The following is a 57,671-nucleotide window of genomic DNA, read 5'->3' as shown; positions in this document are numbered from 1 at the left end:
TGAACATCGTTCTGCTGCTGGACCAGGAGCCCCTGCCGCCTGATGCCAGCCTGCCCGCGCCCGGCGACCCAATTCTGGCCCATGCCCTGGCCGTGAACCTGCTGCGTGACGCCCTGGAGGCCGCTCCGCGCGGGTCCGTGGTCAGCGCGGCGTTGCGCCAGGAAGGCTCAGGCCTGCGCCTGGAGATCACCCGGCCTGGGGCCTTGGATGCGGATGGGCTGTCCGCCTACTTTGACAAGCCCCTGAGCCAGGCGCCGGACCACGGCCTGCGTCGCGCCCGCCATGCGGCCCAGCTCATCGCCCGAAATCTGGGCAGCAGCCTGGACGTCCGCTCCGCAGAGAACGCTGGCGTAACCGTGAGCCTGCTCCTGCCCGCTTAGAAAATCACCGGACCCCGGCAAAAAGAAAGAGGCCAAAGGGATTTCTCCCTTTGGCCTCTGATTGCTTCCAGCGTGGGTGCGGGCTGCGGCTTGCCGCCCCTGCTCTAGCCGTACAGCACTTCGCCTTCCAGCTGCGTGCCGTCGGGCACCTTCACCTGCTTGCGCGACCGGTTGATGATGCGCGTGGCGCCGCTGATGCGCACGTTCTTGCCAAAGCGCACATCGCCGTGCACCTCCAGGCGCTCGCAGTCGATGAGCGAAGGCGCGCCTTTGGGGAAACGCTCTTGAAACATGTCTATTTTCTTGTAGAACTTCTGGTCGAGCGCGATGCTTGGCATGGCCGTGGTGCGCAACGGGTTCTGCTCTATGGTTTCGAGCTTGGTGCGCAGATAGCAGTCGCTCATGACCAGGAGCAGATCCTGCGTGGTCTTCACCGGCGCGAAGCGCGTGCGCGGCACAAGCACTGCCCGCGCGTTCTCAAAGGCGCTGATGGCCGAGCCCATGGCGGTTTCGACCTGGAGCACCGGCGGGGAATCCGGGTCGCGCGGGTCCAGGGTTTTGGGATTCAGGATCAGGTCCAGCGGCATCATGAGGTTTTCGACAAAGACCTGTTCCAGCACCTTCAAATCCACCCAGAGAGAGTTTGTGTTGAAGTAGAGATACTTGTCGATGTCGGCAAAGTCCTCCAGCTCGTTGTCCGGGCACTGGGCCAGTTCGCGCAGCATGAGCCTGCTGCCGAGGTTGATCTTGGCTAAGTGCCCGCCCTTGCGGTCCAGGTGGGTGCGCCGCGCCACCTCCATGAGGAAGGGCAGCTTCTCTTGCGCAATGTAGCCGAGCAGGCGCGAGTCCATCACAGCGCCCAGGTTGTCGGAGTTGGAGATGAAGGCGTAGCGGTAGCCGCTCTTCAAAAGTTTGGCCAAGAGGCCGGAAGTGACCAGGGCGGTGTACACATCGCCGTGGCCGGGCGGGTTCCATTCCAGCTCCGGGTTGCCGGGCCAGTCGGCCGGGGAGAGGTCCGCCTCCACGATCTTGGGATACATGTGCTGCACAAAGGCCAGCGGGATGCCCGTGTCGCCGTTGTCCAGCCCCTCCACCTTGAGCATGGTGTCGCGGTGGGTCTTGAAGCTGTTCATGAAGGTCAGCGGCAGGGGGGACTTGTATTTTTTGCGCAGCACCTTGGCCTGGCGCACGATGATGTCCAGAAAGGTGTGGCCGTCCTTCACGGGGATGAGGCTCTTGGCGCGCTCAAGCCCCATGCTGGTGCCCAGGCCGCCATTGAGCTTGATGACCACGGTCTGCGACAGCGCTTCGCGCCCGGCGTCGGAATACGCTTCCAGGCTCTCGTATGCGGGCACGTCGCCCTCAAGCAGCGGGGATATGTCGGATTGGCAGGTTTTGCCCTGCGCGCCCTGTATTATCTGCGTGTAGTAGCACTTGAATACGTTGATGACGATGGACGGGATGCGGCGCTCTTCCATCTTGAGGGCGAAGGGCTTGAACATGGTGTGGACCGCAGGGTCCTGCGCCGTAAGGCAACTGATCTTCATGTAGGCTCCATGAGGGGCGGTGCGGCCCGGCCTGGGTTTATCCACCATCCCAACTATAGGCGTAAGGCTGGGGAAATGGCAAGCGGAGCGCCTGCCCGCCGGGTTTGCCGGCAAGGGCGGGCGCGAAAAGGCCCGGCGCAGGAGGGTATCCTGGCCGGGCCCGGGCAAGGGAACCCGCCGACGGAGGGCGGCGGCGCCCAGCCCTTACGCGAGGAGGCCGGTGGTGGCGTTGCCGCCGGAAACGCTGGCGACCAGGCCGTCGAGCACCGGCAGGGCGCCGAAGCCGCTGACGGTCAGGATCATGTCGCCGCTGGAAAGGTTGTACTCAGCAATAGCGTTGTTGAAGTAGCCGCTGGCGCTCACCGCAGCCACGGCGTCGGCGGTGCGGTAGAGGAACAGCTGCTGGCCAGGCACGCCGCCCATGAGGCGCATGGTGGTGGAGTCGTAGGTCATGGCATCTCCTGTTGCGGATGGTTGCAGTTAGACCGCAATGGCGGCGTCGTCGTCACAGCCGATCTCGACAACGCCGTCGTCGTCGATGAGCACGGCCCCGGCGGAAAGCAGGTGGTCCACCAAGTGGGCGGCCTTTTCCGGCACCCAGTCCGTGAAGACCTTGACCTCCTGGCTCTCGGCCAGGCCCAGGGCGCTGCGATGGTACAGGAAGCACTTGCGCGTGCCGGCCACCAGCGGCAGCCCGGTGTGGAACATCCAGGTGATGCCCAGCCAGGTGCGGCTTTCTGTGCCCTTGAGCCAGGGGTACTTGTCGCCTGCGAAGTCCGCGCTTTTGAACTCGTTGATGTTCAGGAGCTCGTTCCACTGGTGCGCGCCCACCACGGCGAAACGGTTGCCGTCGTCGGGCACGTCCTTGCTGTTGAGCATGGCGAAGGCTGCCAGGATCTTGCCCTTGGTCAGGCCGGAGGCGGCCTCGGCCACCACGTTGGAAGCCTGGTCCAGCTTGGCAACGATGAGTTCGTCCACCTTGCGGCCCAGGGCATAGGCCCCGGCGTTGGCCACCACCAGGCGTTCGTCGGTGTTGGTCTTGAGCTCGTCCAGGTGGTCCACATAGTCCGCGCCGTACCAGTCCTCCAGGGTGGCGGTGACTGTGGAGTGGGACACATTCATGAGCGGCACGTTGCCGTGGCGGGTTTTCTTGCCTGCCGCGCCCTTGCCGTTCTTCTGGAACACTGCCGTTGCGCCCTGCACGCCGGTCTTGAGGCGCACCGTGCCGCGCAGCTTGCTGCCGCGCTGCTGGTAGGCCTCGTGCACGTCGGCCACATACTGGGCGATGAAGGAATTGCTGATGCTCATGGACATGAGGGGGTCCTCCAGATGTCGAAAAGGTTCTGGGGGTCCGGGTGTCTCATGGAGCCGCGCCCGCGCAGGTGGCCGACGCATTTCGCCGGGCTCGCGAGCCGCGGCCCTGGGGCCGGGCAGCAGGCCTCCAGCAGGCCCGCTTGGGCGCAAGTATAGCCCCGGTTTTTGGGCCGGACGAAAATGGCAGTTTTTTGGGCGGGAAAAAGACAAAAATAGCGGGTTGACAGGGTGTTTCGAGAGGAACTTCAGACGGGTGTGGGGGGCTTCGCAGGGGGGCAGGGCCAGCGCCGCCATTTCACCGAAGCGAATCTCTCCGAGCGTCCGGGCGTGACCTTTCAGGCTGCGGCGTTTGGCGGACCAATCAGCCCGTGGCGGCCTTCACCCCTTAGCGGGTTGATTTCGGGGGGCGTTCTCTGGCGTTTTGCGAGCTACCCTTGACCCGCCAGGGCGCGGCGCAGACGGCCAGAGGCGTCGGCCAGGGCCAGGGCCTGGGTGAAGGCGTCCGTTTCGCCCAGATTGGCTGCCAAGTGACCGGCCAGGCGCAGCTCCTCCAGCCCAGGCAGCCGACGGAAGGCTTGAAGGTTGACCAGACCGAGCTCAAAACTCACGCGCCAGTCGTTTCGCAGGCGCAGGCTCAGGTCGGAAAGCAGGCCCAGGCGCAGCGCCTCGGCCCCTGGGAACCGGGCGAGACCCTGTGTGGAGGCGCGCAGCGCGTCTTCGTGGCCGGGCTGTAGGTGCAGGGCGCAGTGCAGGCACTCGGCGGCGCAGGCGGGCAGGTGTTGCTCCACGTCAAAGGCGAATCCGCCGCGCGTGGGGATGCCCGCATCATCCAGGAGCTTGGCCCAGGCCAGCAGCAGCGCCACAGGCTCTGGCCCGGCGCTTGGCAGGGGCTCTGGCAGGCTGACCCCGGCGCGCCGGGCAAAGCGCAGGGCGCGGGCCGGATCTGCGGCAAAGGCGTTGGCGCGGCCAAGGCCAAGCAGGATCATGGAGCAGGTGAGGGCCAGGCCCAGCCCGTGTCCGGCGTTCAGGGGCGGCAGGGCCTCAGGTTGGACGTCCAGCCGATCAAGGAGCGCCGTCACTTCGTCCTGGCGGCCCAGGGCGTGGGCCAGGCGTAGTTGCGCGGTCAGGACCAGGTGAGCCGTGTCCGGGGTGATGGGCAACGAGGCCAGTTGGTCAGCCACGGCAGCCTCATCGCCGGGCAGGCGGCCTGCTTCGCCTAGTCCAGCCAGAGAGAGGGACAGCCAAAGCCGGGAGTTTTGAGCCGTTGCACCCTGGCGCGGAGCTTCGGCGGCCTCCTTAAGAATAGTGCGTGCGCGAGCCTGCGGCAGGTGTTCGGCTTGGGCACGTTCCCAGGCTGCCCGGCCCAGAGCCTCTGCCAGCCGGGGGCTTTTGGCCAGGAGGGCAAGGTTCTCCGCCAGTTCCAGGGCGTCGGAGCAGACAAGCATTTCGCGGCCCGGCTCGAACAGTTCGGCCTGCTCCTGGCCCAGGTCCTGGGCCAGGACGACACAGCCGCAGCCTGCGGCCTCGAATAGCCGGAAATTCACCTCGCCGGTGATGGACTCGTTGGGCACGGCCTTGGTGTGGCGGTAAAAATCGAGCATGGCCGGAAAGTCGAGGTTGTCCTCCAGGGTGAAGCCCTGCGGCAGCAGCTCGCTCATGAGTTCCGTCAACCAGGTGCGACCGGGCCGGGTGGGTCCAAGGCGGCCCACAAAGCCCGCCAGGCGCTGGCGCTGGCCGAAGGGGGCGAAGGGGCCGTTGGGTGCGTGCCATGGCAGGTGGCGCACTCGTCCCGCCCCGCAGGACCCGAGTTGCGGCATCCAGCGGCGCTGTGTGGAGAGGATGAGATCGAACAGTCGGGCGTAGGGGGCGTGCCAGAAGGCGTTGAGGTGCGGGTCGATGGCCCAGAAGATCCGCACGGCGGGGATGTGCTCCAGCCCTGCCAGGAGCAGGCGCGGGCCCAGTTGCTCACGCTGGAACAGGATGTCGGGTTCGAAGCCGTGGCGCCGCAACTCCGCAGGCATGTCGAACACCCCGGCCTCCGGGGGGGAGAGCGCCAGCACCTCGCACCCGAGGTCTTGAAACGCCTGGCTCAGGGGGCCGGTGGCATGGATGAGGCAGATGCGCAACGGTTGGTTCATGGGCTGCATGTACATGAGTTTTCTGAGAAAGACTACGTTGTTTGGAAAGTGCGTAATGGGGGGCTAATCCTGCGGACGCGGGGGGCCGATAAGAAGCCAGCAGCAGGACTGACCGACCGGCCCTGCTGCCCGGCGCCAAGGATCTGGGCCGCCGAGACGATGGGCGAAAAGGAATTCGCCGTAAATCGGGCAGGGGCGCAAGTCCTCGCCATGCGGCCTTTCGCCTCTGCCCGTTACTCCCTGTGCGCTTGAGAGATGACCGTCCAACGCTCGCGCACAGTTGCAAGACAAGACCGGGAGGAGACACATGAGCGACCATAATTGCGGCACCGCGTGGCCCATGAGCGGACCGCCACCCGCAGAGCCTCAGCGGCACGCGTTCAGCGAAAGCGAGCGGCTGGCCTACATCGATGGGCTTAAGGCCCAGATCCGCAAAGGAGTTTACCGGCCGGATGTCCGCGACCTTGCCCGCTCCCTGGCGAGCATGTTGGTGCGCGATTTGTAAATGGCCTGGCATTTGCGCTTCCCTGGCGAAAATTTCACTTGCCAAGAGGCGTGAACTTCGGGTAGTTGACCTTTCTCACGCGCGCCGAGGTAGCTCAGTTGGTAGAGCAGGGGACTGAAAATCCCCGTGTGGGGGGTTCAATTCCCTCCCTCGGCACCAGAAAGATCAGCCCCTTACGACGAAAGTTGTAAGGGGCTTTTCGTTGTGGGCTGGAGTTGTCCCACTCCTGTTCATCCTTATAGGCTTAGCCTGAACGCTGGTCCGGGGGGCGCTTACTCTCGTGCTGTGCATCCACCCCCTCTCCTGAGCGGCAGTCATTGCACTGTCCTTGGGCGTTCCGCTCCCCTCAGGGGGTAGCGAGCCCTGGCAAATCTTTTGCCAACTCGGCATTATTCAGAGTCGAATTTGCAACATAGTGCATTTAAAGGAGATGCTGCAGCTGCCTGGATGGCTAGCGGCAAAACGCCGTAACTCACAGCGAGTACGAATTGCTTGTAGCGAATATTGCTTGTTTAAAAGTTTATATTCATTTATTATTTTTTGGATTTGGATATCAAATATGATTGTGCAAGGTGGCTATAGTTGCGTGGATTGTCTTTGCGAAGTGGCCACCGGTTACGGATGTGCCTTATTGTTGTGGTTTTGACTCTTGGATGCTGGCTCCTGCCATCCCCCCCTGCCCAGGCCCTGACCCCGGCCGAAATCGACGCGGGCAACCGCGCCGCGCAACGCATCCAGAACGAGCAACAGGAGCGTCTCCAGCAGCAGCTGCGCGAGGACGCCCTGCGGCGCAAGGATACCTCACCCCAGGAACTGCCAGAGGTCAAGGTGCCCTCCTTGCCTAAGAGCAGCGTCTGCCGCGAGATCAAGGAGATCGTCCTTCTCGGCGTGACTCTCTTGCCTGAGCGCGTAAAGCAGGAACTGGTAGCCCCTTATGTGGGCAAGTGCCTGTACGCCGAGGACATCGAAAAACTCCTGGGCGACGTGCTCAAGGCCTACATCGACCGGGGCTACATCGCGGTGCGGCCTTATGTGCAGGCCCAGGATCTGACCACGGGGCGACTGGAGATCCTTATTGTTGAGGGCAAGGTCGAGGGGCTCATCCTCAAAGATGGCCGGACCTTGTTGCCCAGCGCCAACCTGACCACAGCCTTTCCCTTTGTGCCTGGCAAGCCGCTCAACCTGCGCGACATTGAGCAGGGCCTTGACCAGATCAACCGCTTGGCCTCCAACAGCGCCACCATGGAAGTGAGTCCAGGGACTACGCCGGGCGAGAGCCTTGTAACCATAGTCAACACGCCCTCCTTCCCTTTGAGCGTGTCCAGCACCCTCGATAACCTTGGTGGGCTGTCCACGGGCCGACAGCAGGGATCCTACACCGTCAATCTGGACAACCCGCTGCGTCTGAACGACTTCATTACCTACACGCATCGCAATACGCTTTTTGACCATCCCGAGCGCCGCGATTCCGTCTCCGACAGCTTCTTCTACTCCATTCCGCTTGGATATTTAACTTTCCAGACCTCATACAGCTTCTCCAGTTACCGCAGCCCAGTGACTACTACAGGCGGTGATCTGATTTCGCGCGGCACCTCCGAGACTTGGCGGGGAGAGATAAACTGGGTGGCCTACCGCGACCAGGACCAGAAGCTCACCGCCTTGATCGCCCTCAACAGCAAGGCGAGCAGGAACTATCTGGATGACGCATTCTTGAGCGTTTCCAGCCGCATCCTGGCTGTGGCCGATGCTGATGTGAACTGGAGCGGCCGCCTGTCCGCCCTGTTCGCCAACATGGGACTGGGGTTCAGCAAGGGCGTTCGGCAGTTCAACTCCAAAGTCGACCCGGACTATACCCCTGTCATCTCGCCCCATGCCCAGGGCGCAAAAATCCGGTACACGGGCGGTTTCGTCCTCCCCTTCGAGCTCCTGGGCCTGGGCGCCACCTTCAGCAGCCAGCTTACCGGCCAGTTCGCCCTGGAGCCGCTCTACGGCTCTGAGCAGATCAGCCTGGGCAGTTTCTATACGGTGCGCGGCTTCAACCGCACCAGCTTCTCCGGCGACCGGGGCTACTATGCGCGCAACGAGCTTTCCGTCTCTCTGCCGGTCGTGCCCTATACCAACATAACGCCCAAACCGTTCATCGCCTTTGACGCCGGGCGCATTGAGGGTTTCAAGACCACCAAGGACGCCAATCTCACCGGCGCGGCGGCCGGTCTCCGGCTGTCATCCAAAAATCTGAGCGCCGAGCTCTCAGCAGCCAAGGCCATGTCCATACCTGTCAACACTCCGCACGAGCCAGTCCAGTTCGCCGCCACCATGACCGTTAGCTTTTAAGGAGCATGTATGCCGATCAATTCCATGGTGAAGCGGGCAAAGCTGGCGGCAAAGCCGATTACATGGGCGCAGCTCATGAGCTTTGGTCTTAAAACACTCTCCCTGTTTTTGTGCAGCCTGTTGCTGTGCCCGCCGCAGCTGGTATTTGCAGCGGGTCCGGTGGCCTCTGGCGCCACGACGACAACCGTGACTGCGGCCGCCAATGGCGTGCCCGTGGTCAACATCGCCGCGCCCAACGCCTCTGGCATGTCGCACAACAAATACACCTCCTACAACGTCGACCTCCAGGGGCTGGTGTTGAACAACGGCAACACAAGCCAAGCCTTCCGCCAGTCGCAGTTGGCCGGGCAGGTGGCCGCCAATCAGAATCTCGGCGCGGGGGCGCAGGCCCAGTTCATTCTGAACGAGGTGACCTCGCCCAACCGCAGCGTGCTCGCCGGTTTCACCGAGGTGCTGGGCGGCAAAGCTGCGGTCATTGTGGCCAACCCCTTTGGCATCACCTGCAACGGCTGCGGCTTCATCAACACCGACCGCGTGTCCCTGATCACCGGCACCCCGAATTTCACCGCCGGGGCCATCAGCAGCTTCGGTGTCAACGGCGGCGACATCCTCATCAGCGGCACGGGCATCAATGCCAGCGCGCAGCAGACCCTGGACCTGGTCTCGCGCAAGATCGTGCTCAACGGGCAGGTCAACGCGCCCACCCTGAACCTCACGGCGGGCACCAACACCTGGGACTACAACACAGGGATAGCCGCTCCCACCGCTCCGGGCGGCGGCCCAGCTCCTACGTATGCCATCGACTCCAGCGCCCTGGGCGGCATGTACGCCGGGCGCATCAATCTTCAGGCCACGGAAGCAGGCGTAGGCGTGCATATGCTGGGCAACGCCGCAGCCACAGCCGACGACTTCATCATCAACTCCGCAGGGAAGATCGAGCTCGCCAACAAGCTCTCCGCCGTGCGCGATCTGACCATCACCAGCACCAGCGCGGGCGCGGACGCCATCAAGGCCACGGACGCCAGCCTCACGGCCGGGCACGACCTGATTCTGACCGCAAGCAGCGGCGGCGCGACCCTGAACGGTGGCGTGCTCGTGGCCACGGGCAACCTGAACTACAACCTCGGCACCCTCACCGACGTTGGCACGGGCACGGTCCTCACGGACAACAACAAACGCTACGGCGCCACCGCCACCTTGAACGGCAGCGGCGCGTGGACCATGGATGGGGTTAACTACGGCTCCTCTGGGGCCTTTTCGGCCACCACGGGCAGCATGTCCATCGGATCCAGCGCAGCCGCCACGCTCTATTCCGGCGGAACCCTGGGCCTCACCGCCACCAGCGGCGGCCTCACCCTGACCAACGCCGCGCTCCAGTCCGTGGGCGACATGACCCTTGGCGCCACCTCCGCATCCAGCACCGGCATCCTCACCTTCGACAGCGCCGCACAGGCCAAGAGCACCGCCGGCAACATGAACCTGAACGCCTGGCACCAGATGTTCAACTCTGGCGCGCTGACCACCAGCACGGGCAACATCGTCATCCGCTCCGGTTCCGGTGTTTCATCCGACACCAGGTTCACCAACCAGGGCGCGGGGTCCATCTGGGCGGGCGGGCAGCTGAACATGGCGGACCGGGACGGTCTGCGCACGCAGAATATTGAACTCAAAGGCACGAGCAAGCTGGGCGGAAGCACCGTTGGCATCACCGCCAGCAGGCTCGCCCTGATGGACACCGCCGTGCTGACCAGCCTCGGGGACATGACCCTCAACCTGAACCCCAGTAACGCCGGGTCGTTAACTGTTGGAGCCAAGATCCTGGCCGCCACCAGCGGCACGGGCACCCTGCACCTGAATACCAGCGGCGGAACCGGATGGCACGGGGTGAGAAATGCCGGTCTCATCCATTCCGGGCAGGACATCGATTCGCAAGATCTCGGCGTGGGCGGCGAGGACTATAGCACCGGAACCGTGTCCGCTGTGCGCAACCTGTCCCTGGCGGGCTTTGACTACATGAACGGCAACTACATCGCCGGGAACGACCTGACCCTCGCCAGCATCGGCCAGATCAACCTGTACCCCAACAGCAACGGCTCGCCCAACGCTGTGCTGAGCGCAGGCAACGACATCAGCATCACCGGCAGCCGTGTTCGCAACTGGTCCACCATGAACGCCGGGCGCGACATCACCATCAATGCATCCGATCTGTTCACCAACGCCATCGGGGACTCCTCGGCCCTGAGGCTGCGGTATTACGACATAGATTTAGGCACCATCGTGAGCATCACGGCGTACCGCCCGCAGGTCATCGCCGGGCGAAAAATCTCCATTTATACTGGTAACGTCTTTTTTGGCCAGAATGTTGGCACCATCTCTGCGCCCACGGTCGACATGAGCGGTTTCGGCTTTTATAACGCGGGGACCATCCGCGGGAGCGCGGTGAACATCGTCGTCAGCAATTTCAGCAACGTGGCTGGCGGCGCCTCGGCTCCCGGCGCGGCCTCCGCCACCAGCCTGACGCCCACGCCCGTTCACGGCGGCGTCAGCTTCGGCGCGGTGGCCATCACCATCCCCACCAGCCCCAATGGGGTCTTCATCCCGGTAGCGAGCCCCGGCTCCCATTTTCTGGTGGAGTCCAACCCGCTGTACACCAACGTCGACAACTTTCTGGGCAGCGACTACCTGGCGGAGAAGTACAACTTTAAGGCCGACGAGGTGATCAAGCGCCTGGGCGACGCCGGCTACGAGACCTTCCTGGTGCAGCAGCAGCTCATCGGCCTGGCCGGCACCAACCTGCTGGCCGGCTATGCCAGCGAAAAGGCCCAGATGAAGGGCCTCATGGACCACGCGGGCAGCCAGGCCAAGACCCTGGGCCTGGCCTACGGCAGGGCCCTTTCCAGCACGCAGCAGGCGAATCTCAAGGAAGACATGGTCTGGATGGTGGAGACCACGGTGAACGGCCAGAAGGTGCTGGCCCCGGTGGTCTACCTGGCCGCCTCCACGCGCCAGATGTTCGACGGCGCGCCCACGGTCACCGCCGAGACCATTAATATGAACGTGGCCAGCCTGGCCAACGCGGGCACCATCAAGGGCAATACCATCAACGTCACGGCCACCGGCGACGTGCGCAACACCGGCGGCACCATCAAAGGCGGCGACATCTCCATTGCCAGCACCGGCGGCAGCGTCATCAACGAAGCGGCCGTGAATGAGAAGGTCATCAACCGCGGCGGCTACATCGATGTCCAGACCACCGTGGGCAAGGGCGGCACCATCCAGGGCACGGGCAAGGTGAACCTGACCGCGTCCCAGAACGTGGAGAACGTGGGTGGCAGCATCCAGGGCGGGCAGGTGAACCTGAAGGCCGGGGGCGATGTGATCAACAGCGCCATCGTGGCCACCAACGTCAGCGGCACCAGCTTGCGCCAGACCATCGCCGCCACCGGCAGCATCACCTCCACCGGCAACCTGAACGTGGACGCGGGCCGGGACGTGCAGAACCTGGGCGCGCAGCTGAGCGCGGGCAAGGACGCCAGCATCACCGCCGGGCGCGACGTTACCTTCGACACCGTGGCCCTTGCCAACAGGGACACCAGCAGCAGCTCCAGCAGAAGCTTCTTTAAGAATTCCGACTCCAGCACCACCACCACGACCACCACCCAGGTGCAGGGCGGGCTGACCACCGGCGGCAATCTGGCCATCAAGGCCAAGAACGATGTCACCCTGGCCTCGGCCAACTTGAGCGCCGGCAAGGACGCCAGCATCGACGCCGGCGGAGACCTGAACATCCTGGCGCGCAGCAACTCCGTGCAGGCCGTGACCCAGAGCAGCGCCTCGGGCGTGGGCGTGGGCACCGGGCTTTTGGGCAAGGAAAAGAGCACCACGGACGCGTTCTCCAGCCGTGCCGTTGCCAGCAACCTGGGTGCAGGCGCAGCCGGCAGCATCGCCACCGCGGGCAACCTCTCCCTCTCCGCGGGCAAGACCGTGACTCTTGAAGGCGCGAAGGTGAACACTACGGGCGGCATCAGCATCGCCGCCGATGACGTGCAGGTGCTGGCGGCCAAGGACATCGACCGCACCACCACCGTCAAGGAGACCACGAGCTACCTCGCCATCTCCAAGGGCGAGAACGCCAAGACCAACACCACAGCCAAGTCCTCGGTCAAGTCCGATGGCGTGGTCAAAGCCGGGGTGACCGCCAGCGCCACCAACGACGCGGGCGGCCTGGACTTCTCCAAGACCGTCGCCAGCAACACCTTTGACGAGACTGTCCACAGCGTGGGCTCCACCCTGGCCTCTGGCGGCGGGCTCACCATCACCTCCAAGAAGAATATTACCCTGCAAGGGGCTGATGTGAAGGCCAAGGGCGATGTGGACCTGACGGCGCAGAATGTGAACATTATGGCCGCCCAGGACACCCACACCTATACTGACACCACGACCACCACCAAGGTTGGCCTTTACGCCAGCACCACCAACACGGCCGACGCCACGGCCGGAGCCGGAGCCACGGCCACCGCCGTGGTGGGCACCGCTGGCGCCAATGCCGGAGCCACGGCCACGGCCAATGCCGCCTCCAGCACCAACCTCGACGTGATGCGCACCAAGACTATAGACACCAACACCGTGGACGTGACCAATACGGGCACCAGCCTCGCCTCTGGCGGCGTCCTGCGCATCAACAGCGCCAAGACCCTCACTGTGCAGGGCTCGGACGTCAGCGGCGAGCAGGGCGTGGACGTCAAGGCCAAGGACATCTTGTTCACGGCTGCCCAGGACACGCACAGCTCCACCGTCAGCACCAGCAGCACCAGCGCAGGGCTGTACATCGACGGCAATGCCAACGCCGCCGCCTCTGCCACGGCCGGTGCCAACGCCGGGATCGGCGCCAACGCCGGGACCAAGGCCGAGGCCAGCGCCAAGGCCAAGCTCTCCATAGGCGTCCAGGCCAAGAACACCGCCACCACGGAGACCGACGACTCCTCCACGGCGCGCGTGTCCACCATCACCTCCGGTTCTGGCGGCATCAAGCGCACCGCCGAGAACAGCATCACTGACGTGGGCACGGCCATCGACGCCGCAGGCGACTTCAGCCAGTCGGCCACGACCATCGCCAGCCGCGCGGCGGTGAACACCGCCTCCCAGACCAGAACCAGCACCAGCAACGTCGGCAAGATCGGCGTGTACGCCAAGGCCGAGGCCGGAGTCTCAGCCGAGGCCGGCGCCAGCGCCGGGCTGGGCGGCGCCAAGGCCGGGGCTGGGGCCGAGGCCAAGGCCAGTGTCGGCGCGGGCATCCAGGCCTCCTACTCCAGAGACACTAACGACTCCACCTCCGCCTCCAGCGACGCCGTGGTTTCCACCATCAAGTCCGGCGGGAAAGTGACAAGCGTCAGCACTGACAAGACCAGCTTCGAGGGCACACAGATCAGCGCGGGCAAGGGGGTGGAGATAGAGGCCGGGTCGCTGGACTTCGCGGCGGCCAAGAGTACCACCTCCAACACCTCTTCAGTGGGCAACACCAACGCCGCTGCCAGCGTTGGCCTGAGCCGCGGCACCGGCAAGGGCGTGGACGTGGACGTCTCCGCAGGCACCAGCAAGACCGACAAGAGCGCCAGTTCCTCAACCGCCAGCGCGGGCAGCATCGCTTCCGGTGGCGACATCGTCATCAAGACCAAGGGCGACACGCGCCTGGAGGGCACCAATCTGGGCGCTGCGGGCGATACCTCTGTGGCCGCCGGCGGCAACCTCATCCTCGATGCCGCCAGGGACAGCACACGGTCTGACAAAAGCGCCTACGACGCCACGGCCAGCGTCTCCACCAGCAAGTCCAGCGGCGGCGGCGGGAGTTCGTCCGGCGTGAACGCGGGCGTGTCTGGCGGCTTCAGCAAGAGCACCTCGGAATCCAGCACCGCCACGGCGGGCAGCATCAGCAGCGGCGGCAAGGTGACCCTTTCCGCAGGCAAGACCGCGACCCTTGAGGGCACGACCATCGCCGCAGGCGGCGACGCCAGCATCAGCGGCGCCGACGGCGTGACCATGAGCGCCGCCCGCAGCACCTCGAGCAGCGAGTCCTACGGCGCTCGTGCGGGTGTGGATGCAGGCAAGGGCAAGGGTTCCGACGCCGAAGGCACCAGCAGCAGCACATCCGGGGGCGTCACGGCGGAGGGCAACTACAGCCGCGCCAAGGAGTCCAAGGCCGAGGCGGGCAGTATCAGCTCCGGCGGCAACCTCAAGATCACCAGCAACAAGGACGTGACCCTGGAGGGCACCACCCTCGGTGCCGATGGCAAGGCCAGCGTCCTGGCGGGCGGCAACGTGAACTTCAAGGCCGCCGAAAGCACCTCGGAGTCCGTGGGCTTCAGCGCCTCGGTCACCGCCAAGGCCGACAAGACCGACAAGACCCCGGCCAAGCCCGCGGCGCCCACCAAGCCCACCAAGCCGGCCATGCCCACCACACCGCCCCCGGCGTTGCCCGGCGCAGCCAAGCCCTCCAACCCCGGCACCGGCGGCACCCAGGGGGCTGACGGCTCCAAGCAGAGCCCCGCCGACCTGGCCAAGTGGCAGGGCCAGCAGGGTGCTGTGAACCAGCAGCTCAAGGACAGGCAGGCCGCTTCGGCGTCCTCCGGCCCTGGCACGACGGGCACCAGGCCCGCCATGCCGACAACGCCGCCCCCGGCCCTGCCGGCCAAGGCCACGGCGCCGCCCCTGCCTTCGCGGCCTGCTCCGGCCCTGCCCGGCGCAGCGACGCCCAAGCTTGACCTTACGAACACCGGGAACGCTGCCAGCGCCGCTGGCAAGGGTGCCCTTGGCATCAAGCCCCCGCTGCCGAAGACGCCGCCTCCGGCCCTGCCCGGCGCGGCTGCCGCTCCGGCAGCGGAGGATACCGGCTCGACCACGGAGAAGAACACTGCCGTGTCCGCTGGCGCGCAGCTCCAGCTCAAGAACAAGACCACCCAGAAGGCAGGCAGCATCAGTGCCGGCGCTGGCGGTATCGAAATCGTCGCGGGCGGCGGCGATGTCAATCTGGTGGGCACGAACATCAACACCAGCGGGGACGCCAACATCTCCGCCGCGCGGGACGTGAACATCAGCGCCACCAAGAACACGGAGTCGGGCTTCAGCGCTTCCGGCGCCGTTTCCGTAGACAGGAAGACCGAAGGCCCGACCACGCCGCCTCCGGCCCAGCCGAACGCCAAGAGACCTCCCATGCCCACCACGCCGCCTCCGGCCCTGCCCGGCGCGACGACACCCAAGCTTGATCTCACGAACACCGGGAACGCTGCCAGCGCCGCTGGCAAGGGTGCCCTTGGCATCAAGCCCCCGCTGCCCAAGTCGCCCCCGCCGGCCCTGCCGGCCAAGCCCACGGCGCCGCCCCTGCCTTCGCGGCCTGCTCCGGCCCTGCCCGGCGCAGCGACGCCCAAGTTTGACCTTACGAACACCGGGAACGCTGCTGGCGCCGCTGGCAAGGGTGCCCTTGGCATCAAGCCCCCGCTGCCCAAGTCGCCCCCGCCGGCCTTGCCCGGCGCGGCCGCAACCCCGGCCACCCCGGCGGCAGACGAGAAGGATCCCAATGTGTATGGCGGCTCGGCCTCCGCGTCCTCATCCACAACCAAGGACCCGAGCAAGCAGACCAGCGCCTTTGTGGGCGTGGGCGGAGGCGGCAGCATCAAGAACACGGGCGCGGTCATCAAGACCGGCGGCAAGCTGAACATCAAGTCCGGCGGCAAGACCACGCTGACCAATACCGACATCAAGGCTCAGGCCGGCGAAGTCATCGACGCCGCAGGCGGCGTGGAGCGCAAGACCGAGAAGGACGTGAGCGTGCTCAACGCCAACACCGACTCCGGCGCCGCAGGTACGAACATGAACATCAGCAAGGTGCCCGTCTCCAGCGGGGCGGCGGGCTCTGGCGTGGCCGCCACCCCCTCCACACCGGTGGACACAGCCGGGGGCACCGGCAGCGCGCCACAGTCCACCCTCAAGACCGCTCAGGGCGGCACGGGGTCAACGCCAGGACCAAAGAAGCCCTAAGGGCCAACGGAGCGGCAGCGCGCAATACAGACAGATAGCCGGGACTGGAAATCCCCGTGTGGGGGGCAATTCCCTCCCTCGACACCAGAAAGATCAGCCCTTTACGACGAAAGTTGTAAGGGGCTTTTCGCTTGTCGGGTGGTTTTGTCCATCTCCTGTCCTGCGGCGTACTCGCCAGTGATAACGGCCTCCTTTTTGGCGTGAATATACGCGCCGCCATTGCGACATGCCGCCAGCCCATGTAGTCCATCAAATTACGTAGGGACAGCTCAGCCATGCCCGGCACAATCGCATAAGGAGGAAGTCATATGCAGGTCCACGCTTCGTTGATGGAGGAGCTTCCAGCGCGCTCCCGCGTCCTGATATACGGGGCCGGAGAATTCGGAGAAATGGTCTTTGAGAAGCTTCGCGACGCTGGAATCGAGGCCGTGGGCTTCATCGACGGGCAGAAGACGGGCACGTTCTGCGATCTCCCCATCGTCTCCCCTGCGAAGCTCGGCTCCAGGCCCGTGGCCTTTGATCTGGTCGTGCTGGCCCTGGGCAGCTACCGCCAGGCCTTCAAGGTCCTGAAGGCGGCCGACATCGCCGAGTGCCACCTCCTGTACCTGGAGAGGGAGCTTTTCCGCGTGGAGCAGAACCGCATGACCCCCGACACGCTGGAGAACCTGAACGGCAAGATCGGCTACCTGGAATGGATGCTGACCAAGCGCAACAACCAGTACGAGGCGGCCATGGAGCTGCTGTACGGTAAGCCGGTCTACCCGTCCGCACCGCCCAGCAAGGTGCCGGACGAGCTTCTGGACGCGTTCACCATGCAGGGGAAGATGAAGCTCAAGGAGGAATACTTCAACTCCACCAGGCCGAAAAACCACCCCATCATCTATACCGACCGCGAGATCGACTCGTATATCCCCCTCATCAAGGAAGAGAAGCCCGCGTATTACGCCGCCACGGACCAATGGCTCTACAGCGCGCTACGCAAGTACAGCCTGGCGGGCAAGCGCGTTCTGATCATAGGATCCAACTGCCCCTGGTATGAGTCCATGTGCATCGCGCATAACGCGGTGCCTCACGTGGTGGACTACGGCAGCCTCGTCACCACCAGTGACCGCATCAAGATCATCTCCAGCGAGGAGGCGTGGGCCACACCCGACGCCTTCGATGCCTGCCTCTCCATATCCTCCATGGAGCATGACGGCCTGGGCGCATACGGCGACCCCATCAATCCCAATGGCGACCTTGAGACCATGCAGCGCACGCTGAAGGTGCTGAAGCCGGGCGGGCTGCTGTACCTCTCCGTTCCCGTGGGGGAGGACGCGCTGCGCTACAACTATTGCAGGGTATATGGCCCGTTGCGCCTGGCCAAGGTTCTGGAAGGCTGGAAGCTGAAGGACAGCTTCGGCTTTTCCGAGGACCAGTTCGAGACGGGCGGCGACATTCAGCCCGTGTTCATTCTGGAAAAGCCCTAGGCCGAGCGGCCGATTGAAAGAGGGACGCCTGCCGTGTGGCGGGCGTCCCTCTTTCAATTTCGTGTGTGGTTTGCGGGCTGACGGGCAGAGGATCAGTCCAACGGCTGAAGAATCTTCTCCATGAAGACTTCGGTGCCGGGGTCGAAGCGCTCCAAGCCAGGAAAGCCGGGGTCCGGGGACTTCACCGGGAAACCCACCCGCTTGAAGCTGGCTATGGACGGGCCGTTGATGATCTTGGCCATGGCGTATAGCCGAGTGACGGGCTTTTTCGCCAGCAAAAGGTCGATGGACTGGGCGATGAGCTGTGCGCCCAGGCCCATGCCGCGCCAGCCCGGAGCGATGTTGATGCTCACTTCCCAGACATCATTGAAGCGACGGTCGAAGCGCACGTTGCCGATGCGCTCACTTCCAACCTTGCCGATGCACAAGAGCCTGTCCGGATCTTTCAACAGGGCCTCGTACCAGCGGCAGTGCTCGCCCCAGCCGATGTAGTCGTTCAGTTTGAACATGCGCCGCGTCACGGGGTCGTTCACCCACAGCCAGTTGTCGAGCTTGTCGTCCGGGGTGGCCTCTGCGGCCTCAAGCCCTGGCGCTCCCGGCCCGGTTTCCCGCTGCGGCGTGCGCACCCGCGCCTGGCAGAGGGTGACGGTATATTCTTGGGAGGAGCCGTCCGCCTGCTTCAGTTGCTTGGGATTGATGACCAGGCCGTGGGTGCGCTCGAAGGCTTCGGGATTGGCGCGGTATTCGCGGCCCAGGGCGGCCACCTCGGCCACTGGGGTGCCCCATCCTTTGGGAAAAAGGGCCAGCAGCTCCAGCGACTGCGCGCGGCTGCGGTAGGTGCCGATTTCCGGCAGGCGCGTCTGAACCTGGGGGCTCCCATGGGCGGCCACGATGGAGTCCCACCTGGCGATGAACAGATCTTCCAGGGCTGTCATAAGCAGGTCCCAGGAGCTTTGCAGGGTCGCGTCCTGGGGCAGGTCCAGCAACTGTCGGGCGATGATTTCGCCGGTGTCGATGCCCGCATCGATGAAGTGCAGGCTGACGCCCTTTGGCGTATCGTCGAAGTAGCTCCATACATTGCCCATGATGCCGCGGCCCCAGGGCAGGTAGGTGTTGTGGATGTTCACGATCTTGCCGGCGTAGGCCGGGAGCACCGGCTCGCGGAAGATGGGCCCGTAGCCGTGGGAAACGATCCAGTCTATCTTGTCCGCGCGAAGGGTTGCAAGGTCTACAGCCCCGGCTGTTTCCAGCAGGCGGTCGCAGCGGGTCCGCAAAAAGTCCCGTACGCGAGTGGAGCGGGGGGCGCCTGAGCACAGCAGGATGTTCATGGGAAGGCCTTCCTTTGCCCTAGGCCGTGGCCTGGTGCGCGGGCCGCGTCTTGGTGCGCGGGGCTGGGCCTGCGGGATAGCCGCGCCTGCCCCGCAGGGTGTCTGCGCAGGTGAGGGCCAGGTAGCGCGCCAGATGGCCCAGAGTGTCCAGGCAATGGGCCAAAAGCACCCCAACGCTGGAGGTCTTGAACTCCGCAATGCACACGCGGACCTGAACCAGGGACAGGGAGTACTTTACGTAGTGGCCCAGCGCCTCGCGCGAGGTGAATCCGCTCATATTCACGTCGCCGCCTTCCTGCACCAGGGCTATCTTCTGGCTGCTGCCCTCGGCCAGGCGCATGAGCTCCTCCCGACCCAGAGACATCAGGTAGGCGTCCTCGTCCGGCAGGAGGCCGTCGTGGCGCGCCTGCTGGTACAGCCTGGACGTGGGCGAGAGGGTGAGCACCGACCAGCCGTAGCCGGAGGTGTTCAGGAGACCCTGGCGGTCGAAGTCCTCTTTCTGTTTGTCGATGGCGAGGCTCAGCTTCACAAGGAAGTCCCTCGTCTCGCCGATGGTGCGCCGGTTTTCCCCGGGCGTGCCGAAAATATAGTTGCCGTGGATGATGCTGCCTGCGCGCAGGGAGGCCTGGATGATGTCCCAGGCCACATCGATCTGGATGCCCTTCTGCATGCGGTCGAGCATTTCCTGGCTCCCTGACTCGAAGCCGAAGATGATGACGATGACGCCGTGAGCCCGAAGCTTGCGGAACATATCCTCAGATCCGAAGGTGAGGCGCACCTCTGCGGCCATGAGGAAGGTCATGCCTCGCTCGCGGTACAGGCGGCAGTATTCGTCCACCTCCCGCTCGTTGAGGAAAAGGTTGGTGTCGGTGCTGAAAAAACCAGTGAATCCGTAGCGGCTGACGAGAAAGTCGACTTCGTCGAAGAATTGCTCCCAGGTTCGGCGCAGGAAACGCTGCCCGTGCAGATGCCCGCAGAAGGTGCACCGGAAGGGGCAGCCGCGCATGGTCAGCAGGGGGAAGGCTTTGATGGGCTGGTTCTCGCGGGTGGCGAGGTTGCGGGAAATCTCGTGCAGTTGCTCGTCGAAGTACTCGTAGGCGGGCATATCCTGCTGGCGGTACTGGCTTAAGCTCATGATGGGCCGCTTGGCCGTGCGGACGACCTCTCCGGTGCCCTTGTCACGGAAGCTGACGCCCGCCACCTGGGCCAAGCCTTCGCCGTCGCGGTCGACGCAGTCAAGCAGCTCCGGCAGGACGAATTCGCCCTCGGCCGAGGTGCAGACGATGTCCGTTTCGGTCTTGAGCAGCAGCACGTCGTCGTTGCCGGAGATGATGCCCCCGACGATGATGAGCGCATCTGGATGGCACCGGCGGATGTGCTCCGTCAGGCGCTTGACCAGGGCGTAGTTGTGCGACCAGGCGCTGATGCCGTACACGCGGGCGCCGCAGGCGGACACTTTGTCCAGCAGCTCTGGAAAGGTCAGCTTGTGCAGGTGCGTGTCCAGCAGGTCGAAGCTGTGCCTGGTCTTCTGCAGCTGGCGGATGATTATGGGGAAGGCGTAGGGAAGCTTCCAGACTTTGTCGTCCGGGCTTTTCGCCTCAGAGAGCCCAATGAGCTGGATATGTGCCATGATCTTCCGTCCAGGGTTAATGTCGTGCGTGCGCAACCGCAAAGGGCAGGCGCGCGCGTTTCAGCGCGTTTTTGCGGCAACTCGCCCCCCGCTCTTCGCTAAGCATAATTCGGGCCAATTTTCTGGCGTTTCTTGCCCTGACCCGGGGACGAGCCAAGCAGCGGCAACAGGGCGTCGGCTTGCGCGCGCACCTGGCGCGCCACCTCCATGTCGCCGCAGAATTCGCGCAAGCTGGTCCGGCAGGCCGCGAAGTCGAAGGTGCGCAGCCGCTCGGCCAGGCCGCCCATTTGCTCCAGGGCGATGCTTAAGCCCAATCCCCGGCTTGTGACAACCTCGTGGCAGAAGCTGAGCTCCGGGATGGCCAGCACCGGCAGCCCGGCCTGAACATAGGCGAATAGCTTGAGCTGCATGTTGGTGGCGAAGTACGCTGGCATCCTTCGGATGGGCCTTGGCGAGTATTCCAGCAGGCCAAGGTCGTAGCCGCGCAGCTCTTCAATCAGGGTCGCCGGGGGCACCCGGCGGCGGTAGTGGAACAGGGGGTTGGCCTCGGCCAGCGCCAGAAAATCGTCGCATCCCAGGCCGGTGGAGTCTGCGGCGTTGAAATATGTAACATCAAGCCCCTGGGCGGTAAGCACCTGCACCAGCGAAAAGAGGTGGTCCAGCTCGAACCATACCGAGGCCAGCCTGGTACGGTGGATGCTCTGCGCCAGGACCAGTCGCAAGGGGCCCTCCGCGCGCACGGGGCGGGGCTTGTCGAAGAGCTCCAGGCTTAAGTACGGGTAAGCGCTGACCGTGTTCGGGCGGCAGCCGAGGCGCTCCCGCACCAGCCCCTGCACCCCTGGCCCGTCCTTGATGAACAGCACGTCGGCTCCGCAGTAGATCCGCCGCGACTGCTCCAGAAAGGCCGCCTTGGTGGTGGACAGCTCTTCTTCGATGATTGCGCCGCTCGGCTCATGGTCGAAGAACAGGTCCACAAAGGCGTCGCACCAGAAGGCTGTTCTGGCGCTGCTGCGCGCGGCGATGTCCTCAAGGTAGGGCGGATTCCAAAGCGAGGTCCAGGTGAGCACGGCGTTCAGGGCGTCGTGCTCCACCAGCAGGGTGTGGAGCAGCATGTTCAGGTGCTCCGAGGTGGGCACAGTGTGCAGGGCGTCCACCCAGCCGCGCGCCTCGGCCTCGCGGGCGGCGGGGGAGTCGGTGGCTATGAGCGCAACGAAGAAGCCACAGGCCTGGAACTCGCGGAAGCTCTCCAGCACGTTTAGGCCGATGTTGTTATAGGCGATGCCCAGGCGTGGCTTGCTGGAAGGCTTGGCGCAGAGCGTACGCGCCAGCTCTGCGGCCTCGGCGCGGATTTCACCGTGTACGCGGGCAAGCAGCGCCTCGTCGGCTGCACCCGCCACCAGGCCGCGCAGGGTCAAAATCTCCTTGCAGGGCAGGCCCTCCAGGGCCAGCAGCATCTCCCACTCAAAGGCAGCGCTTAACAGCACCACCCGTTCCGGCGGGTTGCTGCGCACCTGGTCGAGGGAGGTTTTGGGAAAACCGCAAAAGAACGCGTCGCCTTCCGGCTTGGTGGTGAAAAAGCACGCGTCGTGCCGCAATAGGGACTCGCGGCGTCCTTCGGCCAATTGCCGCGCCAGGCCGCCGCAGCCGTAGAAGGCCACGGCGCTGCCTGGGGCCAGGCCGTCCAGCCAGCGGGCCAGCATGTCTGCCCGCTCCGCCTCCCACTCGGGCGCGGTGGTCAGAAGGGTAAGCTGGTCGCGGCGGATGGCGCGCTTCAGGGCGTTCATGGGCGCTTTTCCCGCATCACATGCAGCAGGAAGCTGCCGAGCTTGTGGCCCTGGCGCACCTCGTCCAGCTCCTCGCACGCAGCGGCGATGTTCCTGGCGCAAGCCTCGTGGTCAAAGGTTGCGATGCGCTGCGGCAGCAAGTGCCACTGGTCTTTGGCAAGCACAATGCCCACGCCCCACTCCTGCACCAGGCTGGCGATGTACTCCAGCTCGCGGGAGACGATGATGGGAAGCCCGGCGTTGAGGAAGCCCACCACGGAAAATGGCAGGTGCGTCTGGCAATAGCGCAGGGACTGCGGGGAATCCACGCGGCGGTAAAGCCAGCCGAAGTCCCGGCGGGAGATCTCTGGCACCAGGCGCTCGAAGTCGATGCGCGGGCTGTAGTCGAACAGGGGATTGTTCCTGGCCTCGTCCTCCAGATCCTCGTAGCCGCCCGTGCCCCAGTCCACTGCGTTGAACACCGAAAGACTCATGTCCAGGGGGTTCAGCATGGAGAGGAACTCCCACACGTCGGCCTTGCGCCAGCCCAGGTCGCTGTCCAGCAGAGGATCGATGTTCAGGGCGTTGATGAACGCGATGTGCGTCCGGCCTGTCTGGGCTGAGAGCTTGGGCAGCCTGTTGCCCTGGGTCAGCAGGGAGCGGTCCACCGGGCGCAGGATGCGGATGCCTGCGAAATCGAGCCCGTTTGCGGCGCGAAATTCTTCCACGACGCTGTCCTGGTAACGGTAGGCCACAGCCGGTGTCGCCGCGTAGATCTCCTTGTCCATGCGCACGATGGTTTCGGTCGGAAGGTGGACCACGCGCTCCAGCCCGCTGATGAAGCTTTGGATCTTGCAGTACTCCTGCAGGAAAAGGTCGTGCCAAATGACCACCGGGCTTAAGGAGGTCTTCATGATGTAGTCCAGGTAGCGCAGGTGGCAGTAAAGATACCACGTGAGCACCAGGCCGAAGCGGCGCCGCGTGAGCAGCCTGCATGTCATGATCCAGAAGGCCGAGAAACGCAGGCCCCGGTAGATGAAGTCCACGTCGCCCCTGGCCTGCATGGCCTCCAGCCTTCCATCCGGAAAGCCGTATTGCCGGGAGATGATGACGACCTGAAGCCCTTCGTCCTTGAGGGCGCGGAAAAACCGCTCGTAGGGGGGGGATGGCTCCAGCTCCAAATAGACCACTGTGGGCGAGCCAGGAGGAAAGGCCGCGTCGAGTCTCGCGGCCAGGGCGTCGGCCTCGGCGTTGATGCGCGCAAGAGCCAGGGCCAGCGTCGCCTCATCCGTGTTGCTGCGGCACAGTTCGTCCAGCCCAAGCACTGCGGTCGCCCGGCACCCGGCCAGCGCCTCGCGCATGGCCTGGGCGTATGTGCCGCTCATGAGCGCTATGCTGTCGAGTTCCTGTTCAAGAACGTCCGTCAGGGAGCTGCGGGGGTAGCCATGAAAATCGTCCGGGCCTTCGCCGCTGGTGGAGAAGAAGGTGACCGCGTGCCGGTCGAGGCTGGCGCGATGGCTTTGAGCCAGCCGCGCGGAGAGCGATCCGCAGCCGCAGAAGCCCACGCGCCGCCTGTTGGGCATGGCGTCGAGCCAGGCGGCCACCACCGCAGTCCGCAGATCCTCCAGCAGGGGCTCCACGCAAATGGCGTCAGCCAGGGCCGCGCGGTAGTAGCTGTCCTGCAGCATATCGAAGGCGGCCTCGCGCGTCTGTGGTTCGGCTCCTGTCATGCAAACAACTCCTGATACTCCCGCATGGCCTCCTCGACGACCCGGCGGCAGGTCTCCGCCTCCTGGGTTCCGCCCGTTGCCTGATAGCGTTCTCCGGCCCATTGCAGCAGCTCGAAGGCGTACTCCACCTGGTTGTTGGCCTCGGCGATGGCGGCGAGCTTCAAGACGCTCTCCAGCTTGGGGGGAGTGGAGCGCTGCCCGGCTGCGGCGATGGGGTCGCGCAGATACAGGGCGTGGCCCTCAATGAACTGTCCCTTGCTCCAGGGGTAGCGGCTCAGGCGGGGCACGCTGACGGCCGAGCCTGCCCTGCCTGCATGGCAGCGGTCCGGAAAGTCGAAAAAGGTGAAGCCTTGTGCGCGCAGGAACCCGTCTATGTCGGCGAAGAGGGGGCGGCCCACGTAGGACTCCACGAAACTGACCTCCACCAGCACGCCCAAGAGGTCGGGCAGGATGGTGGTTCCGCCTCTAAGCACCTCAAGCTCAGCGCCCTGGATGTTCAGCTTGGCGAAGTCGAAGGGCTGCGGCTTTTGCCTGGTCTGCCATTCGTCCAGGCTGGCCACGGGGATATCGAAGGTTGTGATTTCGCCCAGGCGCTCGGCCTCGTTGACCGAGGACCACTGGTTGGTCATCCTCCAGCGCCGGAAGACCTCCATGTTCACCGGATACAGGGAGGAGGCGCCGGGGTTGCCCTTTGGGTAGTAAAGAGTCTGGTGGCCGGCACTGCTCCAGAGCGCCAGGGGCATGTAGGTGAAATCAAGACCGTTTTCGCGGGTGCGCTGGTTCAGCACCACGCATTCCTCGGCATCGGCTTCAAAGCCCACGCAGCGGATGTTGTCCTCGCCAAAGGGCAGAAACCTGCGGTCCGCCGTGGCTCCGTAGGCGCCGATGTCCAGGATGGCCATTTTGCCTCCGCCAAGCTCCCGGTCGCAAATGGCCAGGCACAGGGGGAAACGCTTGCGGTCGAAGAATATCCTGATGCGTTGCGCTCCGCGCTGCATCAGGTCATGGACGATCTGCTCCCAGTGGGTGGAGGTGATGACGATGGATTCCGCAGCCAGATCGCGGGTGCGGGCGAATTCGTCCAAGGTCAGCACCGGAACTCCGTCCAGTTCGCCGCTTTTGTAGGTATCCACAAAGCAGGCCACTTCAATGTCGCGTCCAGACTGGCGGATGCGGCCAAGGAACTCCGCGCCTGCGCCGCCTGCGCCAAAGAGCGAGACGCGCTCGCCGCGTTGGAGCATTTTCGGGGTGCTGATGAATTCCATGGTCTGGCCTCCTTGCGCATGAAGGCATGCGCGTTGCGCGCCGCTTTCCGGCGCGGTTTGCGTCATGCCTTGCGGCTTGAAATCATGTGGCGGATGTCTGCGCCGTGGCGCGCGTTGAACCAGGCGTGCACCTTGTCCGCAAAGCGCTTGCGGCTTTCCGGGCCGGGGTGCGAGTCCTCGCGGCTCACGTAATCCACCACCTCGAAGGGTTCGCCCAGGTAGCGCAGCGGCCTTATCCACTCGGCCTGCATGAGGTCCATGACAGGCTCCACCACGCGGGGCGCGGGCACCATGCTGAAGCCCCAGGGGATGGCCCGGCTGTCCAGCACGCTTTCGATGAGCAGGTAGTTCTTCAGGAAGCGCGCCACATCCTGGCTGGGGCTGTACAGCTCGCCCAATTGGGTGAGGCTCTCGCGGACATCGCGGGGCAGGGACTTCCAGGCCGGGCTGTTCTTCTCGCGCTCCAGCAGCCAGTCCAGCTGAAAGCGCACGCGCTTGCCCTCCAGTGTGAAGTACTCCTCGCGGTCCAGGCCGGTGAACACCAGAAACACCAGGTCCGGGCGCAGGGCGTCGATGGAGCAGAGCAGCGTGCGCGCCATGTAGTCCACGCTTTCCCCGCCAAGGGCCAGGTTCCAGTCGCAGACCGTGGCCGACAGCTCCTGCGCGAAGCGGTCGCACACGCAACGGGTGAAGGAGGTCTCCTGGTTGGCGTCGGCCACCCAGGAACAGCCGAGGAACATGATGTTCAGATCGCCGCGCCGGTCAAGCTCCGCGCTGGTGTAGCCCAGGGGGCTGTAGCCCGGCTGCCCGGCTGCGCCCGTGGCGGGCAGGGTCCGGGCGGGGAAATGCTTGTGCAGAAAGCCCGCCATGGCGCCGGGCGCGGCCTTGGGCAACGCCAGCCCGGCGTTGTAGTCCCGGTCGTAGTGGAACGCAGCCTCCATGCCCTTTTCCCGCAGGGACCAGACGATCTGGGTGCAGGCCTCCGAGGCCACCACGATGACCCCCCTTGAGGCAGGGTCCTGCTTCAGAAAGGCCGCCAGGCTCAGTTTGGGCAGCCCCAGCACCTCGCCATCGGCAAAGGAGTCGATGAAGCAGCGGACCTGAAGGTCCTTGTCCGGCAGGTTGCGGATCTCCTCGAAAAGGGCCTGGCCCCGCTCGCCGGAACCGTAGATGGCGATGACCGAACCGGCAGGCAGTTGGGCGGCGGTGCTGATGGTGCGCATGTGGTGTCCTTCCGTTCGCCAGGCTTAAGCGCGCCTGCGCAGGGCCAGGCAGGCAAGGTCGACCTTGCCTGCGCCGCGCTCCAGCCTGCGCATGGGGTAAAACTCTTCGCCCAGAGTGAACAGCTCGCCGGTGAAGTGGGCGTAAAGCTCTTCGCCTGCGAGCTCCCAGTCGTGCGCGGCCAGCCAGGCGTCCACCTCGCGCCGGGAAAAAATCTGCGTGATGCCCATGTCGCAGGGGCGGCTTGTGCCCGCCTGGGCGTGGATGTTCGCCACATAGCGGGTTTCATGGAAGGGCACGGTGAGCAGCAGCGCGCCGCCTGGGTGCAGGTGGCGGAACATGTTGGCCATGGCCTCGTCGTGGCGCTCTATGTGTTCCAAGGTGCTGATGCAGGTGATGGCGTTGAACCTGCGCCCCAGGTCGTCCTGCGCGATGTTGGCTTTCTCCAGGTAAAAGTGCCTGTTGGCCAGCGGGTCGAGATCGATGGCGGTAACGCTGAATCCGCACAGTTGCATGAGGTGGGGCAGCGAGGTGCTGCCTGCGCCCACGTCGAGGATGTTGTCCGGGTAGAGCTTGGTCAGCCAGTTGAAGACGAAGGCATACTCCGCCGGGCGCTCGTTGGGCTCCAGGCGCGTGTCGCGCTCCTGCTTCAGATGCTCGCGCAGGCGCCGGGAGTGCTCGTGTGCGGCGAAACGCTGGGCGGCGTCCCCATGGGGCGAGGTCTGCGCCTGGGCCGTCGCCTCGGGCTGGTACATGCTGATGACTTCGGCTCCAGTGTCGTGCTCTGCCAGGGTGGCCAATACCTCGGGCAGGTGCCGCGGGGCCACGGCCACCACGATGGCGTCCAGGGCGGACAGCTCATGCGCCTGCGCGGGCGCAACGCAAGGCAGTCCCGCGATGTCGTCGGACAGGGAATGGGCGTCCAAAAAGCCGGTCACCTCGATGCCCTCGGCGGTGCGCAGAAACCCCCAGGCCACGCGGCCACTTTCGCTGGCGCCGTAGACTGCCACGCGCACGGGGCGCTTGTGCCGCTGCCGGAGTTCTTGCGCCAACGTGTTGAACGCCTCCGCAAGCCGCGCGCAGGTTCCGGGCAGATCGGTCTTGGCGGTGTCCAGCGCGCCATAGCCGATTCCGAGGTTTGGGCAGTTGTTGGGATTCAATATCATGGTGCGCTCCTGTGGGTCTAAAATGTCCGAAGGCGGGCCGACGGGCTGGGGTCTATGCTTCCTCCCGCCGGAGCAGGAGGCAGATCAGATGGATGGGCTCGCCGTTGTCGCAGGGCACCGGGTGCCTGCGCTGCTCGCCATCGCCCACGTTGGCCCCCTGGAACTGCGAGTAGCACTTGCGGCGCACCTCGCGCAGGTTGTGCTTGGCCAGCCAGCCCTGGATCATGTCCAGGGAGAACAGCCGGACCAGCCCCGTGCTTTGGGGATCGAAGTAGAAGTTGCCCGGCACGCGGAAGAGGTTCTCCACATAGGCGCCCTCAGTCACCGGCATGGTCAGCACCAGGTGCCCGCCGGGCTTGAGCGAAGCCACCATGTTCTCCAGCGCGTCCTCGTATTCGAACACATGCTCCAGGGTGCTGATGCACAGGATCATGTCGAAGGGGTCGTCGAAGCGTTTGCGCTGGATGTCGTGGCACCAGACGTAAAAAGACGGGTTGGCCAGCAGTGGCGCAAAGTGGTCGATGGCCGTAACCTCAGACCCGCCCACGGCCACAAGGCTCGGCAGGGCGGTGGCGCCGGTGCCCACGTCGAGCACGCGCTGGGGGTACAGCTGGCTCAGGCACTCGAAGACGAAGGCGTATTCCACGAAGCGCTCTGAGAAGCTGCTGTGGACGGCGCTCTCTTTGCGCTCCTCGTCTTTGTACATGGCGCAGACCAGGGGCACGCCCTGGAGCGTTTCGGCATCGCGTTGAAGCGTGGCGTTGTGGCCCGGGCTGACGCAGAGGAACAGCACATCAGCCTCAAGCTTCTGCTGGCCCAGGGGCACGGCGCGCGTATCAATAAAGGGCAGGTCCTTTAGCGAGTTTTGCGGCTTGTGGCGGTCCAGCACACAGCAGATCTGCACCCGCGCGTGTTGGGAGAGCAACTGGGCCAGCAGGCTGCCGCTCTCCGACCCGCCATACAGGGCGACCTTGAGCGGACCGGGCCGGGCGGCCAGGAACTGTTCCAGGCGCTTCAGCATCAGGCCAGTGTATTTCTGCATGTCGTGCACGATGTCCTGCCGCCAGGCGTAGTCGAACTCCAGGCTGGCGAGGATGGGGGATGTGGCGCTCATGGGGCCTCCTTGATGTGGGGTGGCGCAGGATGGAGGCTTCCGCCCCCCGGCATCGTTTGCAGCTCCAGCAATTCCACGGCATCAGCCGCGTCCAGCAGGGCTTCGCGCGGCAGTTCGTGCAGGGCGAAGCCCTCGGGCCGTTCCAGAGCCTCCAGCGCCATCCCGGCGGGCAGCCCCACCAGGGCCGGGACGAAGCGCAACACTTGCGGGTAAAGTTGACGCGCGCCGCGAATGGCCTGGGGCACTTCGGAAAGAGGGTCCAGGCGGCCGTCCTCCGCCTCGCGGAACAGGCGGTAGGGGTGCTCGTCCTCCTCCATGCGGCAGCCGCTGATCAGCACGCGGCTGGCGCTGGTCAGCGCGTGGGCGAAGGCCTCCACTTCCGCCGAGCCCACGCGGGGATAGTCCGGGTGACGCAAGAGGCGCGGCCCACAGCCGTGCGGGGCGGAAAGGCTCTTGCCGAACAGGTGCAGCGCATCTGCGGCTGCGCCATCCTGCGCGCTTTCCTGCTGCGGACGCGAGCCGCCAAGGGCCAGCCGGGCCAGGCAAAGGTCGCGGGGCTCGTCCAGGTCCAGCCCCTCCAGCCGGGAGAGGGGGCAGGGCAGAGGCCGACGGTGCTGTGCGGAGTAGAACAGATGTTTGCGGCACTCCAGCACCACGTTGAAGGCGAAGAGGTTCTGGACCACGCGGCCAGCCAGACCGTCTTGGCCGGGCAGAAAGCGGTGCAGTTGTCCGTCCTCATCGCGTCGCCAGCAGTTGGCCGGATCCACGCCGCTGGGGACCACGCTGCGCACGTTCACCACCAGCTCGTCGGCTTGGGCGCGCTCAAGGGCTCGCACCAAACTGCCCGGCAGGCGGAAGGGATGGGTGGGGCTCATGCCCACATGCACGTCCGGGACGAAGTTCTCATGCTCCTTGAGCCAGGCCCACTGGTAGTCCAGAGCGCTTTCCAGGCTGGAGTCGTCGCGCGCCAGATGGGCCGGGCGCAGGAAGGGCACCTCCGCCCCCAGGGAGACCGCCAGCTCGCGGATCTCCTCGTCGTCGGTGTTCACCAGCACGCGGTCCATGCCCGGCGTTTCGAGCGCGGCCTTGATGGTGTAGGCCAGCACCGGCCTGCCGCAGAGGTCCAGCAGAGCCTTGCGCGGCAGCCCTTTGGAGCCGCCTCGGGCGGGTATCCAGGCCAGAAGGGTGCGCTCCTTCCCGTCGATGCGGATCACAGGCTGTCCGCCTCCTGCCGCCACAAGCCGTCGGGGGCCTCGGGCCTGTCGAAGAGCCGCCGCCCGGCGATTTCGTTGTAAAAGGAGTACAGCCGGGGCGCGTGGCGGGCCATGGTGCTTTCCTTGCGCACGCGGACCACCGAGGCGCGGATGGCTTCCCAGTCGGCCTTGGCCGCCAGCTCGCCGAAGCGGTCCCAGTCCTCCCAGGCCAGCGCCAGGCCGATGTTCTTGCGGCGCACCATGTCGGCCACATAGGCCGTTTCGGCCGCCACCACGCAGGGCAGGCCGGCCTCCAGGTAGTTGTACAGCTTGGAGCCCATGAGGGTGCGGTAATAGTACGGGTTTTCCGCTCCCAGGCCGAAGCACTGGGCGTTCCAGCCCAGCTCGTGCCGGGCCAGCAGGGGCACAAGGCGGTCGTTGGGCACGGCGCTCTGGTAATGGAATTCCGGCCGCGATGCCGCCATGCCGAGGTAATCCTCGAAGCCCTCGCCGCTGCCCTGGTCGCAGCCGTTGATGACCGTGAAGGAGAACCCTTGGTCCATGACGCGGCTAATGCCGCCGTGGAAGGTGCTGTGCAGGGCGTGGCCGTGCTGGCTGGCCTTGTGCAGGCCGCCGGCGAACACGATGTCGCGCGGGATGCGCTTCTCGTCGCCCGCAAGGGCCGCCGGGGCAGGGGCCAGCCATTCGTCAAGGATGTACGACTGGAAGTGCAGGGCCTTGGGCTTGTGCCCGTGGGCGCGGGAAAGGTCCTCCACCACCTCGGGCGAGTCCAGGTGCATGAGGCCCGTTGCCTCGGTGAACACGCGCCGCCAGAGTTCGAGCTCAAGCGGCATGTCGGTGATGCCGAAGTTCTTGCCGATGGCCGGGTCGCCGCCGTGCATGACTTCGCGGAAGTCGAAGTAGTCGATGATTACCGGAGCCTTGGAGCGGCGGACCAGCTCAGCGAAGACGTAGGGACTGCCCGAGCCCACCGAGGCGTGCACGGCGTCGAAGGCGTAGTTCTCGGCTAGAAACGGCAGCTCCAGCACGTAGGGGTTGCTCACCAGGAGAGCGTCGAAGTATCCCTGCCCTGCCAGGCTCTCAAGGGGCACGGTGCCGCACATGAAGCCGTCGGCCATGTGCAGGGCGATGAGCGCTCCGCCAGCGCGCAGCTGCTTCAAGAGTTTCAGGTAATTGTGGCTGAAGCTGAAGGACGTGTACAGGACGAGGGGCCTGCCGGGGTTGGCGGCCCGCAGGGCGTCCAGCTCGTCCATGAAGGCGCGCAGCCGGGGCTCGTTGATGGTCCGACCTTTCAGGTTAGGAAGCGGCATGTGTTCTCCAGGTGTGGTGCGGCTACTTGTAGGCCACGTAGGCCCGGCCAAAGGACCCAAGCAGGGGCTTGTAGGTCTCGAAGGAAAAGCTGCTCTTGGCCTGGAACTCCAGAAATGCCTGGTGAACGCCCCTGTTGGGCGCTCCGCGGTAGGCGGCGAACATGTCATCCAGGTACAGGATCGTGCCCACCTGCAGGAAGGGTTCGATGAAATTGAACACCGGCACGGCGGACTCGTAGATGTCGCAGTCCAGGTTGATCATGGCTGCGCGGGCGCCCTGGGCGAGCACCTGCTCGGCCAGTTTCGGCGTCAGCGACTCGTTGTAGAATCCGGGGAAGGCCTGCACCTTGTCCACGCTCAGGCCGTGGGTCTTGATTATCTCCCAGAAGGCGGGGAGCGGGGTGCACAGCGCGCCGGGAACATAGCCCGAGTGTTCGGACTCGGCCAAGCCCAGCTCCGGCAGGCCCTCGAAGCTGTCGAAGGCGAAGAAGCGCATGTCGTGCAGCAGTTGTTTGCGCGCCTCGGTGAGAGCCATGCGGAAGGTGCGCACGCGGTGGCAACCGAACTCGAAATAGTCGCCCCCGATCTCGTTCGCGGCCAGGTAGGCGAAGGTCTCCACGTAGAAGCTGTACTTGTAGAGGTGCCGCACCTTCTGGTTGTACATCACCTGATCCTCCTTGGACCAGGAGGCGAGTTCATCGGCATCGGCCATTTTGACCCAGGGCTCGTGGTCCAGGGGCTGGCAGGGAAAAGCAGGATGGTCCATGGTTGTTTCTCGCTTCTGACGCCGCTTTGGCGGCGGTAATGTTGTTCCTGTGCCCTTGCGGGCCCGTCTATTTGCGGAACCAGCGCTCCACCTTGGCGATGGCGCGGACGATGTCTTCGACTTCCTGCTGGCCGTAGCGCTCGTTGACGTACAGGTTGAATGAGCGGTCGCGGGTATCCAGCGCGTTTCTGGTCACGAAGTCATCTGAAAAATACGGCTGGGCCCACTGCCAGGAGTGCACCACGCAGCCGTAATGCTCGCCCAGGCCGATGCCCTCGGCCGCCACGGCCTTGGCGAATTCGGTCTTGCTGCAGGAGAGCCTGTCCGCGTCCACGAAGATGGGGAAGTAGAAGGGCGAGAAGCCCTTGTGGAGGGCATAGGGGCGGCACAGTTCCGACTCCTCCGGGAGACGCGCGACCAGGGCCTCCAGGAACTCCACGCGCTGCCGCACGGAATCGGGGAGGCGGCCCAGGGAAGCTATGCCGATGGCGCAGGACAGTTCATCGGTGTTGAAATTCAGGGCCGGGAACAGGCAGTGCCCGGGGTCGCGGCCATCCAGGTCGTTGCGCCAGGACTGCTTGCCGCGGTCCGCGTGGGCCTGGACCATGCGGAACAGCTCCTCGTTCTGGGTGTAGACCAGGCCGCCGCTGGCGCCGGCGGTGAGGGTCTTGCGGTACATGGTGGAAAAGGCCGCGATGTCGCCCACGGTGCCCACGAGGCGGCCCCCCTGGGTTGCGCCGGGGGCCTGGCTGCAGTCCTCCAGCACCTTGATGCCGCGCTGGTGCAGGGCCTCGGTGATGGCCGCGATCTCCAGGGGTTCGCCCGCGCTGTGCACGGCCAAAAAGGCCGAGGTTTGCGGGGTGACGCGCGCCAGCACCTGCTCCAGGCCGACGTTGTAGCTGCCGGGCCTGCTGTCCACCAGCACGGGCACCAGGCCCTGCATGATGATGCAGTTGAGGGGGCCGCTGTCCGTGACGGGTGAGATGAGCACATGGCTGCCCTTTGGCAGGCCGAGGGCGGCCAGGGCCACGAACACCGAGGCCGTGCCCGAGGACACCGCGTCGGCCCGCCCGCCGCCCATGAAGTCGCAGAAGGCGCGGCAGAAAGACTCCTCGAAGTGGCCCTGGTAGGGCGGGTCCTGCCCTTTGGATGCGTAATGCTCCACGGCCTGCAACAGGGCCTGCTGCTCCTCCGGCCCGAAGGCCAGACGATTGGGCATGGGCGTTTCGCGCACTGGCGCGCCGCCGTGAATCGCAAGCTTTTCAGTCATGAGCGTCCTCTTTTGGGCCGAGTTGCCGGCCTGGCTACCAGTGCGGGTAGATGTGCTTCACCTTGTCGTCCTTGCGGAACGCCGCAAGCTGCTTCCGCCGCTTGTACCGGAACACGAGGCCGCTGATGAAATCCCAGATTCTCCAGAACATGTCTTTCTCCTCCTGTGCGGTTTGCCCTGCCCTGTGCGGCTCAGGCGTCGTCCAGGTTATAGCACTCGCGGCAGAAGGAGGGGATGCGTCCCTCCAGGTGCGCCTTACGGAACTGCCGGTAGGTGGGCGAGTTCCAGTTCTCGCGGAAGCCCAGCGCGTGGCCGAAGTTGATGTCCTCGTGGTGGCCGATGGTGCCACAGGGCAGTATGCGCAGGTCCGAGCTGATGAAGGCCCGGGCGAAGGGCACCGGGCACAAGGTGTCCGGGCTGCCTATGCGGAAGCGGTCGGTGCAGTTCCACACCGAGACCTCGACGCCTTCCTTCTTGGCCAAGGTCAAAATGCGCTCCTCCTCCTCGTCGGTGAAGGGCCGCACCTTGAGATCGCTGAAGCTGTTCTCCTCGCCCCAGCCTGTCAGCACCACGGAGTACGTCATGCGGCGGAAGCCCATGCGTGCGGCGATGGTCACGAAGTCGAGCAGCTGGTGGCGGTTGTTTGATTGCAAGAGCACCCACATGCGCGTGTAGTCGCGGTCCTTGGTGGCCACGTAGGCGTTGAGCGCCGTCAGGTTCTTCACGATCTGGTCGAAGTCGGCCCCGGCGCGGATGTGCTCGAAGGTGTCCTTGGTGGCGCCGTCAAAGGAGGTCTGCACCTCGCCGATGCCGGAGTCGATCAGGCGCTTGTAGTTGTCGTTCACGTGCAGGAGCGAGCCGTTCACAGTGGTGCGCACCCAGGTGTCGCGCAGGGTGGCGTGCTCGATCATGCCGAAGAGGTCGTGGTTCAGAAGCGGCTCGCCCACGCCCTGGATCTTCACCTCCACGAACTGGGGATTCTGGTCCATGAAGGTCTTGAAGTCCGCCAGGGAGAGGTCGCTCCTGGGCTTGCCCTCGCGCTTCACGTTGGCGCACATGATGCACCGGAAGTTGCAGCGGCTTGAGGGCTCCACGTCCATCATGAACGGCAGGGACAGGCACTCCTCCTGGCGGATCTCGTTGCGGGCCAGGATATGGTTCTTGAGCCGCTCCGGAAAGCGCACGAATCCCCGGTAGTTCATCATGCGGTAGGTGAACTGGTCGGGCCTGGGCACCACCAGGCGCGTGGGGTCGGCCTTGGCCGCCTGCTCGTCCACCTCGCGCCTGAGGCTCGCCGGATCGTTCACGTAGCCCTTGGCCTCGGCCAGGGCTGTGTCGTACTGGTCTTTGTACAGGCGCAGAAATTCCTCGTCACTCATGAGCATGATTTCTCTCCCGTGGTTGCGGGCTGGCCGCGGCGGGCCAGCAGCAGGGCGTTGTAGCAGTAAAGATCCTCGTCTGAGTAGCCCGACCAGTAGTGGTGCAGCCGCGCAGGCGGCACCGGGCGGCACAGGCGCTCGCGGGCTTCGGCCTCCAGGCCAAGATCCTTCCACAAATCAAGAAAATCGTTGACGCGCAGCAGGTTGGTGTCGCTGCCCTTGGCGCGCCACTCCTGCGGGCTGTGGCTCAGAAAGTCGAAGTGGATGGTCACCTGCTCAATGAGGCCGGTGTGGTCCCGGAAGTCCACCCGGTGCAGCATGACACCGTCCGGGGCAAGAACGCGTGCCATTTCTGCGGAAAGGGCCGCGGGGTCATCCACGTGCTCCAGGGTCATGCGCGAGTATATGAGGTCCACGCAGCCGTCAGGCAGGCCCAACTGCTCCAGGCGGCTGGATGCGCACAGGAGCGTTTCGCCTTCCCTTCTCCAGGGCGCCAGATCCGGCCAGGCGGCGCGCAGGGTGCGCGCCAGGGCGAAGGTCTGCCTCAGGCTCTCGGCATCCTGGGCGAAGGGCTCCAGGGCCAGCCCCTGGTCGAATCCCTCGCACAGCAGGGTCGCGCACAGGGGCAGCGCGCCAGCGCCCAGCTCCACAAAGCGCCCGCGCCGTGCTTTTCCTTCCGCGCCATTGGGCCAGCCAGGAAGGTGCGGCAAAAGCGAGTCGAACAGGCGTATCTGCCCGGCCAGGCGGTCCAGGGTGTTCGGGTGCAGCGGCGCGAGCTCGCGCTCCAGGGCCTCCCAATCCGCCACTCCGGAGAAGCGGCGCAGGATCTCCCGCTGGCGCTTGGGGCTGAACCAGACATCCGGCTGCGCCGGGTCCAGCACCTGGGCCGTGAGTTCCGGCGGCAGGGGGCGTCCTTCTCCGGCCAGCCGCGCTCCGGTGACGAAGCGTTCCGCAGGGGTGCAGAGCCCGGCCAGGGGCATGAGGGCAAATCCGCTCTGCGCCAGCAGAGCCGGGAAGGCCGTGGGCGGCAGAGGCGCGCCCTGGTGCAGGGCGAGGGCATCCGCCGCGCGGCGCGAGCAGGCGAAGAAAAAGCGTTCCGGGCCCACGCCTTCAGACCAGGTCGCCTCGGCCTGCCCCTCTGTTATCGCCGATGCAGCCTGTATCAGGGCCGGGCCGGAAAGCAGGGCCGCGTAAGAGCTGAGCACCACCGCAGCTGGCCAGCCCAAGCGCTCCATGGCGTTGGGCAGCCGCTGTTGCGGGGCCTCCGGCCCCTCGATGACCTGCACACCGGCCTGCACCAGGGCCTCTTTCAGCTCCCGCGCAGCCTCCGTGTCCAGGTCTCCCGGCAGGGCCGCCGCCGCGCCGGAGCACAGGCCAGACGACACCAGCCCGGCCAGCAGCGCGGGCAGCAGGTATCTGCCGTCCGCAGCGCGGGACAGGGAGGGATCGCCGGGCGTGGCCGGGCGCAGCAGGGCTATGGCGGGCAGCAGGGTCAAGGCGGCTCCTACAGGGTCTCGATGAGGGCGTAGCAATCCTTGATGACCTCGGCCATGTTGTCGTAGCGGTAGCGGCCCATGCGGCCGATGGTGTAGCAATCCTTGGGGAAGAGTTCCATGTACCGCCCGGCCTTGGCTATGTCCGCCTTCACCGGATAGGGGTACATCTTGTTGTCGAAGGTGGGGATCTCGATGCCGAGCAGCGTGTGCGGCGACTTGTAGCCCGTGAGGAGCTTGTACTCCACCACGCGGGTGAAGGGCTCGTCGCCCGCGTAGTACAGGAAGTAGTAGGGATCGGGCGTCACGCGCTCGCACGGCAGGATGAGTTTCATGAAGTGGCGGCCAATGTAGCGCAGCTCACCGTAGCAATAGTCGAACACCAGGTCGAGGGAGGCGGTGTTGATGACGATGTCCCCGCTGATCCACTCGCCTCCGGCGAAAACGCGCTTGTTCTCCAGGTCGAAGCGGGTCACCGGGGTGTTCAGGATCACCCTGCAGTCCTGGGCGCAGACCTTGTCGAAGTAGGAGTTGAAGGCGTCAGGCTCGTTGGGGTAGCCGATGACCTTGGAGCCCTCGAAGCTCACCTTGTGGCCGTCCTTGAGCGCCACGCCCTTGGGCGAGAAGCCGAAGTCGTCGATCTCCTGGTTGTTCTTCACTCCCCACATTTTTTTGGAGTAGGTGTTCACGAACTTGTCGTACAGGGTCTGGCCCACGGAATTGACCCAGTACTCCTCGAAGTTCTGGGAGGACGCCACGTCGCCGCGCGCGGCCAGCTCGGCGTTGATGGTGTCGCGGTCGGGCATGGTGGCTATCTCGTCCTTGTGGATGGGATAGGTGTAGAAGTTCTGGTCCTGCTGCACGTAAGTCAGGCTGTGGTGCTTCAGCTCGCGCATGTCCAGAAACTGGGCCATGTAGTCCCACACGAACATTTCATTGCTGTTCACCAGAATGTGCCGGGGGCCGATGGTGTACGGGTGGCCGTTGTAGAAGAAGGTGCGGCAGCCGCCGCCCAGGGTTGGCCCGGCCTCGATGATTGTGGGCGCAAACCCTTTCCGCTTGAGCATTTCCGCAATGGCGCAGCCCGAGAACCCGCCGCCGACGATAACCGCTGTCTTCTTCATGTCGTCTCCTCGCAGAGTTACGCTTTCGCGCTGTTCGCTACGTTGTTGCCGTTCGCTGCGGCCTCGGCCAGCAGCGAGTCGATGAGTATGCCGGCCCCTTCGGTCAGAGCCGTCATGGGAAGCGTGCCGCCCAGGGCCGCCACCAGGGCGCTGTTGTCGAACACAAGGTCGTGGGAGCGCTGGCCCGGAGGCGCGTAGCGCAGGTTCAGCTCGCAGCCGGCCGTTTTGGCCAGCAGGTGCAGAATGTCCAGAAGCTTCATGCTCTTGCCCGTGGCCACGTTCAGCACCCCGTGGTGCGGCCGCTCAAAAAGTCCTTCGATGATGCCGCACAGGTCCGCCACCAGCACAAAGTCTCGCAGGGTGCTGCCGTCGCCGAACACGGTGAGCTCCTGCCCGCGCAGAACCCGCCTTGCGAACATGCCCAGAATGCTGTGCCCCTGGTCCGTGGGGCCGTAGATGCCAGGCAGGCGCAGCGCCGCCACGGGGAAGTCCGTGAGCCCGGCGCGCAGCAGCAGGGTCTCGTTGGCCAGTTTGGACGCGCCGTAATAGTACTCCGGCAGGGCGGCTGTGGTCTCGGTGACGGGGAGGGCCGGGCGGTTGCCGTAGATGTCTGTGGAGCTCAAGTACACGCAGGAAAGCACCTGCCCCGGCTGCACCCCGCGCACAAAGCTCTCCGTCATGGCGATGTTCTTGACCATGGTGGCGAAGCTGTCCTCGAAATGTCTGCTCACGCAGCCGCACAGGAGCACCCGGCAGGGAGCCGTGCGCTTAGCGAAGACGTTTTTGACCGCCTCGGCATTGGTGAGGTCGCAGTCCTGGCGCGTGTAGCCGATGGCGTTCCAGCCGCCCTCGCGCAGGTGCCGCACGGCAGTGGACCCGATGAACCCCCCTGCTCCGAAAACCAGCACGTCTCTCTGCTCTTGGGTCATGCTCTACGCTCCCAGATCGGACATGGTCCCGTCCGCGCACAAAAGGGTTGACCAAGGCCGAAGCACCGAAAAGCCGCTGCCCGCGTTTGCCGTGCGTTCCCACATGCGGTCCAGCACTTCGGCGTTGTTCGAGCACAGAAGCGCCAGGTCGCCGCGCTCTGGCCCGTTCACGCGGGGCAGGCCGAACACGGGCTCGCGCTCGCCCTGCATGGCGTCGTCCGCCACCACGCAGGGGCTGTTGCCCAAAAGGGGGGAAAGTTCGCGGTACAGGGCCCGGAAGCAGTTGTACGCGCCGAAGAACAGCACCCGTCCGCCCGCCTTGGCGTGCTCCGCCAGGAGAGCCTTGCCGCGCTCGCGTCCACGCCCAAGCCGGGCCAGACCGTCGAACGCCTGCCGGGCCTGTTGCGGACCATCTGCGGGGGGCAGGAACCCAGTGCCCGCAGCCCCAGGCAGCTTGCGCGCGGCCACGCGCAAAGAGCCCGCCTCTTGCGCCTCGATGATCTCAAAGCCGGAAAGAGTGGCGCGCAAGGTGGCCAGACTGTAATAGGCCGCGTGCTCCAACAGGAAGGCGTCGGTGCGGCCCTTGAGGATGCGCTCCAGGTTAGGCACGTCGAGGTAGAGCAGGCCGCCGTCCTCAAGCACTGCGCGAGCCCCGGCCAGCATGGGCCTGGGATCGGCGAAATGCTCCAGCACCTGCTTCAGGATCACGGTGTCGAAGCGTGAGGAAAACAGCTCCGGCGTGAAAAAGGCGCGCACGGTGGGCACCGGCAGTTTGTCATGCGCTGCCGGGTCAACGCCCAGGATGCTCGCCTGGGGCAGGAGCTCCTTCACCAGGGCCAGAATGTCGCCCTGGTTGGAGCCGATCTCCAGCACCCGCGCCTGGGGCTTGGAGTGCCGGGCGATGACCTCCGCTGCGGCCACGTTGTCCTGGCTGCGGCGGGGGAAGTTGAAGAGCGTCTGGCCGTCCCAGGTTTCGTAGGCGTGACGGATGAACTCGGCGTAGTCCGGCATGTCCGCCCCGGCCTGAAACACGAAGCCGCAGGCCGGGCACACGGCGATGGTCAGGTCGCGCGCAAGGTCGGACGCCGCCAGGCGAGCGCCGGGCAGGCAGAGTCCCGTGAGGGCTTCTGCGCCGCACAGCGGGCAGGCGCCCGCCGTTGTCCTGTTCTGTCGCGCCAATTCGGTCATGCGGTCCTTCTACGCCTTCTCGCAGGTGACGAAGGACCGGCCAGCCCAGCCCACCTGCATGTGCGGTTCGAAATGCCAGGCCGAGACCCCCGCAAACTCGCGGAAGGCCTTGTATACGCCGCGCAGGGGCGATCCCTTGTAGCCCGCGAACATGTCGTCCAGGTAGATGAGAGCGCCGGGCTGCAGCAGGGGCTCCAGGAAGCCCAGCACGCTCACGGCGCTTTCGTACAGGTCGCAGTCCACGCAGATGAGCGCCGCACGGCAGTCCGCGTTCATGAGCTCGCCCTGCAGGGCCGGTGTCAGAGAGGCGTCGTAGAAGCCTGGCACGGTGCGCACCTTGTCGGCGTACACGCCGTGTTCGGCGATGATGGCCTGGAACTCGTCCTCGCCGGTTTTGAGCGCGCCCTTGCTCCAGGTTTTGGTCCACACATGGGCCGGGTCGCAATCCGGCAGGCCCTCGAAGGAGTCGAAGGCATAGAAATTCATGAAGTCCATGTTCTGGCGCCGGGCCTCGGTGAGGGCCATGCGGAAGGTGCGCGCGCGGTGGCAGCCGAACTCCAGGTAGTCGCCGCGGATGTCGTTGTCGTGCAGGAAGTCGAAGGCCGAGACGTAGAAGGCATGCTTGGCGGCCTGCCTGTTCTGCTGATTGTAGCGCACCTGGTCGTCCTTGGACCAGGAGGCCAGCCGCGCCCCGCCAGGAAGCTCCACCCAGGGCTCGCTGTCCTTTCTCCGCACTGGGCCCTGCACTGTGGGGCAGCCCTTGAACTCGTCCGACATCACTGCTCCTTGCTGCGGCTTCTTGCGCGGCCTAGGCCGCGAAGGCCGCTTCCAGCGGGGCCCCGGCCCCGGAGTTGTCGTTCTTGCTGCGCCAGGTGCGCAAGGCCGCCCGCAGGGCCTCGTGGTCGCAAGAGGCCACCAGGTCCGGGATCAGGTCCATGCGGTCCAGCTCGTATACCAGGCCCTGGCCATTGTCCGCCGTGAACTCGCGGATGTACGGGGCCTCTGTGTGGACGATGACCGGCAGCCCGGCCTCTATGTAGCTGAACACCTTGGTGGCCATGTTTATGGCGAAGTGCTTGTCGTTGTAGGTGCTGGCGCGCACGTTCTCCCAGTAGACGGCGAAGTTGTGGCGGCTGATCTTCCCCGGCAGCTCGAAGAAGGGCACACCGGGCTCGAAGCTGAAGCGCTGGTATTTGTGCTGGAAATCGATGTAATGGGCGTGCTCTTCCCAGAACATGTTGCGCGCATTCTGGTTCACCACAAAGCCCAGGCCCAGGCCCGCACCGCACAGGGTGTCTATGAGCGGGTCCATGATGTGGTTTTGGTGCCCCTGGGTGACGGCGATGCGGTAGGGCACGATGCCCCCGGCAAAGACCAGGCTGGCCGGGACGCCGGGAAGCATGTCCGCGCACTCGGTGAAATACTCGCGCACGGGCAGGGAGTGCACCAGAAAATCGGGGCGGGTGAGGCTCCAGGCGCCGCGCATCTCGTCCACGGCCCAGGCGGGCATCTTGTGTGCGAAGCTCGTGGCGCGCTCCAGGATCTCGCGCTCGGCGCGGCAGTCCGGGGCAAAGGGGTCGGTGCGCATGTAGTAGAGCGAGTCGTTGATGTCCAGGACCACCGGGGTGCCGTGGCGCAGCTTGGCTTCAACGGCGCAGGCCCCGTTCATCAAGGGCTGGATCACCGTGGTCAGGGCGTACACGCGGGTGTCGGCCATGAGCGCGTACATTTCCTTGTAGTCTTCAACTTCATAGTACTCGTCGAAAAAGAGCTCCGGGCGCTGTTCCTCGCGGATGCAGCAGCCGATGAAGGTCAGGTGGTAGCGGCCCGTTTGGCGCAGGGCCAGGGCCTTTTTGCACACTGCGGGCTGGAGGTAGTAGGAGTTCATCACCACGTGGCGCTTGCCGTCCACCTTACGCGCATGCAGATGCCGGGGCGGGGTGCGGTAGGCCAGGGTTTCACGGCCTCGCGGCATGGGGCCGAGCATCTGGTCCAGCAGCGGCTGGCGCAGGTCCGGCGGCAGCCAGGCGAAGGCGTCTTTCGGGTCTGGCGGTGTGGGTTGGGCGGGGTCCATGCAGCACCTCTTTGGCGACCATCGGCGTGCGCCGCGCCGGTGAATCCGGCTATGATTCGGCGGGCAAATAATTCCTGGTCGCGCCCGAGAGTTTGCAAATACTGTTCCTGCCCTCCGGGCGGACGCGCGACCGGAGCCGGAAGCCAGCAATGACGCCGCTTCCCTGCAGATGGCTGCCAATTCCAAAAAGTCTAGCAGAAGTCTAGGTAATGCGTCAATGCAGGGCGTTCCTCCCTGGCTTCGCAAAGCCAGGGAGAGAAACGCTCACAAGGCGAACATTATTTTGACGCTTGAAGCGGAGGGGGCGAACCCCCTGGAGGCTAATCGAGTTCGAAGGCTGTGCGCCAGTCGCCTTCCTCGCGCCACTCGGGCTGGCCTTCCTTCACCAGCAGCCAGTCGCCCAGCACAAGGGCGTCCATCTCGGTGCGCATGAAGCAGGCGTAAGCGTCGGCGGGCGTGCAGACGATGGGCTCGCCGCGCACGTTGAAGCTGGTGTTGACCACCACCGGGCAGCCGTGTCCCCGGCGGAATGCGTCGATGAGCTGCCAGTAGCGGGGGTTGGTGGCCTTGGAAACGCTCTGGATGCGTGCGGAGAAGTCCACGTGGGTGATGGCGGGCAGGTTTGAGCGCTCCACGTACAGGCGGTCGTACATGGGCCGGGTCCAATAGCCCTCGGGCAGGGGCTTGCGCTGGCTTTCGTCCACCGGGGCCACCAGCAGCATGTAGGGCGAAGGGCGGTCCAGATCAAAGCACTCGCTCATGCGCTCCTCCAGGACCGAGGGAGCAAAGGGCCGGAAACCCTCGCGGTACTTGATCTTGAGGTTCAGCTTCTTCTGCATGTCGGCGTGGCGCGGGTCGCCCAGGATGCTGCGGCCGCCAAGGGCGCGCGGGCCGTACTCCATGCGGCCCTGGAACCAGCCCACCGCCGCGCCTTCGGCCAGGAGCCCGGCCACGCGCTCGCACAGGGCGTTGAAGTCCTCATACTTGTGCGCGGGCGCGCCGAAGCGTCGGCAGGTGCGCTCAATGTCGCCGCTGGAAAAGCTGGGGCCGAGGTACGCGCCCTGCATCATGTCGCCGCCGGGTTCTCCGGCATGGGCCGTGCGCGGCTGGGAAAGCCCGATGTGCCAGGCCGCCAGGGCCGCGCCAAGGGCTCCGCCCGCGTCGCCCGCTGCGGGCTGGATCCAGATGTTCTCAAAGGGGCCGCGCTTGAGCAGCTTGCCGTTGGCCACGCAGTTCAGAGCCACGCCGCCAGCCATGACCAGGTTCTTGCATCCAGTGAGGGCGTGGGCCGTGTCGGCCATGCGGAACACGGCTTCCTCGGTGATCTGCTGGATGGCCAGCGCCAGGTCCATGTACTCCTGGGTGATGTCCGACTCGCCAGCGCGCTGGGGCAGGCCGAGGGCGGACTCGAAGGCCTTGGCCCGGCACATGGTGAGGCCCGTTGCGTAGTCGAAATAATCCATGTTGAGCAGCAGAGAGCCGTCGGGCCGCAGGTCCACCATCTTGTCCAGAATCACCTGGCGGTAGCGCGCCACGCGCTCGCTGCCCTCGATGCCATACGGGGCCAGGCCCATGAGCTTGTATTCGCCGGAATTAACCTTGAACCCGCACCAGGCCGTGAGCGCAGAGTACAAAAGGCCCAGGGAATGCGGAAAATGCAGCTCGCGCAGGACGGACAGCTCGCTGCCCGCGCCCTTGCCGATGGTGGTTGTGGCCCATTCGCCCACCCCGTCGATGGTGAGCACGGCGGCGTCCTCAAAGGGCGAGGGGAAGAAGGCGCTGGCCGCGTGGGACAGGTGGTGCTCCGGGAACAGCAGCTCCGGGGAGCCGGGACCAAGGCGCTCCAGCTCGTCCTTGAGCATCTTGCGCATGAACAGCTTCTCGCGGATCCACACGGGCATGGCCGTAAGGAAGCTCGCAAGGCCGCGCGGCGCAAAGGCGTGGTACGTCTCAAGCAGCCGCTCGAACTTGAGGTACGGCTTGTCGTAGAAGGCCACGGCCTCAAGGTCAGCCGGGGTGAGCCCGGCCTCGGCCAGGCAGTAGCGCGCAGCAAAATGCGGGAAGTCGGGGTCGTGCTTCTTGCGGGTGAAGCGCTCTTCCTGGGCTGCGGCCACGATCTTGCCGTCCACCAGCAGCACGGCGGCGGAGTCGTGGTAGAAGGCGCTGATGCCCAGAATGGCCCGGCGGGTGCGCGGCGTATCCGTCATGTGTCGCCCTAGAACAGCGTGTAGATGAAGGGCGCGATGGCCGAGCCCGAGGTGAGCACGATGAGCGCGCCGAACAACAGCAGCACCAGGATGATGGGCGCCAGCCAGAATTTTTTACGGACTTTCATGAAGTCCCAGAGATCGCGAAGAAAATCCATTCCATGCTCCTAGAAGGGGGTCTTGAGGTCCGCCGGGGTGAAGGGGCCGCTGCGGGCCACGAACACGGAGTCCGTGCCTTTTTTGAAGGCCGCGAGGCGGAGGGTGTCTTTGCCCATGGCGCGGCGCGCCAAGCCCATGGGGGTCAAGATGATGAAGAACACCAGGGTGAGGATGACCTTGCTCATCACCGCGCCAAGCACCGCCGAGAGGCCGAACCAGAGCTTGGACGCCGGGCCGAAGACCTTGGGCGCGGTCATGTTGACCACTAGGATGGCGGTGGCCACGGCGAACCAGCCGCTTGTGCCGCGCACCAGGCCGATGATGAGGCAGATGAGGGTCAGGGCCATGCCGGTGTCCACGGCCCGCTGGCGGCTGCTGCCTGCGGGGCCGGGGTGGGCGGCGTGTTTCATGAGGTCGATCATGGGTGCTCCGGTAAGGGGCTGGCGCGTTTCGGGCGCAAGTCGGGCGCAGATTGCCAGAGAACAAGGCCAAGGGCAAGGGCGCGTGAAGGCTGCCCGCCGCAAGCATCCATGCGAAAACTAGCGCGTTGGGCGCTTCTTTTTTGCCGGGGCCGGTTCGGGCTTGGCTTTCTCCTGCGCCGGGGCACCTGCGCGTTTGGCGAACTCCAGCAACAGCCCTGTGGCGTCCACGCCGCTGGTGGGCAAGTCGCAGTAGCGGTAGCGTTCACGCGGGCCGCCGGGCCAGGCATGGCCGCCGTCCTTTACGATGACGAAGCGCACCAGGCCGCGTGCGCCCTTGCGCTGCGGAGCGTACTCCTCCATCCGAGCGGGCGACTTCCCGCCATCCAACACCTGCGCCTTGGGCACAAGCTCCAGGCTGCGCACCCAGAATTCCGCCTGGGCGCGGGCCGGGGAGTCCTCGCAAAAACGCCCTGTGGCCGGATACGCTTTGGTTGGGGCGAAGCGCGCCACCTGGTCGCGCGCGCCGTGGATGAGGAGCACGGGCAGAGAGTCCGAGGGGGCGGGCGCGTCGCAGGGCAGGTACCCGGCAACCGAGGCCAGGGAGGCGGCGACGCCGGGCCGCTCCAGCACGAAGCGGCTGGCCAGCATGGCCCCGTTGGAGAAGCCGGCCAGATGGGTGCGCCCCGGATCGGCCCCGAAATCCGCCCGCAGCCGGGCGATGAGCGCGGACAGAAAGCCCACGTCGTCCACGCGGTTGTCACGCGCGTAGCCGCAGCAGTTCCAGGCGTTCCAGGTTTGGCCGCCGTTGTCCGCGCCAGGGGGGCCGAGCCCCTCCGGAAACACGGCCAGGAAGCCTGCCGCAGCCGCGCGTCCGGCCAGGTTTGTCTGGCGCATGGCCTGGGCCGCGGAGCCTCCAGCCCCGTGCAGAAAGATAATCACTGGAACCTTGGGCGCGGCCTGCCCCTTCTTTGCTTGCGCGGCCTTGGGCAGGGTGACGAGGGCCCGGCGCTCGGCGTCGCCATGGGTCAGGGTCAGCACCTGCGGGCGCGCTTGCCCGGCCTGGGCGGCGTGCGCGGCAGTCTTGCGGCTGGAGCCCTGCTCGGGTTGGGCCTTAGGCGCGGACTGACGCAGGGGCAGGGGCTCGGACCGCAGCACGCCCTTGGAGTTGGTGGCCCCTGGAACCACCGGGGCCTTGGGCTGCTTTGGCTCCACAGGCCCGGTCTGGGCGGAGCCGGGCGAGGTGCCGAAGGCCGAGCCGAATGTCGAGTTGGATTGGCGCGAGGCCGGAGGCTTGGTGACGGAGTTGAACGCATCCACGGCCATGCCGCGGTCCGGCATGGCGGCCAGGGCCGCAGTTCCGGGAAGTCCGCCCAGCAGCAGGAAAAGGAAAAGGGCCAGCGCCGCGTGGCGCAGACCCCTTCCCTGAATATTCAGCATGGCGCGCACTGGCCCCGCCTAGGACTTCTGCTCCATGATCTTGCCGGTCATGGGGATGAAGAATACGCCCATGTCCTTGCGGGAATGGACCTTGCCGTTTTTGTCCTTGGTGAACACGTAGAGCACCTGGCCCTTCTTGAAGGGCTGGCCGATGGGCACGATGAGACGTCCCTGGGGCTTGAGCTGTTTCAGGAGTTCCGGCGACACGTAGCGCGCCGCGCAGGTGACCATGATGATGTCGAAGCCGCCCGTCACCTCGGGCCAGCCGAAGTAGCCGTCGCCCACGCGGGTGTGCACGTTGTCCAGCCCCAGCGGCTTGTAGATCTTGGCCACATCCGCGCCCAAGGGCTTGATGATCTCAACGGAGTAGACGTCTTTCACGATGCGCGCGAGAAGCGAGCTCTGGAAGCCGGAGCCGGTGCCAACTTCGAGCACAGTGTCGCCGGGCCGGGGCTTGGCCAGCTGCGTCATGTAGGCCTGGCCCAGATAGTCGGACAGGGCCGAGCCGTACCCGATGGCCCAGGGCTTGGGCGCGGGCTCGTAGCAGTTGGAGGCGAAGGGTCTTTTGCGCTGATAATCATAATGATAATATTCGCGCGGCAGTTCGCGGAAGGCGCGCAGCACGTTTGGGTCGGCCTTGCCGAAGCGCTGCTTCAGATATTTCTCGATGGTCGCCATGGCCGTGGCCTTGCGCGACTGCAACTCGGCAAAGCCTTTTTCCTGGAGTTCAACCGAGCGGCCAGACTGGCGCATGGCGTCCTGGAAGGTCTTGAAGTCCCAGGCCGCGCCGGGGGTCCAGGCGCTTTGCGTGGTCGGGGCCGGGGCGGCATAGGCTGGAGAAGCGGCCCGCGCCTCGGCTGTGCTGAAAGCCAGAATGCAACACAACACCAAAAGAGCGCGCGCTGGGCTGCGCAGAGACTTGGTCAGCATGGGGCGGGACTCCTCAAAAATAAAGTATTGTTCATTCTTACCACGAGGCCCTGCGGATAGGAAGCCCCTGCCGCGCCGCAGGTCTTGACCGCCCGGCGGCCTGCGCCTACATCCTTGAGACTGCCAGCCGAGAAAACAGGAGACGCCCATGACCGACGCCAACCGCAAGAGTCCCGCCGCAGCACCCGGCAAGACCGCAGCCGAGTCCGCCGTGACCATGACGCACCAGGTGCTGCCCCACGACGCCAACCCCGCCGGGAACGTGCATGGCGGCGTCATCCTGAAGCACATCGACACCGCCGCAGGCGTGGTGGCCATGCGGCACGTGCGCGGCTGGGCCGTCACCGCGAGCATCGACCGCATGGACTTTCTCAAGCCCGTGTTCGTGGGCGAGCTGGTCATCATCAAGGCCAGTCTGAACCTCGTGGGGCGCACCAGCATGGAGATAGGCGTGCGCGTGGAGGCCGAGAACCTGCTCACCGGCGAGGTGCGGCACACCAACTCCGCCTATCTCACCTTTGTGGCCTTGGACGACCATGGCAGCCCGCGCCCTGCGCCGCCGCTGGTCATCGAGGGCGAGGTGGCCGAGCGGCGCTACAGGCAGGCCCAGCGCCGGCGCGAATTGCGCAGGATGGCCATCGCCGAGGAAAGAAACGGGTAGCCGAACAGCAGGAGGGATGAGCTTCCCCTGGAGGAATGCCCCCTGTGCTCCGCCCACGGCAAACGAAAAGGCCGGGTCCGAACATCTGCTCGGACCCGGCCTTTTCGTTTGCCGCGGGCGTCAGGCCGGGCGCTTGGCCCGCGCCATCTCCAACACTTCCGCAACAACCACTCCGCGTTTGCCCGCTACTCGCACAGAAACTCCAGGCACAGGATGTAGGGGGAGCCCTCCGCATTGTAGAACCGGGCGGAGATGGTGCTGACCATGAGCTTCACGAAGGGTGAGATCTGCGCGGGCAGAACATACTTGTCGAAGCCGCTTTTAAGGTGCAGCACATCTTCGCGGATGCCGTGGTCGGTGCCGCGTCCGCGGTCTGCCCCCAGCAGCGGGCTGTCGCCCGCGAGGCCGCGCTTGAAGCCGCGCGGGGTGATCTGAACCCCGTCGTCGGAGAGTATGTAGGCGCAGATCAGGGATTCCTCCGCAGCCACCATGCGCTCGCAGGCTGCGGCGAAGTCCATTTCCCGCGTGTCGGCCATCTTGTAGGAGACTTTTTTCAGGATCTTGTGGAAGTCCTCGTAGCGTTTGCGCTTGGTGGCCACGCCAGCCTGGGCGTTTTCGCGGTAGCGGCGGTTGATGTCTTCGACCTTTTGCTGGAATGCGCGGATGGGGTCGCGCTCGCCGACGTCCTTGTCCTTGGTGTAGTAGTAGCCCTGCTGATGGTTCACGCCCCACTCCAGCAGCCGCAGGGCCTCGTCCTCCGTCTCCACGTTCTTGGCCAGCAGTACGCTGCCGAGGCGGTCGGCCAGGCGGCTTAAGGACTGCACCATGTCGCGCTTGAACTCCTGCCCCTCCACATCGGTGAACAGCGGTCTGTCGAACTTGATGAAGTCGGGCTTGAGGGCGAAGAGCTCTTCTGCTGGCACGCCCATGCCGCCGCAAAGGTCCACGGACAGGCCGAAGCCGCGTTCGCGGTAGTAGAGCGCAAAGCGCGCAACCGCCGGGGAGCTGAGGTGGGGGCGCTCAAGTTCGACCACGATGCGTTTGCCGGGGATGCTCAAGGCTTGGCTGGCGGCGTCAAGGTGCCCGTGCTTTGCGGCTGCGGAAAGGGCTCCGCCATCGGTGTTGAGGAACAGCAGCATCTGCTGGTGGCGTTCGAAGATGGGCCGAAAGGCCTCCAGGGCCTTGCGGCGGCACAGGCGGCAAAGCTCCAGCCGCGTTTCTACGTCCCAGTTCTGGCTGAAGAGGTCATGGGCATCAAGCCGGGCGCCGGTTTCCGAAACCGCGCGCGAGAAGGCCTCAAAACCGAGGATGCTCTTACTCCGCACGGAAACAACAGGCTGAAAGAACACGGAGATGCTTTCGCTTGCAAGCACATCTTTTATTTCTGTTTTGTCCAGGGCGGAAAGGGGGCGCTGTTCAGCGGCTTGAGGCATACGCAGATTCCCTCCAAAAAAAACGGCGGCTGACTAGGTAGTAGATAAAATAAGTATATGTGAAAGCGGCTCCACAAACAAGAGAAATACCCTTGTGCCAGACATCTATAGGTGAAAGAATCTGTACATCTCGCTATTCATCAGATAACAGCAAAGAGTCAAACGGAACTGGGGAATGTGGTCAGGGCTGGGCCGTCTGCATACCAAGTCTGTGGAGGAGCGTCGGGGCATGGGCCGAGCCGAATACGCGCCGGAAGTCATCGATATTCTGGCCGTGGATGACGAGCAGGTGAACCTGCTTCTGCTTACGGGGCTTCTGCGCCGCGAGGGTGTTAACGTTGTCACCGCGCGCAGCGGCTATGAAGCGCTCAAGCTCCTCGACACCCACGACTTCGCCCTCATCCTGCTCGACGTCATGATGCCCGGCCTGGACGGCTTCACCACCGCCGAGCGCATCCGCTCAGACGAGAACACCCGGCACATCCCCATCATCTTCATCACCGCCATCAGCAAAGAGCAGCGCCACGTCTTCAAGGGCTACGAAGCCGGAGCAGTGGACTACCTCATCAAACCCTTCGAACACGAGATTCTGAAAAACAAGGTGCAGGTCTTTGTGGACATGCACCGCCAGAGACTGGCCGTGCAGCGCGCAAGCGAAGCCTTGGCCAAAACCGTGGACGAACTCAGAAGCTCCACCAAGGCCCTTTCCGACAGCCGCACGCGTTACCAGAGCCTCTTCACCTCCATGTTCAACGGCTTCGCACTGCTTTCTCCCGGCGATGAGCCGCAGCCGGACCTGGCTCAGGCCCGCATCCTGGAGATCAACCCGGCCATGGAGCAGATTCTGGGCCTCCCGCGGGAGGCGCTGCTGGAGCGCACCATGGGCGAGATCCTGCCCAATCTTGAAGGCTACCTGCGCGACTTCGCCACCGAGGTCGTGCGCTCCGGCAAGAGCGGCCTCATTGAAAGTTATCTTTCCGACATCAAGCGCTGGCTGCGCATCCAGGCCTATGTGCCCGGCCCGGGTCTTCTGGCCATGGTGGCCGAGGACATAACCGCGCGCAGAAAGGCCGAGGAGACCCTCCAGGAGCGCACCTTCCGGGATCCCCTCACCGGCCTGGCCAACCGCGCCCTGTTCATGGACCGCCTGGAACAGTCCATGGAGCGTTCGCGACGAAGGCTCAACTATCTGTACGCCGTGCTTTTTCTCGATCTGGACCGCTTCAAGCCCATCAACAGCAGCCTGGGGCATGCCGCAGGCGATAAAGTGCTGCGCGCCGTGGCCGAGAGGATCAAGGGCGTGGCGCGCGGGCTGGACACAGTGGCCCGCTGCGGCGCCGATGAGTTCGCGCTCATCCTTGAGGAACTCAAGGGACCCGGCGAGGCCCTGCGCGTGGCCCGGCGCATCTGCGACGAGCTGGCCCGGCCCATGGAGCTGCACGGCAACGCCTTGCACTTCACCGCCAGCATCGGGGTGGTGCTGGGGCCGGCGGACTACGCCCAGCCGGAAGAACTCCTGCAGGACGCCGGCATCGCCATGGAGCACGCCCGCACTCTGGGCGGCGGCAAGGTCAAGGTCTTCAAATGGGCCATGCGCACCCGCGCCCAGTACGCGCTCAACGTGAACCAGAGCCTGCACCACGCCCTTGACCGCCAGCAGTTCCGCCTGCACTATCAGCCCATATTCAACCTCAAGGACAACACCCTGGCCGGGTTCGAGGCCCTCATCCGCTGGCAGGTTGACGGCCGGCTGGTGCCCCCCGGCGACTTCATCCCCCACGCCGAGCAGACCGGGCTCATCGTGCCCATAGGCCAGTGGGCCATAGCCGAAACCTGCGCAATGACCGCCCAGTGGGAGGAGCGCTTCGCCCTGCCCAAAGGCTTCAACGTCGCCGTGAACCTTTCCGCCAAGCAGTTCTCACAACCGGATCTGATGCGCCAGCTTACCCGCGCCCTTGAAGAGAACCACCTTGACCCGCAGCGCCTCAAGCTTGAGATCACGGAAACCCTGGTGATGCAGAACCCGGAAAGCGTGGTCCACAAGCTGCGCGGCCTGCGCGAAATGGGCGTCAAGGTCAGCATCGACGATTTCGGCACCGGGTATTCGTCCTTGTCCTACCTGCGGCGCTTTCCCATCAACACGCTCAAAATCGACCGCAGCTTCGTCTCCGACCTGGACGCCTTTGAAAACCTCATCATCGTGCGCACCATCGTGAGCCTGGCCCACAACCTGGGCTTCGACGTGGTCGCCGAGGGCATCGAAACCGAGCGCCAGCGACATTTTCTCGCCGAGCTCAACTGCGAGTTCGGCCAGGGATTCCTGTTTTCGCGGGCTCTGACAGAGGAAAAGGCTCTGGAGCTGCTGAGCGTGTGTTGCCCCAAACCGGGTTTGGAACCGTAAGGTGCTGCGCCTCCTCCCCCGCTGGCGGCAACAGGCAAACAGCCTGCACGGCATGCTCATGGGCCTTGTGGCCCTGACGCTTCTGCCCCTGCTCGCCCTTTCTCTCATCAGCCATTTGCGCGACCGCGCCCAGGAGCGCGAGGCAGCCGTTGTCGAGGCTGCCCGGGCCGCAAGCCTCGTGGCCCACGCCCTGGGACAAGAAACCACCAACGCCAGAATATTCCTGGAGCTCCTGGCCGCCAACCCTCTGGTGTCCAGTTGCGTGCCAGCCACCTGCCAGCCGGTGCTGGCCAACTTTTCCCGCGTGGCCGCGCATTACAAAAATCTTATCCTGGTGCGGCCCGACGGCTCGGTTGTGGCCTCGGCCCGGCCACTGCCGCCTGACCTCAACATGGCAGAGGACCAGGCCGTGGCCGGAGCCCTGCAAGGGCAAAGCTTCGCCGTGGGCGTTTCCGTCAGCAAAACCGATCTGCAGGGCGATGGCGCGGTGGTGACCTACGCAGCGCCCGTGCAGGACAAGGGCGGCAGCATCCGCATGGTGCTGGTCGCGCACCTCAGCGTGTCCGAGGCTGCGAAGATTTTCGACGAGGCGGCCCTGCCCAGGGGCACCACCCTGGTGCTGGCCGGCCAGAGCGGCCGCGTGCTCTACCGCCTGCCCGAGGCCCCGCGCTACGCCGGATCCAACCTCCCAAGCGAACAGGCGGACCTGATCAGGGCCGGGAAGCAGGAGATGAGCGGCTGGGCCATCGGCCTTGACGGAGTGGAGCGCTACTACGTCATGAAGCGGCTGGACATCTGCCGCGACGAGACCTGCTACGTGCGCGTGGGCATCCCGAAGGACGCGGTATACGCAGCCAGCGCCACGAAGCTCACGCGGCATCTCATCGGGCTGTTCTGCGTTGTGGCGTTGATTCTCCTGCTGGCCCGCATCTGGGCCACGCGCCGCATTCTCAAGCCCTCCGCCCGGCTCATGGACACGGTGCGCGCCCTGCACGCCGGAGACTACAGCGCACGCAGCGGACTTTCGGTCCAGGAGGGCGAGATTGGCGAGCTCGGCAACTCCATCGACCACATGGCCGAGGCGCTGGAAAGCCACAAGGCTCTGCAGGAGGAAGCGCGCCGCGCCCTGTTCGAAAGCGAGGAGCGCCTGCGGGCCATATTCAATTCCTCCAGCGACGGCGTTTTGCTCCTGGTGCCTGATGGCCAAGTTCTGGCCATGAACGAGAGCGCGGCCAGGCGGCGCGGCATGACACCTGCGGAGCTCACCGGATGCAACATTCTGGATCTTCTTCCCGACTATGTGCGCAACGGCCGCCGGGCCCGCTACGAAGAGGTCGCGCGGACCGGGCAGCCCATGCGCTTTGAGGAAGAGCGCGAAGGCCGCACCTATGCCATCCGCCTGCACCCCGTGCGCAGCGAGGGCGGCGAGATCGTGCAGATCGCCAGCTTCTCCCGCGACATCACCGAACGCAAGCTTACCGAATGGGAACTGCTTTCGGCCAAGGAGGCGGCAGAGGCTGCCAGTCAGGCCAAAACAGCCTTTTTGGCCAACATGAGCCATGAACTGCGCACGCCTTTGAACGGCCTGCTCGGCATGCTCCAACTGCTGCAGGACACCACCAAGCCAGAGGAACAGCGTGAATATCTTTCCTGGGCCACCCAGTCGGCCCAGCTCATAACCGCCCTGGTGAACGACATTTTGGATTACGCTGCCCTGGGCACGGGTGAAAAGCGCTTCGAGTACCGGGCCTTCCGGCTGGGCGAGGTGCTCCGGCCCCTGGGGGTGGAGTTTTCGCCCCAGGCCCAGGTCAAGGACCTCAGCTTCGCCATCAAGGCAGAGCCGGACATCGAGGAGCTGCAACTGCTGGGCGACCCTGTGCATTTGACCCAACTATTGCGCCACCTGCTGGACAACGCGTTCAAATTCACCCTGCGGGGCGGGGTGTGCCTTGCCGCTCGGGCCACCTGCCAGGACGAATCCACCTGCACCCTGCGCCTCAGCGTGGAGGACACGGGCATCGGCATTGCCCCCGAGTTCGTTCCCCGGGTGTTTGAGCCCTTTGTGCAGGAAGAAGCCCCGCTGACGAAAAACTTCGCGGGCACGGGCCTGGGCCTGGCCATCGCCAAGGAGCTGGCCCTTCGCATGGGCGGCAGCCTGGAGGCCAAAAGCGCGCAGGGCGTCGGCAGCACCTTTACCCTGTGCCTGAGTTTCCAGCCCGTTCAGAAGACCTGATCTTCCGCTTCGCGCCTTTGCCGTTCTTGCCTCGCGGGCGCGGATGCGTTACGCAAACCCATATTTTTCGCACGCGCCGTTCCGGATGCCCCAGGCCCGGAGCCGGTCTGGGGTTCCATGCGCTATCTCGGCATCTTTCTTGTCTGCCTCGCGTCCATCGCGTTCGAGATCTTTCTCGTGCGCCACTTCGCCATCACCAACTGGAGCGAGTACGGCTACTGGGTCATCTCCATGGCCATGGCCGGATACTCCGTAAGCGGCGTGGTGCTCTGCCTGTTCGGGCCCAGCTTCGAGCGCTGGCAGGGAGGGCTGTTCTACGCCCTGCCCGTGGCCATGATGATTCTCTGCGCCCTGGGCTACGCAGCCCTCGGCCTGATTCCCTTCAATCCGCTGGAGTTGCAGAACGAGGTGCTTTTCGCCGGGCAGCTGGTCAACATCGGCAAGTACTACCTGGCCTTGTTTCCGTTCTTCTTCGCCTCCGGGCTGTACGTGGGGCTCTCGTTTCTGGCCCGCCAGGAAGACATCCCCAAGGTCTACATGGCCGATCTCATCGGCGCGGGCCTGGGCGCGGCAGCCCTGCTGGCCTGCCTGGCCTTTGTGCCGCCCTTCCACGCGCCGCTTCTGCTCCTGCCGCCCCTCGCCCTGGCCGCCCTCACCAGCCTGCCGCAGGCAAACACCGCCAGACGCCTGGGCCTCGGCGCGCTGGCTCTGTGCGCCAGCGGCTTGGCAGCCTATGTCATCGTCTTCCACAACAACGCGGCCTTCAGCCAGTACAAGCCTGTTTCCGTGGCCATGAACGTGGAGGACAACCGCCTGGCGTCCGAGGTGAAGAGTCCGCGCGGCTACTACATGCTGCTGCAGAACTACATGGAGCGGCACGACCCGGACCTTTCCAACAACTACGAGCTGCTGGACGCAGGCGGCCCGCCGCCCGCCCTTGGCCTCTACCGCGACGGCGAGCGCCTGGCCGCGCTGCCGCGGGAAGGCGCCTACGACTCCGGTTACATCAAGGCCTCCCTCGACAGCCTGCCGTACCTGCTGCACAAGCAGGAGCGGGTGCTCCTGGCCGGGGGACGGGGCGGCTTCCGCCTGCGAGAGGCCTTGGAGCTGGGCGCGGTCCAGGTGGACACAGTGGAGAGCGATCCGGTGCTGCACGCGCTGCTGCTCTCCCATGGCCCCAGCGCCCCGCCCACGGGCTGGGCCATGCGCCTGCCCCTCAAAAACTCCCCGCCGGAGGCCGACAGCGATCCCTTTGCGGATGAGGAAGACACCTCTCACAAGCCCGTGGAAACCGGGCCAGGGCACAATGCGCCCACGGGCCACGCCTCGACCCCGCAGCTGGGATCGCCCCTGGTGCTGGCCCGGCAGGCGTCCAAGCCTTACAGCCTCATCGACATCTCGCCCGAGTTCCTGGACCAGGGCCAGGCCAACAAGTACGTGCTCACGGCCGAGGGCATCGCCCGGCTGGTGCAGGCCTTGGGCGCAGGCGGCCTGCTGTCGCTGCCCATGGGCATCGGCGAACTGCCGGTCTACGCCATCAAGGCCGCAGCCACGGTGCGCGCCGGGCTCCTCTTGGCGGGAGTGGAAAACCCCTCGCAGCACATTATCGTTCTTCGCAGCGCCTTCACCGCGCGCATCCTGGCCTCGCGCCTGCCCTTCAGCCAGTCCGACATCGCCGCCGTGCGCACCTTCGCCGCCGAGCGCAGCTTCGACACGCCCTACTTTCCCGGCATCAATCCCACAACGGTGGAGGTCTTCAACGACCTGCCGCCCGTGTCCTTTGAGAGCGTCACCTCGGACGCCCTTTCCGGCGACGACTCCTTCACCGCCCGCGACGCTTTGATGGACGATCTTGTGGCCTACCTGCGCGACGGGAAAACCAACTCCTCAAGCTTCCGTTTCTTCAACCTTGCCCCCAGCACCCAGGACCGGCCATTCTTCCACGAGATCCTGCGGCTGGAGCGCATTCCCGAAGTGCTTGCGCGCATAGAGCTGTTGCCGCGCCAGGAGATTGGCTATCTCGTCAACGTTGCGGTCCTGGCCCAGTCGGCTCTCTTCGCCCTCATCGTGTTCCTGCTGCCCCTGGCCAGAAGGCGCGGCCTCGGCGGAGTCAGCACCCGCAAGATCCTCGCCGGGTTCGGCTATTTCGTGTGCCTGGGCCTGGGCTTCCTGTTCATCGAGATAGTGCTCATCGAGCGCTTCACCTTCTTCCTCAACGATCCGGCCCAGGCCTTTGCGCTGGTGCTCTCGGCCATGCTCATCGCCTCCGGCCTGGGCAGCGCCTTCTCCTCGCGTTTCGTGCCGCGGCCGCGCGCGGGCATCCGCCTGGCCTGCGGCGTGGCCGCCAGCCTGGCCGCCGCACTGGGGCTGCTGCTGCCGCGCCTGCTGGACCTCGCCCTGGCCTGGCCCGACCCGGCCAAGGCCGCCCTCGCCGTGGCCATCGCCGCGCCCCTGGGCTTCTTCATGGGCATGCCCTTCCCCCTGGCCCTGTCCACCTATCGCGGCAACACCAGCTCCTTCATTCCCTGGGCCTGGAGCGTCAACGGCGCCCTGTCCGTGGTCGCCACGCCCTTGGCCAACATTCTGGCCGTCAGCTTCGGCTACTCCCTCGTTTTCGGGGCGTCTTTGGCGCTTTACGGGCTGGCCGCGCTTCTGGCCCCGGAGCGGGCGGAGCAGTAGCGGGACGCCAGGAGATCTCGCCCCTTCTGGGCCTTCGCGCAAACGAAACGCCCTGGCTGATGCGAATGCTCAAGCCAGGGCGTTTCGTTTGAAAAAGCAAAAGACAGAGCGGGGTTCGTTCCTTCAGCTTTCTGGCTGATGGGAGACCGGGTCCAGAGCTTCGCTACGCCAGCAGTTTGCGGGCCTGGACTCGCTCAAGGGCGCGTTCCAGCTCAAGGTGCTGCACGGGCTTGCTGATGTAGTCGTTCATGCCTGCGGCGAGGAATTTTTCGCGGTCACCGCTGAGGGCGTAGGCGGTCATGGCGATGATGTGCGTAGCAATGCGACCTGCGGCGTCGTCAAGCTGGCGTATGGCCTGGGTGGCCTCCAGCCCGTCCATCACCGGCATCTGCACGTCCATGAGCACGCAGTCGAAAGTGCGGTTCTTTAGCGCCTCCACGGCCTCGGCCCCGTTGGAGACCACAATGGCCTGGTGCCCCAGGCGGCTCAACTGCTGGCGCATGTACATCTGGCTGATGCGGTCGTCCTCGGCCACCAGGATGACCAGGGGGATGCATGTCTGGACACACAAGGCGTCCGCCGCGAGCACGGGATGGCTTTGGGTCCAGCGTGCCAGCCGCAACGGCAGAAAGACGCAGACGGTTGTCCCCTGGCCAAGCTCGCTGTCCATCACGATATGCCCGTTCATGAGATCCACCATTCGCTTGACGATGGCCAGGCCGAGCCCAGCGCCCTCGTTCTTGCGCGTGTAGGAGCTGTCGGTCTGGGTGAAGCGCTCGAACACGAGGGGGATCTTGTCCTCCGGGATGCCCGGACCGGTGTCGCTGACAGACAGGTAGACGCGTAGATAACCAGGCGCGGACGGCTCGGGGCTCGCCCAGATCTCCAGGTCCACGCGGCCCGCACGCGTGAACTTCATCGCATTGCCCACCAGATTGAACAGAATCTGGCGCAGGCGGGCTTCGTCGCCCAGCAGAGGCAGCGCGGCGGAATCGTCGATGCTCAAGACCAGCTCCAGGCCGCGCCGCTCAGCGTTGAGGCTGAAAACGCGCAGCACGGACTCTGCGATATCCTTGAGCGTCATGGGCGCATGCAACAGGGTGAGCTTGCCGGACTCGATGCGCGAAAAGTCGAGGATATCGTTCAAAAGATCCAGCAACCGGCGCGAGGACTTGTAAGCCAGCTCTACAAACTCACGCTGTTCGCCCACAAGGTCGCTGGTCATGAGCAGCTGAAGCATGCCCAGGATTCCGTTCATGGGGGTGCGGATCTCGTGGCTCATATTGGCCAGAAATTCACTTTTGGCCTGGTTTGCAGCCTCGGCGGCGTCGCGGGCGCGGGTGAGCTCGCCTTTGGCCGCATGCAGTTCGCTCAGGTCCACATCCAGGCAGTAGAGTTCCTTCCTGGCTTCATCGATGCCCTGCATG

39 protein-coding genes and 1 tRNA gene (1 of these 40 running past the window's edge) are annotated in these 57,671 nt (G+C 65.1%); 10 read left to right on the top strand and 30 right to left on the bottom strand.

The annotated features are described in order from the left end of the window. Positions 1-380: the end of a hypothetical protein gene (locus Q8O35_RS09190; RefSeq protein WP_305572490.1), read on the top strand. Its footprint begins 2,779 nt before the window's first position; only the last 380 of its 3,159 coding nucleotides appear in the window; its start codon lies beyond the left edge, outside the window; it ends in the stop codon at positions 378-380. A gap of 104 nt (positions 381-484) precedes the next feature. Here the strand turns inward: Q8O35_RS09190 and Q8O35_RS09185 are convergent, their stop codons facing one another. From Q8O35_RS09185 to Q8O35_RS09170, 4 genes are all read right to left on the bottom strand, one after another. Further along, a complete protein-coding gene (locus tag Q8O35_RS09185) occupies positions 485-1,927 on the bottom strand; it encodes a UTP--glucose-1-phosphate uridylyltransferase (protein WP_305572488.1) in 1,443 nt (480 codons plus the stop codon). Between the two features lie 204 nt (positions 1,928-2,131). Then, positions 2,132-2,380 (bottom strand): hypothetical protein, encoded by a 249-nt coding sequence (locus Q8O35_RS09180; protein ID WP_305572486.1) that lies wholly within the window; start codon positions 2,378-2,380, stop codon positions 2,132-2,134. A 27-nt stretch (positions 2,381-2,407) separates the two neighbouring features. Further along, positions 2,408-3,235: a phage capsid protein gene (locus tag Q8O35_RS09175; protein WP_305572484.1), complete on the bottom strand. Its 828-nt coding sequence runs from the start codon at positions 3,233-3,235 to the stop codon at positions 2,408-2,410. 434 nt (positions 3,236-3,669) lie between these two features. Then, entirely contained in the window at positions 3,670-5,379 is a 1,710-nt protein-coding gene (locus tag Q8O35_RS09170; protein WP_305572482.1) for a glycosyltransferase, read from the bottom strand. Between the two features lie 307 nt (positions 5,380-5,686). Between Q8O35_RS09170 and Q8O35_RS09165 the strand changes: the two genes are divergently transcribed. From Q8O35_RS09165 to Q8O35_RS09145, 5 genes are all read left to right on the top strand, one after another. Further along, a complete protein-coding gene (locus Q8O35_RS09165) occupies positions 5,687-5,884 on the top strand; it encodes a hypothetical protein (RefSeq protein ID WP_305572480.1) in 198 nt (65 codons plus the stop codon). Between the two features lie 83 nt (positions 5,885-5,967). After that, positions 5,968-6,043: transfer RNA gene (locus tag Q8O35_RS09160), tRNA-Phe, on the top strand. Between the two features lie 462 nt (positions 6,044-6,505). Beyond that, positions 6,506-8,218 carry a ShlB/FhaC/HecB family hemolysin secretion/activation protein gene (locus Q8O35_RS09155; RefSeq protein ID WP_305572478.1) on the top strand — a complete coding sequence of 571 codons (1,713 nt, stop codon included), beginning with the start codon at positions 6,506-6,508 and terminating at the stop codon, positions 8,216-8,218. Between the two features lie 9 nt (positions 8,219-8,227). Continuing rightward, a complete protein-coding gene (locus tag Q8O35_RS09150) occupies positions 8,228-16,249 on the top strand; it encodes a hemagglutinin repeat-containing protein (protein WP_305572476.1) in 8,022 nt (2,673 codons plus the stop codon). 308 nt (positions 16,250-16,557) lie between these two features. Then, entirely contained in the window at positions 16,558-17,718 is a 1,161-nt protein-coding gene (locus tag Q8O35_RS09145) for a DUF268 domain-containing protein (RefSeq protein WP_305572474.1), read from the top strand. Between the two features lie 92 nt (positions 17,719-17,810). Here Q8O35_RS09145 and Q8O35_RS09140 read toward each other — a convergent pair whose 3' ends face one another. The 24 genes from Q8O35_RS09140 to Q8O35_RS09025 all read right to left on the bottom strand — a co-directional run bounded on the left by Q8O35_RS09140 (position 17,811) and on the right by Q8O35_RS09025 (position 46,837). Further along, positions 17,811-19,046 (bottom strand): GNAT family N-acetyltransferase, encoded by a 1,236-nt coding sequence (locus tag Q8O35_RS09140; RefSeq protein ID WP_305572472.1) that lies wholly within the window; start codon positions 19,044-19,046, stop codon positions 17,811-17,813. 19 nt (positions 19,047-19,065) lie between these two features. Then, positions 19,066-20,676, bottom strand: coding sequence for a B12-binding domain-containing radical SAM protein (locus Q8O35_RS09135; protein WP_305572471.1), 1,611 nt, complete (start codon positions 20,674-20,676; stop codon positions 19,066-19,068). Positions 20,677-20,774: 98 nt separating this feature from the next. Continuing rightward, positions 20,775-22,460, bottom strand: a complete 1,686-nt coding sequence (locus Q8O35_RS09130) for a hypothetical protein (protein ID WP_305572469.1) — start codon at positions 22,458-22,460, stop codon at positions 20,775-20,777. Next, the gene (locus Q8O35_RS09125) at positions 22,457-24,169 is read right to left on the bottom strand and encodes a hypothetical protein (protein WP_305572467.1); all 1,713 of its coding nucleotides are present in this window, start codon (positions 24,167-24,169) and stop codon (positions 22,457-22,459) included. The genes Q8O35_RS09130 and Q8O35_RS09125 overlap by 4 nt, the downstream gene beginning before the upstream one ends. After that, a complete protein-coding gene (locus tag Q8O35_RS09120; RefSeq protein ID WP_305572465.1) occupies positions 24,166-25,434 on the bottom strand; it encodes an FkbM family methyltransferase in 1,269 nt (422 codons plus the stop codon). Before Q8O35_RS09120 ends, Q8O35_RS09125 begins: the two co-directional genes overlap by 4 nt. A gap of 62 nt (positions 25,435-25,496) precedes the next feature. Further along, positions 25,497-26,657 carry a nucleoside-diphosphate sugar epimerase/dehydratase gene (locus Q8O35_RS09115; protein WP_305572463.1) on the bottom strand — a complete coding sequence of 387 codons (1,161 nt, stop codon included), beginning with the start codon at positions 26,655-26,657 and terminating at the stop codon, positions 25,497-25,499. A 24-nt stretch (positions 26,658-26,681) separates the two neighbouring features. Next, entirely contained in the window at positions 26,682-27,821 is a 1,140-nt protein-coding gene (locus Q8O35_RS09110; protein WP_305572461.1) for a class I SAM-dependent methyltransferase, read from the bottom strand. A 52-nt stretch (positions 27,822-27,873) separates the two neighbouring features. Beyond that, positions 27,874-28,935 (bottom strand): class I SAM-dependent methyltransferase, encoded by a 1,062-nt coding sequence (locus tag Q8O35_RS09105; protein WP_305572459.1) that lies wholly within the window; start codon positions 28,933-28,935, stop codon positions 27,874-27,876. After that, complete coding sequence (locus Q8O35_RS09100) at positions 28,932-30,149, bottom strand: cytidylyltransferase domain-containing protein (RefSeq protein WP_305572457.1); 1,218 nt, start codon at positions 30,147-30,149, stop codon at positions 28,932-28,934. Before Q8O35_RS09100 ends, Q8O35_RS09105 begins: the two co-directional genes overlap by 4 nt. Continuing rightward, positions 30,146-31,459, bottom strand: coding sequence for a hypothetical protein (locus Q8O35_RS09095; protein WP_305572455.1), 1,314 nt, complete (start codon positions 31,457-31,459; stop codon positions 30,146-30,148). The genes Q8O35_RS09100 and Q8O35_RS09095 overlap by 4 nt, the downstream gene beginning before the upstream one ends. 22 nt (positions 31,460-31,481) lie before the next feature. After that, on the bottom strand, positions 31,482-32,225 hold the full coding sequence (locus Q8O35_RS09090; protein WP_305572453.1) for a TylF/MycF/NovP-related O-methyltransferase: 744 nt from the start codon (positions 32,223-32,225) through the stop codon (positions 31,482-31,484). Positions 32,226-32,292: 67 nt separating this feature from the next. Beyond that, positions 32,293-33,495 carry a DegT/DnrJ/EryC1/StrS aminotransferase family protein gene (locus Q8O35_RS09085; RefSeq protein WP_305572451.1) on the bottom strand — a complete coding sequence of 401 codons (1,203 nt, stop codon included), beginning with the start codon at positions 33,493-33,495 and terminating at the stop codon, positions 32,293-32,295. A gap of 191 nt (positions 33,496-33,686) precedes the next feature. Beyond that, on the bottom strand, positions 33,687-34,880 hold the full coding sequence (locus tag Q8O35_RS09080) for a radical SAM protein (RefSeq protein ID WP_305572449.1): 1,194 nt from the start codon (positions 34,878-34,880) through the stop codon (positions 33,687-33,689). Next, entirely contained in the window at positions 34,871-36,370 is a 1,500-nt protein-coding gene (locus tag Q8O35_RS09075; protein ID WP_305572447.1) for a class I SAM-dependent methyltransferase, read from the bottom strand. Before Q8O35_RS09075 ends, Q8O35_RS09080 begins: the two co-directional genes overlap by 10 nt. A gap of 8 nt (positions 36,371-36,378) precedes the next feature. Further along, on the bottom strand, positions 36,379-37,491 hold the full coding sequence (locus tag Q8O35_RS09070; RefSeq protein WP_305572445.1) for a UDP-galactopyranose mutase: 1,113 nt from the start codon (positions 37,489-37,491) through the stop codon (positions 36,379-36,381). Between the two features lie 17 nt (positions 37,492-37,508). Continuing rightward, a complete protein-coding gene (locus Q8O35_RS09065) occupies positions 37,509-38,420 on the bottom strand; it encodes an NAD(P)-dependent oxidoreductase (RefSeq protein ID WP_305572442.1) in 912 nt (303 codons plus the stop codon). A gap of 3 nt (positions 38,421-38,423) precedes the next feature. Continuing rightward, positions 38,424-39,608, bottom strand: a complete 1,185-nt coding sequence (locus Q8O35_RS09060) for a bifunctional 2-polyprenyl-6-hydroxyphenol methylase/3-demethylubiquinol 3-O-methyltransferase UbiG (RefSeq protein ID WP_305572440.1) — start codon at positions 39,606-39,608, stop codon at positions 38,424-38,426. 9 nt (positions 39,609-39,617) lie between these two features. Continuing rightward, positions 39,618-40,385: a TylF/MycF/NovP-related O-methyltransferase gene (locus tag Q8O35_RS09055; protein ID WP_305572438.1), complete on the bottom strand. Its 768-nt coding sequence runs from the start codon at positions 40,383-40,385 to the stop codon at positions 39,618-39,620. A gap of 31 nt (positions 40,386-40,416) precedes the next feature. Continuing rightward, positions 40,417-41,682, bottom strand: coding sequence for a hypothetical protein (locus Q8O35_RS09050; protein ID WP_305572436.1), 1,266 nt, complete (start codon positions 41,680-41,682; stop codon positions 40,417-40,419). A 320-nt stretch (positions 41,683-42,002) separates the two neighbouring features. Beyond that, on the bottom strand, positions 42,003-43,889 hold the full coding sequence (locus Q8O35_RS09045; RefSeq protein ID WP_305572433.1) for a carbamoyltransferase: 1,887 nt from the start codon (positions 43,887-43,889) through the stop codon (positions 42,003-42,005). An 8-nt stretch (positions 43,890-43,897) separates the two neighbouring features. Continuing rightward, entirely contained in the window at positions 43,898-44,047 is a 150-nt protein-coding gene (locus Q8O35_RS09040; protein WP_305572431.1) for a DUF5989 family protein, read from the bottom strand. Positions 44,048-44,056: 9 nt separating this feature from the next. Beyond that, complete coding sequence (locus tag Q8O35_RS09035; protein ID WP_305572429.1) at positions 44,057-44,470, bottom strand: SxtJ family membrane protein; 414 nt, start codon at positions 44,468-44,470, stop codon at positions 44,057-44,059. A 117-nt stretch (positions 44,471-44,587) separates the two neighbouring features. Then, positions 44,588-45,907, bottom strand: coding sequence for a PHB depolymerase family esterase (locus tag Q8O35_RS09030; RefSeq protein WP_305572515.1), 1,320 nt, complete (start codon positions 45,905-45,907; stop codon positions 44,588-44,590). 18 nt (positions 45,908-45,925) lie between these two features. After that, positions 45,926-46,837, bottom strand: a complete 912-nt coding sequence (locus Q8O35_RS09025) for a protein-L-isoaspartate O-methyltransferase (RefSeq protein WP_305572427.1) — start codon at positions 46,835-46,837, stop codon at positions 45,926-45,928. 148 nt (positions 46,838-46,985) lie between these two features. On the opposite strand from Q8O35_RS09025, the gene Q8O35_RS09020 reads away from it, so the two are divergent. Next, complete coding sequence (locus Q8O35_RS09020) at positions 46,986-47,498, top strand: acyl-CoA thioesterase (RefSeq protein WP_305572425.1); 513 nt, start codon at positions 46,986-46,988, stop codon at positions 47,496-47,498. A gap of 185 nt (positions 47,499-47,683) precedes the next feature. Here the strand turns inward: Q8O35_RS09020 and Q8O35_RS09015 are convergent, their stop codons facing one another. Next, entirely contained in the window at positions 47,684-48,931 is a 1,248-nt protein-coding gene (locus Q8O35_RS09015) for an EAL domain-containing protein (protein ID WP_305572423.1), read from the bottom strand. 229 nt (positions 48,932-49,160) lie between these two features. Between Q8O35_RS09015 and Q8O35_RS09010 the strand changes: the two genes are divergently transcribed. The 3 genes from Q8O35_RS09010 to Q8O35_RS09000 all read left to right on the top strand — a co-directional run bounded on the left by Q8O35_RS09010 (position 49,161) and on the right by Q8O35_RS09000 (position 56,244). Beyond that, positions 49,161-51,332: a GGDEF and EAL domain-containing protein gene (locus tag Q8O35_RS09010; RefSeq protein ID WP_305572421.1), complete on the top strand. Its 2,172-nt coding sequence runs from the start codon at positions 49,161-49,163 to the stop codon at positions 51,330-51,332. A gap of 1 nt (position 51,333) precedes the next feature. Further along, positions 51,334-53,565: an ATP-binding protein gene (locus tag Q8O35_RS09005; RefSeq protein ID WP_305572419.1), complete on the top strand. Its 2,232-nt coding sequence runs from the start codon at positions 51,334-51,336 to the stop codon at positions 53,563-53,565. A 117-nt stretch (positions 53,566-53,682) separates the two neighbouring features. Beyond that, a complete protein-coding gene (locus Q8O35_RS09000) occupies positions 53,683-56,244 on the top strand; it encodes a hypothetical protein (RefSeq protein ID WP_305572417.1) in 2,562 nt (853 codons plus the stop codon). Positions 56,245-56,407: 163 nt separating this feature from the next. On the opposite strand, the gene Q8O35_RS08995 is transcribed toward Q8O35_RS09000, so the two are convergent. Further along, on the bottom strand, positions 56,408-57,671 hold a 1,264-nt coding region (locus Q8O35_RS08995), incomplete at its 5' end, for an ATP-binding protein (protein WP_305572415.1).

Source organism: Humidesulfovibrio sp. (genome assembly GCF_030689645.1).
GTDB lineage: Bacteria > Desulfobacterota > Desulfovibrionia > Desulfovibrionales > Desulfovibrionaceae > Humidesulfovibrio.
The sequence above is the reverse complement of the archived record's forward strand: the minus strand, read 5'-3'. Positions and strand labels throughout refer to the sequence as shown.

Bases quoted from the DNA above. Each gene is read 5' to 3' on its own strand.
- Q8O35_RS09180 (WP_305572486.1), bottom strand. From the start codon at position 2,380: ATGACCTACGACTCCACCACCATGCGCCTCATGGGCGGCGTGCCTGGC.
- Q8O35_RS09070 (WP_305572445.1), bottom strand. From the start codon at position 37,491: ATGAAGAAGACAGCGGTTATCGTCGGCGGCGGGTTCTCGGGCTGCGCC.
- Q8O35_RS09165 (WP_305572480.1), top strand. From the start codon at position 5,687: ATGAGCGACCATAATTGCGGCACCGCGTGGCCCATGAGCGGACCGCCA.
- Q8O35_RS09135 (WP_305572471.1), bottom strand. From the start codon at position 20,676: ATGGCACATATCCAGCTCATTGGGCTCTCTGAGGCGAAAAGCCCGGAC.
- Q8O35_RS09110 (WP_305572461.1), bottom strand. From the start codon at position 27,821: ATGATATTGAATCCCAACAACTGCCCAAACCTCGGAATCGGCTATGGC.
- Q8O35_RS09155 (WP_305572478.1), top strand. From the start codon at position 6,506: ATGTGCCTTATTGTTGTGGTTTTGACTCTTGGATGCTGGCTCCTGCCA.
- Q8O35_RS09130 (WP_305572469.1), bottom strand. From the start codon at position 22,460: ATGAACGCCCTGAAGCGCGCCATCCGCCGCGACCAGCTTACCCTTCTG.
- Q8O35_RS09170 (WP_305572482.1), bottom strand. From the start codon at position 5,379: ATGAACCAACCGTTGCGCATCTGCCTCATCCATGCCACCGGCCCCCTG.
- Q8O35_RS09035 (WP_305572429.1), bottom strand. From the start codon at position 44,470: ATGATCGACCTCATGAAACACGCCGCCCACCCCGGCCCCGCAGGCAGC.
- Q8O35_RS09065 (WP_305572442.1), bottom strand. From the start codon at position 38,420: ATGACCCAAGAGCAGAGAGACGTGCTGGTTTTCGGAGCAGGGGGGTTC.
- Q8O35_RS09125 (WP_305572467.1), bottom strand. From the start codon at position 24,169: ATGACAGGAGCCGAACCACAGACGCGCGAGGCCGCCTTCGATATGCTG.
- Q8O35_RS09025 (WP_305572427.1), bottom strand. From the start codon at position 46,837: ATGCTGACCAAGTCTCTGCGCAGCCCAGCGCGCGCTCTTTTGGTGTTG.
- Q8O35_RS09120 (WP_305572465.1), bottom strand. From the start codon at position 25,434: ATGGAATTCATCAGCACCCCGAAAATGCTCCAACGCGGCGAGCGCGTC.
- Q8O35_RS09090 (WP_305572453.1), bottom strand. From the start codon at position 32,225: ATGGACCATCCTGCTTTTCCCTGCCAGCCCCTGGACCACGAGCCCTGG.
- Q8O35_RS09145 (WP_305572474.1), top strand. From the start codon at position 16,558: ATGCAGGTCCACGCTTCGTTGATGGAGGAGCTTCCAGCGCGCTCCCGC.
- Q8O35_RS09015 (WP_305572423.1), bottom strand. From the start codon at position 48,931: ATGCCTCAAGCCGCTGAACAGCGCCCCCTTTCCGCCCTGGACAAAACA.
- Q8O35_RS09045 (WP_305572433.1), bottom strand. From the start codon at position 43,889: ATGACGGATACGCCGCGCACCCGCCGGGCCATTCTGGGCATCAGCGCC.
- Q8O35_RS09000 (WP_305572417.1), top strand. From the start codon at position 53,683: ATGCGCTATCTCGGCATCTTTCTTGTCTGCCTCGCGTCCATCGCGTTC.
- Q8O35_RS09040 (WP_305572431.1), bottom strand. From the start codon at position 44,047: ATGGATTTTCTTCGCGATCTCTGGGACTTCATGAAAGTCCGTAAAAAA.
- Q8O35_RS09050 (WP_305572436.1), bottom strand. From the start codon at position 41,682: ATGGACCCCGCCCAACCCACACCGCCAGACCCGAAAGACGCCTTCGCC.
- Q8O35_RS09185 (WP_305572488.1), bottom strand. From the start codon at position 1,927: ATGAAGATCAGTTGCCTTACGGCGCAGGACCCTGCGGTCCACACCATG.
- Q8O35_RS09055 (WP_305572438.1), bottom strand. From the start codon at position 40,385: ATGTCGGACGAGTTCAAGGGCTGCCCCACAGTGCAGGGCCCAGTGCGG.
- Q8O35_RS09010 (WP_305572421.1), top strand. From the start codon at position 49,161: ATGGGCCGAGCCGAATACGCGCCGGAAGTCATCGATATTCTGGCCGTG.
- Q8O35_RS09140 (WP_305572472.1), bottom strand. From the start codon at position 19,046: ATGAACATCCTGCTGTGCTCAGGCGCCCCCCGCTCCACTCGCGTACGG.
- Q8O35_RS09030 (WP_305572515.1), bottom strand. From the start codon at position 45,907: ATGCTGAATATTCAGGGAAGGGGTCTGCGCCACGCGGCGCTGGCCCTT.
- Q8O35_RS09060 (WP_305572440.1), bottom strand. From the start codon at position 39,608: ATGACCGAATTGGCGCGACAGAACAGGACAACGGCGGGCGCCTGCCCG.
- Q8O35_RS09150 (WP_305572476.1), top strand. From the start codon at position 8,228: ATGCCGATCAATTCCATGGTGAAGCGGGCAAAGCTGGCGGCAAAGCCG.
- Q8O35_RS09080 (WP_305572449.1), bottom strand. From the start codon at position 34,880: ATGCTCATGAGTGACGAGGAATTTCTGCGCCTGTACAAAGACCAGTAC.
- Q8O35_RS09020 (WP_305572425.1), top strand. From the start codon at position 46,986: ATGACCGACGCCAACCGCAAGAGTCCCGCCGCAGCACCCGGCAAGACC.
- Q8O35_RS09105 (WP_305572459.1), bottom strand. From the start codon at position 28,935: ATGAGCGCCACATCCCCCATCCTCGCCAGCCTGGAGTTCGACTACGCC.
- Q8O35_RS09115 (WP_305572463.1), bottom strand. From the start codon at position 26,657: ATGCGCACCATCAGCACCGCCGCCCAACTGCCTGCCGGTTCGGTCATC.
- Q8O35_RS09095 (WP_305572455.1), bottom strand. From the start codon at position 31,459: ATGCCGCTTCCTAACCTGAAAGGTCGGACCATCAACGAGCCCCGGCTG.
- Q8O35_RS09085 (WP_305572451.1), bottom strand. From the start codon at position 33,495: ATGACTGAAAAGCTTGCGATTCACGGCGGCGCGCCAGTGCGCGAAACG.
- Q8O35_RS09175 (WP_305572484.1), bottom strand. From the start codon at position 3,235: ATGAGCATCAGCAATTCCTTCATCGCCCAGTATGTGGCCGACGTGCAC.